The organism is Pseudovibrio sp. Alg231-02, assembly GCF_900143565.1.
Lineage (GTDB): Bacteria > Pseudomonadota > Alphaproteobacteria > Rhizobiales > Stappiaceae > Pseudovibrio.
Map to the genome: position 1 here is coordinate 287,170 of NZ_FREX01000003.1, position 56,909 is coordinate 344,078.

Annotated in this window: 55 protein-coding genes (2 of these 55 only partly in view); 31 read left to right on the forward strand and 24 right to left on the reverse strand. The window is 50.1% G+C overall.

What is annotated here, in order from left to right; all coding sequences use genetic code 11:
• Nucleotides 1–847, forward strand: the 3' portion of a protein-coding gene (locus tag DHN43_RS10785) for a 2-hydroxyacid dehydrogenase (protein ID WP_108818590.1). The gene continues 140 nt to the left of window position 1, outside the view; the window shows 847 of its 987 coding nt (coding positions 141–987); its start codon lies beyond the left edge, outside the window; it ends in the stop codon at nt 845–847.
• A gap of 48 nt (nt 848–895) precedes the next feature.
• Here the strand turns inward: DHN43_RS10785 and dnaQ are convergent, their stop codons facing one another.
• The 5 genes from dnaQ to DHN43_RS10810 form a co-directional block, all read right to left on the reverse strand.
• The gene (gene dnaQ, locus DHN43_RS10790) at nt 896–1,606 is read right to left on the reverse strand and encodes a DNA polymerase III subunit epsilon (protein WP_108818591.1); all 711 of its coding nucleotides are present in this window, start codon (nt 1,604–1,606) and stop codon (nt 896–898) included.
• A 2-nt stretch (nt 1,607–1,608) separates the two neighbouring features.
• Nucleotides 1,609–2,208: a dephospho-CoA kinase gene (gene coaE, locus DHN43_RS10795; protein ID WP_108818592.1), complete on the reverse strand. Its 600-nt coding sequence runs from the start codon at nt 2,206–2,208 to the stop codon at nt 1,609–1,611.
• Complete coding sequence (locus DHN43_RS10800; RefSeq protein ID WP_108818593.1) at nt 2,209–3,042, reverse strand: shikimate dehydrogenase; 834 nt, start codon at nt 3,040–3,042, stop codon at nt 2,209–2,211.
• Nucleotides 3,039–3,635: a Maf family protein gene (locus tag DHN43_RS10805; RefSeq protein ID WP_108818594.1), complete on the reverse strand. Its 597-nt coding sequence runs from the start codon at nt 3,633–3,635 to the stop codon at nt 3,039–3,041. The genes DHN43_RS10800 and DHN43_RS10805 overlap by 4 nt, the downstream gene beginning before the upstream one ends.
• Before the next feature lie 61 nt (nt 3,636–3,696).
• Nucleotides 3,697–4,545 carry a pyruvate, water dikinase regulatory protein gene (locus DHN43_RS10810; protein WP_108818595.1) on the reverse strand — a complete coding sequence of 283 codons (849 nt, stop codon included), beginning with the start codon at nt 4,543–4,545 and terminating at the stop codon, nt 3,697–3,699.
• Nucleotides 4,546–4,972: 427 nt separating this feature from the next.
• Between DHN43_RS10810 and hemE the strand changes: the two genes are divergently transcribed.
• The 7 genes from hemE (at nt 4,973) to DHN43_RS10845 (ending at nt 10,560) form a co-directional block, all read left to right on the forward strand.
• On the forward strand, nt 4,973–6,001 hold the full coding sequence (gene hemE / locus DHN43_RS10815; RefSeq protein ID WP_057463211.1) for a uroporphyrinogen decarboxylase: 1,029 nt from the start codon (nt 4,973–4,975) through the stop codon (nt 5,999–6,001).
• 32 nt (nt 6,002–6,033) lie between these two features.
• Nucleotides 6,034–6,462, forward strand: a complete 429-nt coding sequence (gene hemJ, locus DHN43_RS10820; RefSeq protein WP_057463212.1) for a protoporphyrinogen oxidase HemJ — start codon at nt 6,034–6,036, stop codon at nt 6,460–6,462.
• Nucleotides 6,463–6,729: 267 nt separating this feature from the next.
• Entirely contained in the window at nt 6,730–7,995 is a 1,266-nt protein-coding gene (gene rho, locus DHN43_RS10825) for a transcription termination factor Rho (protein WP_057463213.1), read from the forward strand.
• Nucleotides 7,996–8,220: 225 nt separating this feature from the next.
• On the forward strand, nt 8,221–8,826 hold the full coding sequence (locus tag DHN43_RS10830; RefSeq protein ID WP_199914801.1) for a GNAT family N-acetyltransferase: 606 nt from the start codon (nt 8,221–8,223) through the stop codon (nt 8,824–8,826).
• Nucleotides 8,804–9,394 carry a GNAT family N-acetyltransferase gene (locus DHN43_RS10835; RefSeq protein ID WP_108818596.1) on the forward strand — a complete coding sequence of 197 codons (591 nt, stop codon included), beginning with the start codon at nt 8,804–8,806 and terminating at the stop codon, nt 9,392–9,394. Before DHN43_RS10830 ends, DHN43_RS10835 begins: the two co-directional genes overlap by 23 nt.
• Nucleotides 9,387–9,977 carry a GNAT family N-acetyltransferase gene (locus DHN43_RS10840; RefSeq protein ID WP_108818597.1) on the forward strand — a complete coding sequence of 197 codons (591 nt, stop codon included), beginning with the start codon at nt 9,387–9,389 and terminating at the stop codon, nt 9,975–9,977. Before DHN43_RS10835 ends, DHN43_RS10840 begins: the two co-directional genes overlap by 8 nt.
• Nucleotides 9,970–10,560: a GNAT family N-acetyltransferase gene (locus DHN43_RS10845; RefSeq protein ID WP_108818598.1), complete on the forward strand. Its 591-nt coding sequence runs from the start codon at nt 9,970–9,972 to the stop codon at nt 10,558–10,560. The genes DHN43_RS10840 and DHN43_RS10845 overlap by 8 nt, the downstream gene beginning before the upstream one ends.
• Nucleotides 10,561–10,695: 135 nt before the next feature.
• On the opposite strand, the gene DHN43_RS10850 is transcribed toward DHN43_RS10845, so the two are convergent.
• Nucleotides 10,696–12,702, reverse strand: a complete 2,007-nt coding sequence (locus DHN43_RS10850) for a thioredoxin domain-containing protein (protein ID WP_108818599.1) — start codon at nt 12,700–12,702, stop codon at nt 10,696–10,698.
• Nucleotides 12,703–12,797: 95 nt separating this feature from the next.
• Between DHN43_RS10850 and mnmE the strand changes: the two genes are divergently transcribed.
• The 5 genes from mnmE (at nt 12,798) to DHN43_RS10875 (ending at nt 18,831) form a co-directional block, all read left to right on the forward strand.
• Nucleotides 12,798–14,147, forward strand: coding sequence for a tRNA uridine-5-carboxymethylaminomethyl(34) synthesis GTPase MnmE (mnmE, locus tag DHN43_RS10855; RefSeq protein WP_063303873.1), 1,350 nt, complete (start codon nt 12,798–12,800; stop codon nt 14,145–14,147).
• Nucleotides 14,148–14,434: 287 nt separating this feature from the next.
• Nucleotides 14,435–16,318 (forward strand): tRNA uridine-5-carboxymethylaminomethyl(34) synthesis enzyme MnmG, encoded by a 1,884-nt coding sequence (mnmG, locus tag DHN43_RS10860; protein ID WP_108818600.1) that lies wholly within the window; start codon nt 14,435–14,437, stop codon nt 16,316–16,318.
• Nucleotides 16,319–16,364: 46 nt separating this feature from the next.
• Entirely contained in the window at nt 16,365–16,985 is a 621-nt protein-coding gene (rsmG, locus tag DHN43_RS10865; RefSeq protein WP_108818752.1) for a 16S rRNA (guanine(527)-N(7))-methyltransferase RsmG, read from the forward strand.
• An 11-nt stretch (nt 16,986–16,996) separates the two neighbouring features.
• Nucleotides 16,997–17,824: a ParA family protein gene (locus DHN43_RS10870; RefSeq protein ID WP_063286220.1), complete on the forward strand. Its 828-nt coding sequence runs from the start codon at nt 16,997–16,999 to the stop codon at nt 17,822–17,824.
• Nucleotides 17,825–17,931: 107 nt separating this feature from the next.
• Nucleotides 17,932–18,831, forward strand: a complete 900-nt coding sequence (locus DHN43_RS10875) for a ParB/RepB/Spo0J family partition protein (protein WP_057463221.1) — start codon at nt 17,932–17,934, stop codon at nt 18,829–18,831.
• A 536-nt stretch (nt 18,832–19,367) separates the two neighbouring features.
• On the opposite strand, the gene holA is transcribed toward DHN43_RS10875, so the two are convergent.
• The 3 genes from holA to leuS are packed head-to-tail and all read right to left on the reverse strand — an operon-like array spanning nt 19,368 to nt 23,626.
• Complete coding sequence (gene holA, locus DHN43_RS10885; protein ID WP_108818602.1) at nt 19,368–20,408, reverse strand: DNA polymerase III subunit delta; 1,041 nt, start codon at nt 20,406–20,408, stop codon at nt 19,368–19,370.
• A 7-nt stretch (nt 20,409–20,415) separates the two neighbouring features.
• A complete protein-coding gene (lptE, locus tag DHN43_RS10890; protein ID WP_057463224.1) occupies nt 20,416–21,027 on the reverse strand; it encodes an LPS assembly lipoprotein LptE in 612 nt (203 codons plus the stop codon).
• Nucleotides 21,014–23,626: a leucine--tRNA ligase gene (leuS, locus tag DHN43_RS10895; RefSeq protein WP_108818603.1), complete on the reverse strand. Its 2,613-nt coding sequence runs from the start codon at nt 23,624–23,626 to the stop codon at nt 21,014–21,016. The genes lptE and leuS overlap by 14 nt, the downstream gene beginning before the upstream one ends.
• A 212-nt stretch (nt 23,627–23,838) precedes the next feature.
• Between leuS and DHN43_RS10900 the strand changes: the two genes are divergently transcribed.
• The gene (locus tag DHN43_RS10900) at nt 23,839–24,516 is read left to right on the forward strand and encodes a YggS family pyridoxal phosphate-dependent enzyme (RefSeq protein WP_108818604.1); all 678 of its coding nucleotides are present in this window, start codon (nt 23,839–23,841) and stop codon (nt 24,514–24,516) included.
• Between the two features lie 62 nt (nt 24,517–24,578).
• On the opposite strand, the gene DHN43_RS10905 is transcribed toward DHN43_RS10900, so the two are convergent.
• Together DHN43_RS10905 and DHN43_RS10910 are read right to left on the reverse strand one after the other, a co-directional pair.
• Nucleotides 24,579–25,499 (reverse strand): alpha/beta hydrolase, encoded by a 921-nt coding sequence (locus DHN43_RS10905; RefSeq protein WP_208995211.1) that lies wholly within the window; start codon nt 25,497–25,499, stop codon nt 24,579–24,581.
• Between the two features lie 141 nt (nt 25,500–25,640).
• Complete coding sequence (locus DHN43_RS10910) at nt 25,641–26,639, reverse strand: alpha/beta hydrolase (RefSeq protein ID WP_108818606.1); 999 nt, start codon at nt 26,637–26,639, stop codon at nt 25,641–25,643.
• A gap of 386 nt (nt 26,640–27,025) precedes the next feature.
• Between DHN43_RS10910 and ffh the strand changes: the two genes are divergently transcribed.
• The 10 genes from ffh (at nt 27,026) to DHN43_RS10960 (ending at nt 37,286) form a co-directional block, all read left to right on the forward strand.
• Nucleotides 27,026–28,582 (forward strand): signal recognition particle protein, encoded by a 1,557-nt coding sequence (gene ffh, locus DHN43_RS10915; protein ID WP_063294623.1) that lies wholly within the window; start codon nt 27,026–27,028, stop codon nt 28,580–28,582.
• Nucleotides 28,583–28,900, forward strand: a complete 318-nt coding sequence (locus DHN43_RS10920) for a chorismate mutase (RefSeq protein WP_063303867.1) — start codon at nt 28,583–28,585, stop codon at nt 28,898–28,900.
• A gap of 21 nt (nt 28,901–28,921) precedes the next feature.
• Nucleotides 28,922–29,311: a 30S ribosomal protein S16 gene (gene rpsP / locus DHN43_RS10925; RefSeq protein ID WP_063294622.1), complete on the forward strand. Its 390-nt coding sequence runs from the start codon at nt 28,922–28,924 to the stop codon at nt 29,309–29,311.
• Nucleotides 29,312–29,347: 36 nt separating this feature from the next.
• Nucleotides 29,348–29,911, forward strand: a complete 564-nt coding sequence (rimM, locus tag DHN43_RS10930) for a ribosome maturation factor RimM (RefSeq protein WP_108818607.1) — start codon at nt 29,348–29,350, stop codon at nt 29,909–29,911.
• A gap of 110 nt (nt 29,912–30,021) precedes the next feature.
• Complete coding sequence (gene trmD, locus DHN43_RS10935) at nt 30,022–30,726, forward strand: tRNA (guanosine(37)-N1)-methyltransferase TrmD (protein ID WP_108818608.1); 705 nt, start codon at nt 30,022–30,024, stop codon at nt 30,724–30,726.
• Between the two features lie 203 nt (nt 30,727–30,929).
• Nucleotides 30,930–31,391, forward strand: coding sequence for a 50S ribosomal protein L19 (gene rplS, locus DHN43_RS10940; protein ID WP_057463274.1), 462 nt, complete (start codon nt 30,930–30,932; stop codon nt 31,389–31,391).
• Nucleotides 31,392–32,314: 923 nt separating this feature from the next.
• Nucleotides 32,315–33,175: a metallophosphoesterase gene (locus tag DHN43_RS10945; RefSeq protein WP_108818609.1), complete on the forward strand. Its 861-nt coding sequence runs from the start codon at nt 32,315–32,317 to the stop codon at nt 33,173–33,175.
• Nucleotides 33,176–33,480: 305 nt separating this feature from the next.
• Complete coding sequence (leuC, locus tag DHN43_RS10950) at nt 33,481–34,887, forward strand: 3-isopropylmalate dehydratase large subunit (protein WP_063303123.1); 1,407 nt, start codon at nt 33,481–33,483, stop codon at nt 34,885–34,887.
• Between the two features lie 274 nt (nt 34,888–35,161).
• Entirely contained in the window at nt 35,162–35,719 is a 558-nt protein-coding gene (locus tag DHN43_RS10955) for an HNH endonuclease (RefSeq protein WP_057464626.1), read from the forward strand.
• Between the two features lie 127 nt (nt 35,720–35,846).
• Complete coding sequence (locus DHN43_RS10960; RefSeq protein ID WP_159096824.1) at nt 35,847–37,286, forward strand: pilus assembly protein TadG-related protein; 1,440 nt, start codon at nt 35,847–35,849, stop codon at nt 37,284–37,286.
• A gap of 71 nt (nt 37,287–37,357) precedes the next feature.
• Here the strand turns inward: DHN43_RS10960 and acs are convergent, their stop codons facing one another.
• From acs to DHN43_RS10975, 3 genes are all read right to left on the reverse strand, one after another.
• A complete protein-coding gene (acs, locus tag DHN43_RS10965; RefSeq protein ID WP_108818610.1) occupies nt 37,358–39,307 on the reverse strand; it encodes an acetate--CoA ligase in 1,950 nt (649 codons plus the stop codon).
• Nucleotides 39,308–39,483: 176 nt separating this feature from the next.
• Nucleotides 39,484–39,882: a DUF1761 domain-containing protein gene (locus DHN43_RS10970; protein ID WP_108818611.1), complete on the reverse strand. Its 399-nt coding sequence runs from the start codon at nt 39,880–39,882 to the stop codon at nt 39,484–39,486.
• A 163-nt stretch (nt 39,883–40,045) separates the two neighbouring features.
• Nucleotides 40,046–40,648 carry a glutathione S-transferase family protein gene (locus DHN43_RS10975; RefSeq protein ID WP_108818612.1) on the reverse strand — a complete coding sequence of 201 codons (603 nt, stop codon included), beginning with the start codon at nt 40,646–40,648 and terminating at the stop codon, nt 40,046–40,048.
• 463 nt (nt 40,649–41,111) lie between these two features.
• Between DHN43_RS10975 and DHN43_RS10980 the strand changes: the two genes are divergently transcribed.
• Entirely contained in the window at nt 41,112–42,455 is a 1,344-nt protein-coding gene (locus DHN43_RS10980; protein WP_108818613.1) for a D-alanyl-D-alanine carboxypeptidase family protein, read from the forward strand.
• Between the two features lie 64 nt (nt 42,456–42,519).
• Nucleotides 42,520–43,611, forward strand: coding sequence for a CobW family GTP-binding protein (locus DHN43_RS10985; protein WP_108818614.1), 1,092 nt, complete (start codon nt 42,520–42,522; stop codon nt 43,609–43,611).
• A 66-nt stretch (nt 43,612–43,677) separates the two neighbouring features.
• Here DHN43_RS10985 and DHN43_RS10990 read toward each other — a convergent pair whose 3' ends face one another.
• The 6 genes from DHN43_RS10990 to DHN43_RS11015 form a co-directional block, all read right to left on the reverse strand.
• Entirely contained in the window at nt 43,678–44,559 is an 882-nt protein-coding gene (locus DHN43_RS10990; RefSeq protein ID WP_057464631.1) for a 3-hydroxybutyryl-CoA dehydrogenase, read from the reverse strand.
• Between the two features lie 146 nt (nt 44,560–44,705).
• Nucleotides 44,706–45,635 (reverse strand): electron transfer flavoprotein subunit alpha/FixB family protein, encoded by a 930-nt coding sequence (locus DHN43_RS10995; protein ID WP_108818615.1) that lies wholly within the window; start codon nt 45,633–45,635, stop codon nt 44,706–44,708.
• Between the two features lie 24 nt (nt 45,636–45,659).
• Nucleotides 45,660–46,409, reverse strand: coding sequence for an electron transfer flavoprotein subunit beta/FixA family protein (locus tag DHN43_RS11000; protein ID WP_093516160.1), 750 nt, complete (start codon nt 46,407–46,409; stop codon nt 45,660–45,662).
• 290 nt (nt 46,410–46,699) lie between these two features.
• A complete protein-coding gene (locus DHN43_RS11005; protein ID WP_057464634.1) occupies nt 46,700–47,275 on the reverse strand; it encodes a cob(I)yrinic acid a,c-diamide adenosyltransferase in 576 nt (191 codons plus the stop codon).
• 23 nt (nt 47,276–47,298) lie between these two features.
• Complete coding sequence (locus tag DHN43_RS11010) at nt 47,299–47,493, reverse strand: twin transmembrane helix small protein (protein WP_063286199.1); 195 nt, start codon at nt 47,491–47,493, stop codon at nt 47,299–47,301.
• Between the two features lie 40 nt (nt 47,494–47,533).
• Nucleotides 47,534–48,064 (reverse strand): TspO/MBR family protein, encoded by a 531-nt coding sequence (locus DHN43_RS11015; RefSeq protein ID WP_208995219.1) that lies wholly within the window; start codon nt 48,062–48,064, stop codon nt 47,534–47,536.
• A 182-nt stretch (nt 48,065–48,246) separates the two neighbouring features.
• Between DHN43_RS11015 and DHN43_RS11020 the strand changes: the two genes are divergently transcribed.
• The 4 genes from DHN43_RS11020 (at nt 48,247) to DHN43_RS11035 (ending at nt 51,823) form a co-directional block, all read left to right on the forward strand.
• On the forward strand, nt 48,247–49,398 hold the full coding sequence (locus tag DHN43_RS11020; protein ID WP_108818616.1) for an MFS transporter: 1,152 nt from the start codon (nt 48,247–48,249) through the stop codon (nt 49,396–49,398).
• 8 nt (nt 49,399–49,406) lie between these two features.
• A complete protein-coding gene (locus DHN43_RS11025) occupies nt 49,407–49,913 on the forward strand; it encodes a GNAT family N-acetyltransferase (protein WP_108818617.1) in 507 nt (168 codons plus the stop codon).
• Nucleotides 49,914–50,030: 117 nt separating this feature from the next.
• A complete protein-coding gene (locus tag DHN43_RS11030) occupies nt 50,031–50,465 on the forward strand; it encodes a CesT family type III secretion system chaperone (protein ID WP_159096826.1) in 435 nt (144 codons plus the stop codon).
• A gap of 29 nt (nt 50,466–50,494) precedes the next feature.
• Nucleotides 50,495–51,823, forward strand: a complete 1,329-nt coding sequence (locus DHN43_RS11035) for a hypothetical protein (RefSeq protein ID WP_108818619.1) — start codon at nt 50,495–50,497, stop codon at nt 51,821–51,823.
• Nucleotides 51,824–52,061: 238 nt separating this feature from the next.
• Here DHN43_RS11035 and cls read toward each other — a convergent pair whose 3' ends face one another.
• The 4 genes from cls to DHN43_RS11060 all read right to left on the reverse strand — a co-directional run bounded on the left by cls (nt 52,062) and on the right by DHN43_RS11060 (nt 56,126).
• Complete coding sequence (gene cls / locus DHN43_RS11045) at nt 52,062–53,492, reverse strand: cardiolipin synthase (RefSeq protein ID WP_108818620.1); 1,431 nt, start codon at nt 53,490–53,492, stop codon at nt 52,062–52,064.
• 63 nt (nt 53,493–53,555) lie between these two features.
• Nucleotides 53,556–53,867, reverse strand: a complete 312-nt coding sequence (locus tag DHN43_RS11050) for a YrhK family protein (RefSeq protein ID WP_063291245.1) — start codon at nt 53,865–53,867, stop codon at nt 53,556–53,558.
• 94 nt (nt 53,868–53,961) lie between these two features.
• Nucleotides 53,962–54,813 carry an SDR family oxidoreductase gene (locus DHN43_RS11055; RefSeq protein WP_108818621.1) on the reverse strand — a complete coding sequence of 284 codons (852 nt, stop codon included), beginning with the start codon at nt 54,811–54,813 and terminating at the stop codon, nt 53,962–53,964.
• Nucleotides 54,814–54,884: 71 nt separating this feature from the next.
• Nucleotides 54,885–56,126: a ubiquinone biosynthesis hydroxylase gene (locus DHN43_RS11060; RefSeq protein WP_108818622.1), complete on the reverse strand. Its 1,242-nt coding sequence runs from the start codon at nt 56,124–56,126 to the stop codon at nt 54,885–54,887.
• 127 nt (nt 56,127–56,253) lie between these two features.
• Here DHN43_RS11060 and tesB point away from each other — a divergent pair, with 127 nt between their 5' ends.
• On the forward strand, nt 56,254–56,909 hold the 5' portion of the coding sequence (gene tesB / locus DHN43_RS11065) for an acyl-CoA thioesterase II (RefSeq protein WP_108818623.1). It continues 226 nt past the right edge of the window; the window shows 656 of its 882 coding nt (coding positions 1–656); the start codon lies at nt 56,254–56,256; the stop codon falls past the right edge of the window.

A 56,909-nucleotide genomic window follows, 5' to 3' on the forward strand; every position in this document is an offset into this window, starting at 1 on the left:
AATTGCTGATGTTCTCGTCCCCACTGTTACTGACCGCATTGATGCTTCGGTTTTGGCTCAGGCTGGCCCTAATCTGAAAATGATCGCCAACTTCGGGAATGGTGTTGATAATATCGATGTTATCTCCGCCAACAATCGCGGTATTGCTGTTACCAATACCGCTGGTGTGATGACTGAAGACACCGCCGACATGACCATGGCGCTCATCCTTGCCGTTCCGCGTCGTCTTTCTGAAGGCATGAGAAAGATTGAGAACAAGGAATGGGATGGTTGGTCTCCAACCTGGATGCTGGGTCGCCGGATCTGGGGCAAGCGTCTGGGCATTATCGGCATGGGCCGGATTGGTCAGGCGGTCGCCAGACGCGCAAAAGCGTTTGGTATGTCTATCCATTACAACAATCGAATTCGCGAGCCTCTGGAGCTTGAAGAGCAGCTGGAAGCTACTTTCTGGGAAAGTCTGGATCAGATGCTTGCGCGTATGGATGTCGTCTCCATTCATTGCCCGCACACGCCAGGAACTTACCACTTGCTTTCCGCACGTCGTTTGAAGCTGATGAAACCTGATGCATACATCGTGAACACCGCTCGTGGTGAGATCGTGGACGAGAATGCGCTGATACGCCAAATCGAAGCTGGTGAGCTGGCAGGGGCTGCGCTTGATGTGTTTGAGCACGAGCCAGCTATCAACCCGAAGCTTGTCGCCTCAGACAAAGTGGTCGTGCTGCCTCATATGGGCTCTGCGACTATTGAAGGGCGTATTGATATGGGTGAGAAGGTCATCATCAATATCAAAGCCTTTATGGATGGGCACCGTCCACCGGATCGCGTTTTGCCATCCATGCTCTGATAAATGTTTGAAGCGCTTCAGATTTTTGGAGCGCTTTTGATTTGGAACCTACTTCAGATACTTATTCCAGGCAGGATCAGATTTCATGCCAGCAAGGAACTTGGCGTGGGCCTCAATCTCTTCTTCCGATAGGGCAGGGGAGAGGGCGACAGGACGCTGTTTTGCTGCGATGCGTTGTTTTGGCTGATCATCGCTGATGCTGTCGAGGTCAATTGCTTCATCATCTGGCATCAGGCCGAGATTTTTTTGCTTCCCGCCGTTCATCTCCAGATAAACTTCGGCCAGCAACTCCGCATCGAGCAGCGCGCCGTGGTATACGCGCTTTGTGTTATCCACGCTGTAGCGCGAGCACAAAGCATCCAGCGACACTGATCCGGTCGGGAATTTTCTGCGTGCGAGCTTTAGAGTATCCAGCACCTGCGTATTTGGGATTTTTGGTTTATTACAACGCCCAAGCTCCATATTGATGAAGCCCATATCGAATGGAGCGTTGTGAATGACCAGACGGGAATCTCCAACAAAATCAAGAAATTCATCAGCGACATCGACAAATAGCGGTTTGTCTGAAAGGAACTCAGCAGAAAGGCCGTGAATACGGAAGGCTTCTTCTGGCATATCCCGTTGCGGGTTGACGTAAAGATGACAGGTCCGGCCCGTTGGAATGAAATTTATGAGTTCCACTCCGCCGATTTCAACCAACCTATCCCCATCAAGCGGATTCAGGCCTGTGGTTTCAGTATCGAAGGAGATTTCGCGCATAATTACACCGTTCTGGAAGCGATAGAAGACACAGCGCGCATGATGGCACCTACTGCACGACGGGCCGGTTCAATGCCTCGGCCAGTCTCAACAATAAAATGCGCTCGTTTGCGTTTTTCTGCGTCGTTTAATTGTTTTGCGTAAATAGCCTCAAATTTCTCTGGTGTCATGCCCGGTCTTTCAAGAACGCGCTGACGCTGCACATCATATGGTGCAGAAACGACGACAACCGCATCAACACTGTGATGTTTGCCAACTTCGAAGAGGAGAGGCACATCGAGAACAACAACTTTGCGGCGATCTTTTTTGGCCTGCTCAAGAAACTCGGTTTCAACTTCCTGAACGAGCGGGTGGATGAGGCTTTCCAGAAGCATCATCTTTGCTTTGTCGTTAAAGACGATCTTACCGAGTGCTTCCCGGTCGATGCGGCCATCTTTAACAGTGTCGGGAAAGGCACTGCCGACGGGCTCAACTGCTTTGCCAGCATAAAGCGCATGAACGGCAGCATCTGCATCGTAGACAGCGGCTCCGGCCTCTGCAAAGAGCTTTGAGGTGGTTGATTTCCCCATTCCAATTGAGCCGGTCAGGCCGAGAATAACCATTCAGGCAAGCCCCATTTCTTTCAGGATCATCTCACGAAGTTCACTGGTAACTTCAGGACGAACTCCAAACCACTTTTCAAAACCCGGTACAGCTTGGTGAAGCAGCATTCCCAGACCATCCACCGTCGGATTACCACGTTTTGCAGCATCCCGAAGCAGTTTGGTTTGTAACGGAGAGTAAACTATATCCGTCACCACCGCTGATTTCGACAGGTTATCAAGAGTAATGCTTAACTCAGGCTGTCCGATCATACCAAGAGAGGTTGTGTTGACCAAGACATCAGCTTCTCCAAGCTTTGCCCCCAAGCTATCCCAAGTAATCGCATTAGTATTTGATCCAAAATGATCAGCTAGTTTCTGTGCTTTTTCCAAGGTTCTATTAGCAATATACACCTCTGTGAATCTTCTGGACAGCAACGCCCAGATAATAGCACGGGAAGCACCGCCAGCACCCAGAACTATGGCTTTGTGCCCATTGTTATCCCAGTTTGGCAGCATCTGGTCGAGATTTCCCAGAAAACCGAGGCCATCGGTGTTTGAGCCGTTTAGAACACCAGCATCATCCAGCCAAAGCGTATTTACAGCGCCAATCATCTTAGCTGCATCATCCAGCTTTTCGGCTGAGTTATAGGCGTGCTCTTTGTTAGGAATGGTTACGTTGCAACCAACAAACCCATGCTCGGCCAGAGAGCCATAAAAGCTCTCGGCGGTTTCTGGAGGCACATCCTGCGCAATATAGCTGCCTTCAATGCCATGTTGTTTGAGCCAATAACTATGGATCAGAGGGGACTTTGAGTGGCCAATCGGATGACCTGTGACAGCTGCGTTCCTCATTTTTTCAAAACCTCAATCTCGCGCAAGAAAGAGAGGAGGCTCAGGAGAGGCAGCCCCAACACTGTGAAATAATCGCCTTCAATCTTGTCAAAGAGCTGCACGCCTTCAGCTTCCAGCTGATAAGCACCGACGCTGGAGAGTATTTCGGTTCCGGTTCGCTCAATGTACCAATCCAGAAAATCTTCTGATAGCTCACGCACATTCAGAATTGCCGTCGAAATGCCTTCCCAGACAACTTCGCCATCTTTGACGACACATGCAGCTGAATGAAGAGCATGACTTTTGCCGGAAAAGCTCATGAGTTGCTGGCGGGCTGCGTTCAGATCTTCTGGCTTAACGAGGCGCTTTCCTTCGAATGCCAGGATCTGATCAGCGCCAACGACGTAAGCACCAAGATTTCGGGCAGAAACTTCTTTCGCTTTCGCAACGGATAATTTAGCTGCAATCACTTTTGGATCCACACCAGTGGAAAGTAATGGCTCTTCTATCTGACGCTCATCAACATTTGCTGGAATGCGATCGAAAATTAAGCCTGCATTTTCTAAGAGAGTCGCGCGAATTTTACTTCCGCTCGCTAAAATCAGTCGAGTCATACTCTGCTTTCTCAATCTGAGGATTTCTTGTGCTGTTTATTGGGATAAAGCGCGAGGCTTCTCAATATTCTTCTGTCTCTTTTTGCTCATTTTTATGTTTTCGGAGCAAATCCATGATCTCGGCTGCCGTTTCTTCGATAGAACGGCGCGTCACATCAATGAGCGGCCAGCCATTTTCAGCGCACAACCGTTTCGACATCGCAATCTCCTGAGCAATCGATTTGCGATCAACGTAGGTGTCGTTGTCTGTTTTGGCATCCAGCGACAGAATACGGTTCTGGCGGATATCCCGGATACGCTCAGCCGTAGCCATCAGGCCAACCACGAGAGGTCGTTTGGCTTTGAGGAGCTGTCGGGGAGGGCGCATATTGGGAATAAGCGGGATATTAGCCGCCTTAATACCTCTGTTTGCCAGATAGATAGAGGTTGGTGTCTTAGAGGTTCGGCTGATACCGACAAGAATAACGTCTGCCTCATCCAAAGCCCCAGCGATTTGGCCATCATCGTGCAGCATGGTGTAGTTCATCGCTTCCATGCGCTGGAAGTATTCCTCATCCATCACGTGCTGTCCGCCCACACGCCACGTTTCTGTGACGTTCAGATAGCTATGGAAGACTTGATAGACGGGCTTGAGAACATTCACACAGGGCAGCCCCAAATCCTGACATTGTCGCTCCAACCGGCGCGCATAGGATTGTTCCACAAGCGTGTAGAGGACGATTCCCGGTGCAGATTCAATCTCTTCCAGGACTCTACTCAACTGCTTGTCATGGCGGATCAGTGGATAGACGTGCTCAATGGGCTGAATATTCTCATATTGCGCGGTTGCAGCACGCACAATTGTCATCAAAGTTTCGCCCGTTGAGTCCGAAACCATGTGTAAATGGAAATAGTTAGAGTGGTTACCCAAGGTATCATCCTCAACATTCCTAGGAGACTTGGGAAAACTAGCCAAATCTCGCTGTGCTTTCAAATTAATGCCCGCTGACCCTAAACCGTCAACAATTCCATATTTTGAGAATACTGATTTCGAAACGACTTGGATAAACGGGATTGCACATTGCCCACGCAAAAGATTCACAGCACAGCATACGGGATAAACTGTGATCTGTGGTTATTTTCCAGATTGTAACCTATTGAATCTTTAGAAAAAACAATTTGTTTTCGACTCCTGTTGAGAGTCTTGCTTGTTTTTGATCTGTGACTTTTCCTATTAGGGTTTTCTCAGTTAGGAATTGTGGAATTAAATTGATCCCTGCTATTCACTCACTAATAGAAATAGAAACTTCCAAATAAGAAGATTCTTTTTAAGCAGGCTTGGGAAAAAGAGGCGATTTATGGAATCTCATGAAAGAGCGGTAATGCGCGTTTTGGCAGGCGAGAAACTAGAGCGCCCACCAATCTGGATGATGCGCCAGGCAGGACGGTATTTGCCTGAGTACAGAGCTGTACGAGCTCAAGCACCGAATTTTCTCGACTTCTGCTACAATACCGATCTTGCGACAGAAGTTACTCTCCAACCCATTCGCCGGTATGGCTTTGATGCTGCCATCCTATTTTCTGACATCTTCGTTGTTCCAGATGCGCTTGGCTACCCTGTAAATTTTGAGGAGGGTCGAGGACCAGTTCTCGAACCACTTTCGACAGAACTCGTTGATAAGCTTGATCAAGCCAGGACGATGGAGCATTTGGCTCCTGTTATTGCCACAGTCGAGCGTTTGAGAGCGGAGTTACCGACTGAAACCACCCTTCTGGGCTTCTGCGGAGCCCCGTGGACGGTCGCTTGCTATTCTGTGGCTGGTCATACCACCCAGGACCAGTTTGCCGCTCGTATCGGCTCCTATCAGGATCCTGAGCTTCTGACTGCTTTCATTGATCAGCTGGTTGAAGCTTCGATCACGTACCTGGTGGCTCAGTTTGATGGTGGTGCAGATGCACTGCAGATCTTTGACACCTGGGCAGGTGTTCTGGATGACATCGGTTTTGAGCAGTGGTCTGTTGGTCCGACCCGCAAGATCGTTGATGGTGTGAAAGCTCAGCGTCCAAACGCAAAGATCATCGGTTTCCCGAAAGCATCAGCTGCTCGCTTGAAGCGCTATGTTGAAGCTACTGGTGTTGATGCAGTTGGTCTGGACTGGACTGTTCCGGCAGAAGTGGCGCAGGAAATTCAGAAAATTGTTCCTGTTCAGGGTAATATGGATCCAATGCGCCTTGTTGCCGGTGGACGTGCGCTGGAAACTGGAATAGATCACGCTCTCGAAGTTTTGGGTAATGGTCCGCACATCTTTAACCTTGGTCATGGCGTTGTTCCGCAAACTCCGCCAGAACATGTCGCTGAGATGGTGAAGCGGGTTAAAGGCCTGTAAGCAGACACTGCGAATTAGATAAGGCGCGGATCATGGATGATGCATATTCCTGGGCGAAGTCCCTCCACATAATCTCTGTGATTGCCTGGATGGCGGGATTGTTCTACTTGCCGCGCCTTTTCGTTTATCACACGAACGCTGAAATCGGTTCTGATAAGAGCGAGACCTTCAAGATCATGGAGCGCCGATTGCTTAAGGCGATTATGGCTCCATCCATGATGGCCACCTGGATTTTTGGCTTGTGGCTGGTTTATCTGCTTGATGCTTATTTTGATCTTTGGTTTATGCTGAAGTTTTCACTGGTTATACTGATGACGATATATCACGTGATGCTTTCACGTCATGTCACCAAGTTTGCGCAGGATCAAAATAAGAATAGTGAGCGCTACTTTAGAATTATTAATGAACTACCGACACTATTAATGGTTGCAATTGTGTTCCTAGTGATCTTTAAACCCTAGGTGATCCGAACATTCGAATTTTAATATTGGAAAATTAGGAGAATTAGTGGGCAATAAGCACTTGCCGAATTCAATTCGATTAGTTATTGTCCCCGCAACTTCACGATGTAGCTTATGTGATCGCTGATCTCCTAGCGATTTTCGAAGGTCGATAAATTTCGTATCTAGATGAGCTGCTATTCCCCCCTAACGTTTTGTGTTCGAAAGTTCTTGATCCTTCTAAAGCTAAATCAAGTCCAGAACCCATAGTAAAGACGATCCCTATTGATGCGGGAAATGAAACTCAGAGACCTGAAAACTAAGAGCGCAACTGAACTCCTTGCTTTTGCTGAGGAACATGACGTTGAAAATGCAAGCACCATGCGCAAACAGGAACTTATGTTTGCGATTTTGAAGAGACTTGCAGAGCAAGATATTGAGATCATCGGCGAAGGTGTCGTAGAGGTCCTCCAAGATGGATTTGGATTCCTCCGCTCTCCTGATGCGAACTACTTGCCAGGCCCAGACGATATTTACGTTTCACCTTCACAGATCCGTCGCTTTTCTCTGCGCACCGGTGATACTGTTGAAGGCCAGATCCGTAGTCCTAAAGAAGGTGAGCGTTATTTCGCCCTTCTAAAAGTCAACAAAATCAACTTTGAAGACCCTGAAAAAGCGAGACATAAGGTTCACTTTGATAACCTGACACCGCTTTATCCAGATGAGCGCTTCAATCTTGAAATCGAGAATTCCACCTCCAAGGATATTTCTTCTCGCATTATTGATCTTGTAGCTCCGCTCGGCAAAGGCCAGCGTGCTTTGATCACTGCGCCTCCTCGGACAGGTAAAACAGTATTCCTTCAGAATATTGCGAAATCTATTACCACCAATCATCCTGAATGTTACCTCATCGTTCTGTTGATCGATGAACGTCCGGAAGAAGTAACGGACATGCAACGTACAGTTGATGGTGAAGTTGTATCTTCAACCTTTGATGAGCCAGCTACTCGTCACGTTCAGGTTGCTGAGATGGTTATTGAGAAGGCAAAGCGTTTGACCGAACATGGTCGCGACGTTGTTATCCTTCTGGATTCCATTACTCGCCTTGGCCGTGCTTACAACACCGTTGTTCCTTCCTCCGGTAAGGTTCTGACCGGTGGTGTTGATGCGAACGCCCTGCAGCGCCCTAAGCGCTTCTTCGGTGCTGCGCGTAACATTGAAGAGGGTGGTTCTTTGACCATCATCGCAACGGCGCTGATTGATACCGGTAGCCGTATGGATGAAGTTATCTTCGAAGAATTCAAGGGTACCGGTAACTCCGAAATCATCCTTGATCGTAAGATCTCTGATAAGCGCGTCTTCCCAGCAGTCGATATTCAACGCTCTGGTACTCGTAAGGAAGAACTTCTTGTTCCTGCTGATAAGCTCAAGAAGACTTTCGTTCTGCGCCGTATTCTCAGCCAGATGGGTACTGTTGATGCTGTTGAGTTCCTGCTCGATAAGCTGCGTCAGACCAAGTCCAATGATGACTTCTTCGACTCTATGAATACCTAGGTTTACTGCCTACCGAATTTTTCGGCCCCGCTCGCCAATTCGGTGAGCGGGGCTTTTTTATTTTTTAAGCCAATGTATTTGAATAAAAATGTCTACTGATGAAGCATCTGCAACTTCTGGGAAGGGTACAAAGCCTAACATCTTTTGCAAATGAGGTTGTGTTCTCAGAGAGAGGCATTTGAGTTTTATCTGAGGACTTTGGCAGCAAGATTAGATGAGACATTCATGAATATAGTAGCTTTGGATAAATGTCCGCGGATTGAAACTGATCGACTTGTTTTGCGGAAATGGGAGCCACGGGATTTAGATGGTCTCTATCGCCTAAATACCGATCCCAAGGTGGGAGAGTTTTTCCGCACACTAAACTCTCCGGAAGAAACACCTTTGCTGCTCGAAGTGCATTTGCTCAAACAACAGAAAGATGGCTTCTGCTTTCCTGTGATCGAAGATAGAGCCACAGGAGCTTTTCTCGGGTTCTGCGGGTTTAACGTCCCTCTTTACCAAGAGCCGATGTTTTTTGAGCCATGCATTGAAATGGGCTGGTGTCTTATCCCTGAAGCTTGGGGGAAGGGGATTGTAGTTGAGGCAGCTAACATCTGGCTTAAATTCGGATTTGAAACTCTTCAGTTAGAAGAGATTGTATCTTTTACTGTTGTTCAAAATCATCGATCGCGACGTGTAATGGATAAGCTTGGCATGGTTCATGACCCTGCCGAAGATTTTGACTTTCCTGGTGTTGAAACTGATGATCCGTTATGTCGCCATGCTTTGTACCGGCTTTCCAAAGAACATTATTTTAGGCAATTGAATGATGGAAACTTTAATCGATAAATGCCCACGTGTTGAAACCGAAAGGCTTGTTCTTCGTAGATGGGAAGAGCGTGATCTGGATGGTGTCATTCGCATGAATGGTGACCCGAGAGTGATGGAGTTTTTCCGATCTCTGAATACGCCAGATGAAGCGCGGCAGTTTCTTGATATTATGATGAGGCAGGAAGAAAAGCATGGTTTCTGTTTTCCCGTGGTGGAAGACAAAAAGACTGGTGCCTTTCTCGGTTTTTGTGGGCTCAACGTTCCTGCGTACAGTGGGCCTTTGCCATGTGAGCCCTGTGTTGAGATTGGTTGGCGGCTTATCCCTGAGACATGGGGAAAGGGCATTGCTGTTGAAGCGGCTAGGTTCTGGCTTGGATTCGGATTCGAAACGCTTCAGCTTAATGAAATTGTTGCCATCACGGTCGTGCAAAATCACAAGTCCCGGAGAGTGATGGAGAAGCTTGGCATGACACATGATCCTGCTGAGGACTTTGATTTTCTGAATGTTTCGGTTGACCATCCTTTATGCCGACATGTTTTGTATCGGTTCTCTGCTGATAGGTTCCGCGAGCAAACCAATGGCTGAGATTGCGATTGATCGGTGTCCGCGTATTGAGACTGACCGGCTTATTTTAAGGAAGTGGGAAGAGCGGGATTTGGAGGGGCTTGTTCAGATGAATGCAGACCCGAAGGTGATGGAGTTCTTTCCGGCGGTGATGTCCCGGCAGGACAGTGAGCGGATGTTTGAGCGGCTCATGGCAAAGCAGGTGAAGTATGGGTTTGGTACGCCAGTTGTTGAGGAACGGGCGTCAGGGAGGTTCTTAGGGCTTTGTGGGCTCGGTGTGCCGACCTATCCAGAACCGCTGCCCTTCGACCCGTGTGTGGAGATCGGATGGCGCTTTATACCCGGTGCATGGGGGAGGGGGATTGCTCAGGAAGCCTCGCGGATCTGGCTTAGATTCGGATTCGAAACTCTTCGTTTGGACGAGATTGTAAGTTTCACTTCTGCTATCAATCAGCGTTCTGAGAAAGTTATGCAGAGGCTGGGAATGGTTAGGGATGCTTCGGCAGACTTTGATCACCCTTTGATCGAAGAGGGGCATCCATTGAGGCGGCATGTTTTGTACCGCCTTTCTAAAGAGAAATATTTGGAACAGAAAAATGGTTGAGACATTAATTGATAAGTGCCCACGTATTGAGACCGAGCGTCTCGTGTTGCGGAAGTGGGAAGAGCGGGATCTGGACGGTATGGATGAGATGAACTCAGATCCGCGCGTCATGGAGTTTTTCCCAGATGTGATGTCTCGCGATGAGAGTGCCCATATGCTTGAGCGTATGATGGCTAAACAGGCTGATCTGGGTTTTGCATGTCCTGTTGTTGAGGATCGGGCTTCTGGAAGGTTTCTTGGTTTTTGTGGTTTGAACATTCCGACCTATCCAAAACCACTCCCGTTTGATCCGTGCGTAGAGATTGGTTGGCGGCTTATCACAGATGCATGGGGGAAGGGGATAGCGCAGGAAGCAGCTCGTATCTGGCTTGGATTCGGTTTCGAAACTCTTGAGGTTGATGAGATCGTCAGCTTCACGACGGAGACAAACTTGCGTTCGCAAAAGCTGATGCAACGGCTGGGTATGACGAGGAATCCATCTGATGATTTTAATCATCAAATGTTGGAGGATGACCACCCGTTGGTGCGTCATGTGCTTTACCGATTGACGAAGGATCGTTTTGAAAGCGTATCTAAGAGCTGAACGTAATTGAATGCTCGTGTATGGGTGATCTGTGAATTCTGTGATGTTTCACGTGAATCACCTATGTTTTCAAAAGTATATTTATGAGCGCTGACTCACGTGAAACTGTGAGCCAGCGTTTAACTTATTCGCGGATCAGATCTGCTCTTTCACCTGTTCAGGTGTTGTTGCTGGTAGGGAGCATCCTTTTTCGGAGCAGAGGAAGACAGTGGTTTCATCCGTGTTCCAGGATGAGTTTTCCAACTCCACCGGCTTAGTCACGCCAGCAGGAATGACATCCACATAGAGGGCAGGATCAGCTTGAGAATGTAGAGCCTGCATTATTGGATTCGCGTCCGAACCAGTTCCCAGAACCACAAGCGCTTTCTTGAATCGGGTACGTGCATCAAGTGCTGTAAGCAGTGATGCTGTGCCGAAGATGTTGTTTGGAACATCGGCTGCGAATGCATTCAAGGTTCCATCGGCGACATCACGAGAAGATGCGTCACCTGTCAGGATCCAATGTTCTGAGAAGGCAAAAGCTGCCACGGCGTTGTAGTTTGGTGTTGCCTCATCATAGGCGTGGTAAGGGCGGAGGATGAGATCGTCGGCGTCCTTATCTGTCATGTAGAACGCACCGTTGGAATGGGTGAAGCGCTCTTTCAGAATATTCAGGAACTCTTCTGCCTGTTGCAGGTAGCTCTGCTTTTCGGATGGATTCGGTTCCGATCTGTACAAGGCAAGAGCTGCTCTAGCGGCCCATGCATAGTCAGCGGCAAAACCGACTTCCAGTCGCTGGCCCTGACGCCAGGAATGACTGAGCTTTCCATCAACAAACATATGCTCTGTGATGAAGGCGAAAGCGGCCTTAGCGGAAGTGCGCATAGTTTCACGTGAGGTAAGAGCACTTGCTTTCACCAGCGCACAGATGAGCATGCTGTTCCAGTCGGCCAGCACCTTGTCGTCTTTGTGGGGCGGAATGCGTTTGCTTCTGTGATCCAGCAAGATTGCTCTGCAGGTTGCCAGAGCTTCTTCTTCAGCAGCTTCCAGAAGAGTAGGGGAGTGGCGTCGGTTGAGGATGATGTTGCCTTCCCAGTTTCCATCCGGGGTGACGTCGTAGACATTAGAGAACAGCTCGAAGTGTTCTGCTGGGATGAGGCTCTTCAACTCATCATAGGTCCAGACATAAAACTTGCCTTCGACACCTTCACTGTCTGCATCCATGGAAGATGCAAAGCCACCTTCAGGAAGCTTCATGTCACGCTCAAGCCAATCGACGACTTCCTGGATTCGGATGTGAAACAGTTCATCACCCGTTTCCTGATAGGCCCAGCACAGGTGTTCGATAAACTGTGCGTTGTCGTAGAGCATTTTTTCGAAATGAGGGACCAGCCAAATAGAGTCGACTGCGTAACGAGCCAGGCCACCTCCCACATGATCGTAGATACCACCTTGTGAAATTGCTCGCGTGGTTTTCAAAAACTGCTTACGCATGAAGGTGTTTTTTTGCGCCTTGGCGGTTCTGAAGATAAGCTCCTGAACGGAGGCTTGAGGGAACTTTGGTGCACCCTTCATGCCGCCTTCTTCCTCGTCTTGCATGTTGAAGAGTTGCTTGCCGGCAGCGGTGATCAGGAAGCCAGATAGAGGGGAGGCCTCTGATGGTGGTTTGTTGAGAGCCTGGCTGATGGCTTGCCGGTTCTCTTCAATGGTGTCGCGATCAGCAATGAAGCTTTGTGAAATTGCGGTCAGAATATCCTTGAAGGCAGGAGAGCCGTGCCGCGCTTCATTCGGGAAATAAGTACCACCCCAGAATGGATCACCCTCTGGCGTGAGGAACATGGTCAGCGGCCAGCCACCCTGTTGACCAAGCATATGGAGTGCCTGCATATAGATCTGGTCAATGTCCGGGCGCTCTTCGCGGTCTACCTTGATGTTGACGAAATGCTCATTCATGAGAGCGGCTGTTGCTTCATCCTCAAAACTTTCATGGGCCATGACGTGGCACCAATGGCAAGCGGAGTAGCCAACAGACAGCAGAATTGGCTTGTTTGTTTTTTGCGCTTCTTCCAGTGCTTCCTTACTCCATTCCCACCAGTGGACAGGGTTATTTTGGTGTTGAAGAAGGTAAGGGCTTGAAGCGTTCGTTAAGCGATTTCTGCTCATAAAGAGGTGATCCTGAGTTCAAGGTATTGCTTGGCGTAAAGGCTAGGTTTAACGCAGTTCATACGAGATCATACAGTTAAAGAACCGGACGTGGAATGAATACACAACAGGAAACCATCTACGCAGTTTCTAGCGGCGCACTTCCTTCAGGCGTTGCTGTTATCCGTTTATCAGGTCCACAGTCCGGGCCAATCCTGAGAAAGCTGATTAAGGGTAAATTCCCCGTTTCACGTGAATCATGCCTTAAGAAATTATGGGACCCTGTAGATGGTTCTGTTTTGGATCATGCGCTGATTTTGTGGTTCGAAGGCCCGGGAAGCTTTACTGGCGAGGACACTGTTGAGCTGCATTGTCATGGTGGCCGTGCTGTTGTTGCAGCGGTGCTGCGTGCGCTTTCTACCTTTGAAAAGACACGACCGGCTGAGCAGGGTGAGTTCACACGTCGGGCATTTCACAACAACAAACTCGACCTGACTGAGGTTGAGGGTCTTGCTGATCTGATTGATGCAGAGACCGATGCGCAGCGTCGGCAGGCTCAGCGTCAGATGGATGGGGCGCTTGGTGACCTCTATTCGCAGTGGCGCGAAACACTGATCCGCAGCCGTGCGATGATTGAGGCTGAGCTCGACTTCTCCGATGAAGATGACATTCCAGATTCTGTGGCCGATGAAATCTGGGTGGAGCTGGCGAAGCTTCGGGACCAGATTGTCGCCCACCTTTCTGATGCGCGGAGAGGGGAGCGTCTGCGCTCAGGTCTGCAGGTTGTTCTGCTTGGTCCTCCGAATGCGGGTAAGTCCAGCTTGATGAACAAGTTGGCTCAGCGCGATGTGGCGATCGTGACACCTGAAGCTGGAACAACCCGTGATGTGCTTGAGGTGCATCTGGACCTTGGTGGTTATCCGGTCACGTTGATCGACACTGCAGGTATCCGTGAGAGTGCTGGCATGATTGAGAAAGAGGGCATTCGCCGTGCTCTTGTTCATGCTGAAAAAGCTGATCTCATTCTCTGGACACATGCGCCGAATGTGACTGCTGAGGAGTTGCCGGAGAGTTTGCTGAAGAATGGTGCAGAGATCTGGCGTCTCAATACCAAGAGTGATCTGGGCCCTGATACTGATCATGACTCCTTCGAAACGACAGAAGAGATCAATGTCTCCGTTCGTGAAGAGGGCGGCATGAACGCGCTGCTATCAAGCCTCGAGTCGTTTGCGGAACGAAATATCGGATTGATCGAAAACCCGCTTATCACTCGTGAACGTCATCGTTCTCATCTGACCCAATGTGTGGAAGATCTGAACCACGGTATTCAAGCGGAGGGCTTTCCGATTGAATTGAGAGGTGAAGATTTGAGACGAGCAGCTGATCAGCTGGGGCGTATCACAGGTCGAATCGACGTTGAAGATTTGCTTGATGTCATCTTCCGCGACTTCTGCGTTGGTAAATAAAAGATGTAGAAGTGCCATGTTTCACGTGAAACATTTATTGGGAATCGTGAGTCAGTGGGGAAAAACTGGTGAGTCTCGTGGATAACTAATGCTGCGGCATTGGCGACTCACTGCGCTGTTTTCTTTGACCCAGCGCGTGAGCTGTTGTATCAAGTCTTCAAGAAAATAGGTAGTTGCCCTTCTAGTTCCCCCAAGTTTTATCTGCGGCCTTCATATGGGTCCAGAGGCTCGCAGAGAGTGTGGCTTGTCCTTTCTCTGTTTTTAGATGGGCGAAATGCAGGACCGAAATGTCTGATAATTTTGATCTTGAGTTTGACGTTGTCGTGATTGGCGGCGGCCATGCAGGCTGTGAAGCTGCGGCTGCAGCTGCGCGCATGGGTGCCCATACAGCGCTTATAACTCATCGCTTTGACACCATTGGTGTGATGTCGTGTAACCCAGCTATTGGCGGTTTGGGGAAGGGGCATCTGGTTCGAGAAATCGATGCGCTGGATGGATTGATGGGCCGGGTGGCTGATGCTTCCGGTATTCAATTCCGTATGCTCAATCGCCGCAAAGGGCCAGCTGTGCAAGGGCCGCGCTCTCAGGCTGACCGCAAGCTTTATCGCGAAGCGATGCAGGCTGAGATTAAAGCGATTGATAATCTCGATGTGGTGGAAGGCGAAGCTGACACGCTGATCCGTGAGGGTGATATCCTCAAAGGCGTCGTGCTTGGTGATGGTCGTCGGGTTTCGGCCAAGGCGGTTGTGATCACGACCGGCACGTTCCTGCGTGGTCTGATCCATATCGGCGATAAGCAAATTCCTGCGGGTCGTGACGGTGAAGCGCCAGCGCTTGGTTTGTCTGTATCTTTGGAAGAGATTGGTCTGCGTCTTGGTCGTTTGAAGACAGGCACTCCGGCACGTCTGGATGGGCGCACGATCAATTGGGATATCCTTCAGCAGCAGCCAGGTGATGAAAAGCCTATTCCATTTTCAACACTGACCGACAAAATCCAGATCCGTCAGGTGCCGTGTTACATCACACGTACGACCCCAGAGACGCATCAGATCATTCGCGACAACATCAAGCGGTCAGCGATGTATTCGGGCGAGATTCAGGGCAGGGGTCCTCGGTACTGTCCGTCTATTGAAGATAAGATCGTTCGCTTTGGTGATCGCGATGGTCATCAGATCTTCCTTGAGCCAGAAGGACTGGATGACCCGACGGTCTATCCGAATGGCATTTCGACCTCGCTGCCTGAGGATGTTCAGATCCAGTTTCTGCGCACCATTCCGGGTTTGGAGAAGGTTGAGTACTTCAAACCGGCTTATGCGATTGAGTACGATCACATCGACCCGACTGAACTGACAAACACGCTTGAGGTGAAGAAGCAGAAGGGCCTTTACCTCGCGGGTCAGATTAACGGTACGACCGGTTATGAAGAGGCTGGAGCCCAAGGTCTGTTGGCTGGCTTGAATGCTGCCAGAACGTCTCAGGACGGCGCTGCAGTGACGGTTGGACGTGCTGACGGGTACATTGGCGTGATGGTGGATGATCTCATCACACGGGGCGTTTCTGAGCCGTATCGCATGTTCACATCCCGCGCTGAGTATCGTCTCACACTACGTGCAGACAATGCGGACCAGCGCCTCACACCACTTGGTCTTGAGTGGGGATGTATTGGTGATACGCGTCGAGTCGCCTTCGAAACGAAGATGGAAAAACTGCGGAAAACCAAGGATTTGATGCAGTCCGTCAAAATTACACCCAACGAGGGGCGTAAGCATGGTTTGCCGATCAATCAGGATGGTGTGAAGCGTTCTGTCTTTGATTTGTTGGCCTATCCAAATATCACTCTTGAAGACCTCATTGAGATCTTTGATGAGATGAAAGATGTCGATATCAAATGTGCCGAACAAGTTTCTATAGATGCGATGTATGCCGTCTATCTGGAACGTCAGGCCGCTGATATCGCCGCTTTGAAACGGGATGAGGACTTGGTTATTCCTGAGCGGATTGACTATTCCTCACTGACCGGACTTTCCAACGAGGTGCGCCAGAAGCTTGAAGCTTTGCGCCCTTCAACCATCGGGCAGGCATCGCGCATGGATGGGATTACCCCAGCGGCGCTGACTTTGCTGCTTGCGTATATTCGCCGCTCAGGCAAAAACATTGCTGGTGCTGTTTAGTATGTCATTCGAAAAAAGGGCTGATTACAGCCAGATTACACCTGTCATGCGTATGTATGAGGATGTTTCACGTGAAACGTTTGAACGTCTAAGTATCTATGTAGACCTCGTTCTCAAGTGGCAACCGGCGCAGAATCTGATCGCACCATCTACGATGAATGATATCTGGATGCGGCATGTGGCCGATTCTATTCAGATTCAGCGTAGTTTGCCTGATGCACGTTCCTGGATTGATTTCGGAAGCGGCGCAGGTTTCCCTGGATTAGTGACTGCGATGTTGCAGAGGCAGGAAGGGGAAGAGGGCATTGTGCATATGGTTGAGAGCAACCAGCGCAAAGCAGCTTTCCTTCGGACTGTGGCACGTGAGACTGGCTGTAACGTCAAAGTTCATGCGGGTAGAATCGAAGCCGTTACGAAAGACTGGCAGGCTCCGATTGAGGGTGTTTCGGCGCGTGCACTAGCTTCTTTACAGGTTCTCTGCGGGTTTTCTTCGCAATTTGTACAGCGTGGCGCGACTGCTGTTTTCCACAAAGGTCAAGATTTTCGCCGCGAAATTGAAGAAGCATCTGCCGATTGGTCAATTGATCTGGTAGAAAAAGTAAGTCTAGTAGATCCGCTAAGTCGCGTTTTGGTTCTATCTAAAATTGACCCGAAAACCGCTAACTAGGGTGCTGTCGGATGAGCTTACTGCCGCAATCTCCACGTGTATTGACTATCGCCAACCAGAAGGGTGGCGTAGGCAAGACGACAACAGCCATTAATCTTGGCACAGCGCTTGCCGCAATTGGCGAACGCGTCCTGATTATTGACCTGGATCCGCAAGGCAATGCGTCGACAGGGTTAGGGATTGATCGCGTCGATCGTGAATATTCTACCTATGATGTTTTGAGCGGAGATTCGACGCTAGAGCAAACTGTTCTGGAAACTGCTGTTCCGCGTTTATGGATTGCTCCATCAACGATGGATTTGCTGGGTGTTGAGTTGGAGATTTCTTCTGCACCTGACCGGACGTTCCGATTACGGAATGCAATTTCAGGTATGGCGCAGGCAGCTGAGATGGGTAGGGCACAAGGGTATTCATATATTCTAGTGGACTGTCCGCCGTCGTTAAACCTCTTGACTATCAATGCCTTATCGGCATCTCATAGCATTCTTGTACCGTTGCAGTGCGAGTTTTTTGCTCTGGAAGGTCTAAGCCAGCTGCTTAGCACCGTTGAGCAGGTGAAGCAGTCTCTCAATTCAGAGCTGAGCATTCATGGCATTGTGTTGACCATGTATGACAGCCGTAACAATCTCTCCAGTCAGGTTGTACAGGATGTGCGTGAGACGATGGGTGATGCAGTCTATGAGACTGTGATTCCGCGGAACGTACGTGTTTCCGAGGCTCCATCTTATGGCAAGCCTGCTTTGCTTTATGATTTGAAGTGTTCCGGTTCGCAGGCATATTTACGACTCGCTTCCGAAATTATTCAGCGAGAGCGTGACATGCGGATGGCGGCTGCCTGATCTGGTTGCCGCTTCTACTTTAAAGAGATTTGTTATTTGACCCGCAGAGTGTGCGGGAAGGGGCTACCGACTCCCGAGCTCCTAGAATGTAGATAGGTGGAATTGAAATGGCGAAAACTGAGGAAGCAGGGCGTACCAATAAGCGACTAGGGCGCGGCCTTGCAACGCTGTTGGGTGACGTAAACTCAGAGCCAGCTGTCTCCACTCCAGAACGTAACCGTGATGTGCGGAAAGTGCCGATTGAGTACCTTCAGCCCAACCCACGTAACCCACGAAAATCATTTGTAGAAGATGATCTGAACAACCTGACCGAATCCGTTCGTCAGAAGGGGATTGTACAGCCAATTCTGGTGCGTCCTCGTCCGAATAAGCCGGGTCATTTCGAGATCATTGCTGGTGAGCGTCGTTGGCGTGCAGCTCAAAAGGCTGGTTTGCATGATGCGCCTGTTGTCATCCGTGAGGTGACTGATCAGGAAGCGCTGGAACTTGCGATTATCGAAAATGTTCAGCGTGCAGACCTGAACCCGATTGAAGAAGCGTTGGGTTATGACCAGCTGATCGAAGAATTTTCTTACAGTCAGGTTGAGCTCTCCAAGGTTATCGGTAAGAGCCGGAGCCATGTGGCCAACACACTGCGTTTGCTGAAACTGCCAAACTCTGTGAAGGACTATCTTGCAGAAGGGCTTCTCACTGCTGGGCATGCACGTGCATTGATCACTGCAGAAGATCCTGCGGCTTTGGCTGAGCTGATCGTGGAGAAGGGGCTTACAGTTCGTGATGCAGAGCGTCTGGCTCAGAACCCGGATTTGTTCCAGAAGAAAGAAGCTGCTCCGAAGCCTGAAAAGGATGCGGATACACGCGCTTTAGAGAAACGACTGGCTGATGGCCTGGGTCTTAAGGTGGCTATTGCTCACAAGACTGATAAGGGTACTGGTGAGCTTAAGATCAAGTACAAGAATGTAGAACAACTGGACGAAGTCTGCCGCTTGCTGGGCATTCAGAACTGATTGTTTCTGCTATCGGAATTTTAGAAAAGGCCGCGTCTCTTAACTGAGGCGCGGCCTTTTTAGATTCGGAAAAGAAATGATTTTCTTAGTTGGAATTTAGCCTACGACTGGAAGCAGTTTTTCAATGCGTGCACTGACTTCTGCTCTCTTCTTCTCAGCCATATTGCGACGGCCGAACATCAAACCCAGGCAAATGAAGTACCAACGGAAAACCCAATAAGCCAAGAGGATTAGTGCGGGGAGGCCTATGATCAGATTTATGATGGATCCCAGTACCGAGTAGTTCTGCATGAGGTAGCCGATTAAGACACCAAAGCTGAGCAATGGCGGGAAAATCCAGGCCCACAATGATGCTGCTCCAAAAAGCGACAATTGGGGGCGAAGGAGCGCGAAGTTGATTGCCCAAAGTTCATGTTGAGCGAACTTCAGCCTGATCCAATGGATGAGTGAGTGAGACATAGGAGTGCCTGTGACTTCGCTTTGCGCGAATATTGTTGTTGTTTTGTGAGGAAGGTGGCGACCCACCTTCCGCGTGTTTATCGTCGTCTGTTTGAGGCTTTAGCTACCTGAGCAATTGCCAAAAGGGTATGAGACACAATCGCAGTTGAGAGATTGGCGTTGAAGCGGGCCTCTTTGACAGCATCGTTGAGACGGGTCAGAGCGCGTTCCAGAAAGTCCTCATTCCAGATCTCAACTTGTCTGACAATCTTCGAGCGACGCTTCCAGAAGATTGGAGGACGCACGCCGGCAATAACATCTTCTACAGCAATGCGTTGATTGGCTTTTAAGCGGCACAGGTGAAGCATTTGGAAATGTCTGAGGGCTTGAGAGGCTATCACGCCAACGTCCGTCCCTGAGGCTGAGAGGCGCTCCAGGCCGTGGTCCAATGTGATCGTGTCACCCAAAGCTGCAGCATCGATTAGTTCATCCATGGCGAATGCTGAAGCATCGCCAATGATCTCTTCGACATGATGCACCTCAATGCGATTGTCATTCATCGCGTAGAGGCACAATTTCTTGAGTTCTCCGCGGCTTGCAATGCGGTCAGCGCCAAGCAGAGTGTGAAGCGCCATACGGGCTTCTTTGCTGATTTGCAGGTTTGCTGACTGGGTTTCTTCATCAATCAGACGATCTACATCGCGTGCCGTATCTGCAAAGCAGGGGATGGCGACAGCGGTTTTGCTGGCTTCAATCTTCTTGCGCAGGCCTGCTGTCTTCTTCAGGTCTCCGGCCTCAATCACGATGAAGGCAGAAAAGTCGTTGTTTTTGAGAAGCGGTTCGACGGCTGGCAGCACGCTCTTGGTGCCGTTTTCGCGGACCCAGATTGTGCGACGGCCACCAAAGAGGGGAATAGTCAGGGCCTCATCGATCAATCTGCTCGGGTCTGCAGCGATGTCAGCAGCGTCCAGTTTGACTTGGGAGAATGGGTCATCATTCTCGGAGGCTGCTTTGGAGATGAGTGCTTGCGCTCGTTCATTCACCAACCCGGTGTCTGGCCCATAAACAAGAATGAGGTTTACGGAGTCTGGCGGGTTGGCGATGTACCGGTCAATTTCAGCAGCTTTGAGGGCTACCATAGTGGTCCTATTCTACAGGCTCTACAGGATGAGTTGCAAAGAAGCTTGCTATGCGGGTGTTGATGTCAGCTGCGACAACCTTGGTAGCACGGTCTTCTGCATCTCGTTCTGCTCTCAGGTTTGCAAAGCGCTGACTGGAAAAGTCAAAGGATGCAGAGGCAAAGGAGCGGCCAGTGTAGAGCGTACGATCTGTCTGAATATCTGCCAGAACGAAGCTGGTGTTGACGGTGATGTTGTAAGCGGTTGGCACATCGGCCAGCTGCTCAACGCCCACTTCAGCACGGCGCTTGTCTGTCAGGATTTCCAAACGATACTTTGGCGGCAGAGCATCACCACCACGGGTGAACGCGAAAATCAGCTGATTGCGCAGGACCTGATTGATACGCTTGATAGACCCTGAATCCCCATAGCTTGGGAACTTCATGGAAATTGCCGCCATTTGAGCCTGGACGGTCTGGGTCTGCTCCGAGCCATCGCCTAACAGCGTTGGGCTAACGCCATAGAGCGGACGGAACTGGCAGCCAGAAAGAAGAAGGGCACCCGCAACAATTGTTGCCCCGCCGAGTAGAACCCGGCGGGAAGGGCGACCTGATTTAGCAGGGCGATCAAACAACGACATTTACAATCCTCTGAGGTACCACGATGATTTTACGTGGGGCCTTGCCATCCAGAGCTTTCTGAACAGCCTCATGTGCCAGAGTAGCTTCTTCTACCTGCTCTTTGGAAGAGTCTCTTGCTACAGAAAGCTCACCTTTTTTCTTCCCATTGATTTGAATCGGAAGCGTAATGGTGTTTTCTACCAGCAGATCCTCTTGGATAACTGGCCAGTTTGATGTGGATACCAGTCCTTCATTGCCGAGCATGGACCAGCATTCCTCAGAAAGGTGAGGTGTGATTGGTTCCATGAGTTGCAGGAGGAAGCCAGTTGCTTCGCGCAGAGCATATGCCATATCCGGTTTGGACAGGTCTGATTGAAGCGCCTTGCTGATCGCGTTGGTGAACTCATAAAGACGGGCAACAGCACGGTTGAAGCCAAGGCCATCAAAGTCTTTTGTGATGGCGGCCAGAGTTTTATGAGAAGCACGGCGCAGGGCTGTTGCTTCATCACTGAATTCAGCAGGTTTTGCGATGTTTGCTTCGGTCTTTTCAGAGACTTCACCAATGATACGCCATACGCGCTGTACGTGGCGCCATGCACCGATTACGCCATCTTCAGTCCAGATGATGTCGCGCTCTGGCGGGCTGTCAGACAGAACGAAGAGGCGTGCTGTATCAGCGCCGTAGGTATCGATGATGTCGGTTGGGTCAACAACGTTCTTCTTCGACTTGGACATCTTCTCGATGGAACCAATGGTGACAGGTGCGCCGGTTTCTGCGTGAACCGCTTTTCTGTCGCCTTCGGTGTTGATGATGTTGATTTCAGCCGGAGTTACCCATTTTCCATCGACATCTTTGTAGGTCTCATGGTTCACCATGCCTTGTGTGAAGAGGCCTTTGAATGGCTCTTTTACATCCAGATGCTTGGTGATCTGCATGGCGCGTGCAAAGAAGCGGGAGTAGAGCAGGTGCAGGATCGCGTGCTCGATGCCACCGATGTACTGATCTACCGGCAACCATTCGCTGGCAGCCTTTGGATCTGTCGGGTTGCTGTTCTTCGGATCGGTGAAGCGTGCGAAGTACCAGGAGGAATCTACGAAGGTGTCCATGGTATCGGTTTCACGCTGAGCATCCTTGCCACAGCATGGGCATTTCACATTGCGCCATGTTGGATGACGATCCAGCGGGTTGCCCGGACGGTCGAAAGTGACATCTTCCGGCAGAACGATTGGCAGGCTTTCTTTTGGCGCTGGCTGAACACCACAGTCATCACAGTGGATGACAGGGATCGGACAACCCCAGTAGCGCTGCCGGGAGATACCCCAGTCGCGCAGACGATAGTTGGTCTCGCGGTGCGCCTGTTGCTTACCTTTGGCTTCTTGCGCTTCCAGCTTGTCAGAAACAGCATTCTTCGCATCCTCGATGGACATGCCGTCCATGAACTCGGAATTAAAGATAGAGCCTTCGCCGGTGTAAGCTTCGGTGCCAACGTCAAATGTGGCCGGGTCTTCACCTTCTGGCAGCACAACTGCTTTGACTGGCAGCTTGTACTTGTGAGCGAAGTCCAGATCGCGCTGGTCGTGTGCAGGACATGCGAAGATCGCGCCTGTGCCGTAATCCATCAGGATGAAGTTTGCCACATAGACTGGCAGTTCCCAGGATGGGTTCAACGGGTGTTTGACGCGCAGGCCAGTGTCAAAGCCAAGCTTTTCTGCGGTTTCAATTGCTTCAGCTGTCGTGCCGATACGGCGACATTCAGCAATGAACTCCTGCAGTTCTGCGTTGTCTTCAGCCAGTTTCTGCGTGATCGGATGATCTGGTGACAGGCCCATGAAGGACGCGCCGTACAGCGTGTCTGGACGGGTCGTGAAGATCTCCAGAGTCTCATCACCGGTTGGAGCGGTTTGCGTGAACTCGAAATTGACTTTCAGACCAACAGATTTGCCGATCCAGTTCTTCTGCATGAGACGAACTTTTTCAGGCCATTCGGTCAGAGTGTCGATTGCCTCCAACAGCTCTTCGGAATGATCAGAGATCTTGAAGAACCACTGGGTCAGGTCTTTCTGCTCAACTTCTGCGCCAGAGCGCCAGCCTTTGCCGTCGATCACCTGTTCGTTTGCCAGAACGGTCATATCGACCGGATCCCAGTTTACCTTCGCGTTTTTGCGGTAAACCAAGCCAGCTTCCAGGAAGTCCAGGAACAGGGCCTGCTGCTGTGCGTAATAACTTTCATCGCAGGTTGCGAATTCACGGCTCCAGTCAAAAGACAGGCCGATTGTTTTCAGCTGACCGCGCATTGCAGCAATGTTGTCGTAGGTCCAGCCCTTTGGGTGTACCTTCTTTTCAGCTGCCGCGTTTTCCGCAGGCATACCGAATGCATCCCAACCCATCGGGTGCAAAACATTGTAGCCGCGTGCGCGCTTAAAGCGTGCAACCACGTCACCCATGGAGTAGTTGCGCACGTGCCCCATGTGTAGACGACCGGATGGGTAAGGGAACATCTCTAGTACGTAGTATTTTTCGCGCGGATCATCGTTGTCCGTCTCGAAGACGTTCTTTTCGTCCCATACTTTTTGCCAGCGCGCTTCCGTTGCGCGTGCATTATACCTATCCGTAGCCATTTATTCCGCCGTGTGTTTGATTTTTGCCCTGATCAAGCAAATTAGGTTTGCTCGGACTGTCACCAGAAATTGCCAGCTTGGTCAAGCGGTAGACAGAGGAAAAACCAAGAAGATTTGTCAGAAATTTCTCAATGAAGTGCAACTACTCTTGCATTTAGACCTTAGGGAGCGCATTTCATGTCTCCAATATGGATTTTTCGCTGGAGTTAGGAATGAGTGACGCTGCTGCACTTCGCCTTAAAGAGGTTAAGGAAAACATCGGAAAAGCTGAGACGGATGTTGAACGTCCGAACGGCTCTGTAACGTTGATTGCAGTCTCAAAAACATTCGAAGCTTCAGATATTAAGCCGGTTTTAGAAGCTGGACAGCGTGTGTTTGGTGAAAACCGGGTTCAGGAAGCGATGGGCAAATGGCCTGGGCTTCGTGAGGAGTTTGAAGGTGTTGAGTTGCATCTGATCGGCCCGCTTCAGTCTAACAAAGCGAAAGAAGCTATTCAGACCTTTGACGTGATCCACACTGTGGACCGTGACAAGATTGCAAAAGCGCTGAAAGTTGAGATGGATAAGCAAGGCAAGGCGCCAAAGCTGTTCATTCAGGTTAATACCGGGGAAGAAGACCAGAAGGCTGGTATTCCTCCAAAGGACGCGGATGCGTTTATAGCGAAGTGCCGTGATGAATATGGGCTGGAGATTGAAGGCCTGATGTGCATTCCGCCAGTTGACGAAGCGCCGGGCATGCATTTCGCGTTGCTTGAGAAAATCGCAAAGCGGAACGGTCTGGAAAAGCTCTCCATGGGAATGTCCTCTGATTATCCGATTGCTGTGCAACACGGTGCAACGCACGTTCGCGTTGGTTCAGCTGTGTTCGGTGCGCGCGATTATTCGCAGTAAGCATCACTGAAAATGTTGAGTTTTGAACGGGCGAGGGATTTCTCGCCCGTTTTTTGTTTGTATTAAAGTAGTTGATCGCTCAGCCATTGGACTGTGGTGGAGACCACGAGATCGTTGTTTTGTGGGCTGATGATGTCGCCTGCGATGACGTGGTTGTTGTCGTCACCTGAGCTTTCGATAAGCAGACGCTGTTTTGGTGCGCCCCATTTGTCATAGGCGACATTGGTGAGTGCTGCGTCGATGGTTTCATCCTTTTCACTGTAGATGAACAGGGCAGGTACGCTTGCTTTTGCCGGGTCTTGTTCCTGCAAAACTGAGATTGTGGTTGCCATTGGGAGGAGGGCTACACTTGGGTAGCTGATGGTCCAGCCCATTTGCTCTTCTTTAGATGGTGCCTTGGAAGATGAGCGGGTTTTGCCAATGATCAGAGGGACATAGTGTCTTGCGAACGGCATATCGAGCAAGAACCCGCCTGCTGCTTTGACACCGAAGTTTGGTGAGACAAACACCATCGCGGCCACATCATCTTTCAGCGGGTGGTCCTGCATGGCGAGCCAAGCTGCAAGTGAGCCACCGGTTGAGGTGGACATGATGATTGTCTTCTCACCAATACGCCGGCCAATTTCGACCGCTTCAGCGAGGTCGTTGACCCAGTCGTTCAATGAGGCTTCTGCCATCGCTTCACCCGAGCGGCCATGGCCAGTCAGGCGGGTGAAGAAAAGATTGGCGCCCATCTCACTGGCAACGCGGTCCGGTACAGGGCGGATCTCGTGTTTACTGGCGGAAAAGCCGTGAACGTAAATGATTGAAAGAGGTGTTTTGCTGTTCTTCTCACCATTGAACCAGATGATCTCTTTGGCAGTGTCAGAACGAATATCCTGAAACTTGGCCTCACTCTCTGAAAGATACACTTCGAGATCATCACCCATAATTTCGGGTTTGAAGGTGATCTCTGTATCGCGTGGTTCTCTTGGGCCTGTCATGAAGGCAATTGTGCCTCCTACGAGTAAAATCAGTACTACAAAAATAAAATATCGAAAGAGCATATGGGGTGCCTTTGTTCCTTAGCGGCACCAGCTTATTCCAGCTTGGGTTGAAATATCAAATCAGAGCATCAGGAAGGTTTATTGAGAGTAGACAGTGGGTACGCCTCTGGACCCAAGCCACTCGATGATACCGTTGGAGACGAGGAGGTTGTTTTCCGGATTGATGATGTCGCCTGCTATGACGTGATGGTTGCCTGCGGACTCGGTTATGAGGAGGCGGTGCTTTGGTGCACCCCAGTTTTCGAAGAACTTCGCTGTGGTGTGCTCATCTGAGGTTTCGTCGCGGATATCGTAGATGAACATGGTTGGGATGCTTGCGTTTGCTGCATCCAGGCTGCCAACGAGTTTGACGGTTTCAGCAAGAGGAAGCAGGGCGGTTGCCGGATAGGCGTTGGTCCAGGCGTAGATCTCCTCAAAGTTGGCATTCGGATCAGCAACCCGATAACGGCCCACGATGATTGGGGTATAGTACTCTGCAAGCGGATATGTGAGCAGGGAGGTTCCTGCAGCGGCCAGTTCAAAAACGGGAGAGATGAGGACGATTGCTTCTATGTCCTCCTTTAGAGAATGATCAGTCAGATCCATCCATGCTGTCAAAGAACCTCCAAATGACGTGCTGATAACGATGACTTTGTTGCCGATGGCTTTCCCGATTGTGAGCGCTTCTGCCAAAGCATTGAAGTAGTCATCGACATTCGGTTCTCCCATAGCAGCAGGTGTACGGGCGTGACCGGGAAGCCGTGTGTAATAGAGGTTGGCCTGAATGGAGCTGGCGACGAGATCGGGAACGGGTCTGATTTCATCTTTACTGGCAGAAAAGCCGTGCATGTAGACGACGGAAAATTCGGTTTTGGCTTTGGTGTCGGGGTTTTGCCAGATGATTTGCTTTTCGAGACCGGGCTTAATGTCTGTAAAGCGGCTTTCTACCCGTGCGATGTATTCTTCGGGGTCTTCGCCAATGTCGCTTGGGTTGAATGTGATAGAGGGAGACACATAGGTGTTGGCCCAGTAGAGCAGGAAGCCGATGATCAGCACAATAAGAGACAGCAAAAACAGATAGTTCTTTCGGAAGAGCATCGTTAAATCGCCTCTTTTTTTGCTGATAGTGAGTCAGCTTGGCAGGAAACCTAGTGCATCTTTGAGTTTTCCTTTTTATCCAAGCTTATACAATCTCCAACAAATGGCGGTTTTGCTTGACTCGGCACCTGTATTCTCGTAGATACCCGACCTAACTCCTTCTATGTGAAGACCGGAGCCACTGACTGGGACCCGAAAAGGTGTAAAGAGATCCCAGAAGTCAACACCCGACAGCGCGTTGCGCCCTCGGGTGATTTTTTGCTATGTGCAATCGATTTGCCGTGGCAATTTTGGCTTGGTGACACCAAATTCACTAGGAACGAGTGTACGGCACCAGTTGGTTTTCTTCAGGTGTTTGTGCAGAAACGAGATTTTAAAGGAACGACATGTTCGATAATCTGTCAGATCGCCTAGGCGGCATTCTAGATAAGCTCACAAAACGCGGTGCGCTTTCTGAATCCGATGTTAATGAAGCGCTGCGCGAAGTTCGCCGCGCGCTCATTGAGGCTGATGTGGCGCTGCCGATCGTGCGTTCTTTTGTCGACAAGGTGAAACACCGCGCTGTTGGCGCAGAGGTTGTTAAGTCCATTAAGCCGGGTCAGATGGTCGTTAAGATCGTGCATGACCAGCTTATTGAGATGCTCGGTGAGGAATCTCATCCGATCGACCTGAATGCGCCGGCTCCGGTTTGCATTATGATGGTTGGTCTGCAGGGTGCAGGTAAAACCACCGCAACCGGCAAGATTGCACGTCGCCTGACACAGCGCGATAAGCGCAAAGTTTTGATGGCTTCTCTTGATACGCGCCGTCCGGCAGCGCAGGAGCAGCTGAAAGTTCTGGGTGAGCAGAACGAGATTGACACGCTTCCTATCATTGAAGGGCAGCAGCCAGTTGATATCGCAAAGCGTGCGCTGAATGCAGCGAAGCTTGGCGGTTATGACGTGGTCATGCTCGATACAGCGGGTCGTGGTCACATTGACGAGCCTCTCATGATTGAGATGGAGCAGATCAAAGCTGCGTCCAACCCGCATGAAGTTCTGCTTGTTGCCGATGCACTGACCGGTCAGGACGCCGTTAATCTGGCGAAGAGCTTTGATGAGCGTTGCGCGATCACAGGTATCATGCTCACCCGTATGGATGGTGACGGTCGTGGTGGTGCGGCGCTTTCCATGCGTGCTGTTACCGGCAAGCCGATCAAGCTGATTGGTACCGGTGAAAAATCTGATGAGCTCGAAGATTTCCATCCAAAGCGTATTGCTGATCGCATCCTTGGAATGGGCGATATTGTTTCGCTCGTTGAAAAGGCTGCTGAAGCGATTGATGCGGAAAAAGCCGCAGAGATGGCTCGGAAGATGCAGAAGGGTCACTTTGACCTGAACGATCTTTCTGAACAGCTGAAGCAGATGGAAAAGATGGGCGGAATGTCCGGCATGATGGGCATGCTTCCGGGTGTTGGCAAAATGAAGAAGCAGCTTGCTTCCGCCAACCTTGATGAGAACATGTTCAAACGCCAGATGGCGATCATCTCCTCTATGACCAAGAAAGAGCGTGCCAAGCCTGAACTGCTTAAAGCAAGCCGTAAGAAGCGTATTGCTGCAGGTTCTGGTGTGCAGGTCGCTGAAGTTAATAAGCTTTTGAAAATGCACCGCCAGATGGCCGATATGATGAAGGCCATGGGTAAGGGCAAAGGCAAGGGCATGCTCGGCAAGATGATGGGCGCTATGGGTGGCGGTATGCCAGGCATGGGCGGCGGAATGCCGAACATCGACCCTAAAGCGCTTGAGCAGATGGCTAAATCCGGTCAGCTGCCGGGCGGCATGGAAATGCCTAAAGGATTACCGGGTGGTGGGCTTCCCGGGGGATTGCCAGGAGCTGGCGGCCCTAAATTGCCCGGTCTTGGTGGAGCATCTGGTTTGCCAGGGCTCGGCAAGGGGAAAAAGTAATTGAGCGAGATCGACAAAACTGAAGAAGCCAAGGCGATCCTTGGTGGACTTCGCTCCAGCATCGACAACATTGACGCTGCTCTGGTGCATATGTTGGCTGAACGATTTCGTTGCACACAGGCTGTTGGGGAGCTGAAAGCTACCCATGGTCTTCCACCGGCTGACCCGGCCCGTGAAAAACTTCAGATTGAGCGTCTGCGCCGCCTCGCGGCCGAGGCCAATCTTGATCCTGACTTTGCTGAAAAGTTCCTGAACTTCATCGTGAAGGAAGTCATTCGGCATCATGAAGCTATTGCTGCTGAACACAGCACAGACTGAATACCTAGGAGTAAATAAACAATGGCTACTAAAATTCGCCTCGCACGCGGTGGCACTAAAAAGCGTCCTTTCTACCGTATCGTAATTGCAGACGTTCGCTCCCCACGCGACGGTCGTTTCATCGAAATCGTTGGTCGTTACAACCCAATGCTTCCTAAAGATGCAGACAACCGCGTTGAGCTGAACGAAGAACGCATCAAGCATTGGCTTGGTCACGGCGCACAGCCATCCGACCGCGTACTGCGTTTCCTGGATGCAGCTGGCCTGATGAAGCGTGAGCCACGCAACAACCCAATCAAAGCGAAACTCGGCAAGAAAGCTCAAGAGCGTCTTGACGAGAAGCTGGCTGCAGAAGCTGAAGCAAAAGCTGCAGCTGAAGAAGCTGCTGCTGAAGCACCAGCTTCCGAATAATATAAGCATACCCGATCTGAGAAGGAGACGCCGGCAATGGCAAACAAGCCTGAAGACCGCATTCTAATGGCTCAGATCGGGGCTGCTCACGGCATACGTGGAGAAGTGCGGGTCAAACCATTTGGTGATGACCCGCTTTCTTTTGGCGATTACGGTAAGCTCGAAAGTGCTGACGGTAGCCGCAAATTTAAAGTTAAGAAGGCTCGCATTCAAAAAACTGTGGTGGTTACCAAGTTTGAAGGCGTGAATACCCGCAATGAAGCAGAAGTCCTCAATGGGATGAAGCTTTATATTGCTCGCGAAAAACTGCCTGAAACAGAAGACGAAGACGAGTTCTATCACACTGATCTCATTGGCCTGAAAGCCATTGATGAGAAGGGTGAGGCAATTGGAACTGTGTTGGCTCTTTTGAATTTTGGCGCAGGTGATTTGATTGAAGTTGCCCCGAAAAGCGGCAATTCTCTTATGTTCCCATTCACAAAAGCTGTTGTTCCTACCATTGATCTCAAAGAGGGATATGTGGAGGTTCATGCTCCTGAAGGCTTTTATGATGAAGGTGAAAAAGAACCTGAAGATGGCTCCAAGCCGGAAGCAGACTGATTTTTCACATGACCAGATGCAGACATTGCTGAGATCATCAGCGTGATTTTTGCAGTTTGTGCATCAAAATACATTCCAGAGACTGACCTTACTTAAGCAACGGGTATCCTATGGCCTTTCGTGCATCCATCTTGACGCTGTACCCTGAGATGTTTCCGGGAAATCTGGCAATGAGCATGTCTGGACGCGCGTTGGAGCGCGGGGATTGGTCTCTTACAGCGAACAACATTCGCGATTACGCGACTGATAAGCATCGCTCTGTTGATGATACGCCTGCTGGCGGTGGTGCTGGCATGGTTCTGCGTCCTGATATTCTTGGCAAAGCAATTGATGATGTGACTGAGGATGAAGATACACGTCCACGGTTGCTCATGAGCCCGCGCGGTAAGCCATTTACGCAGGCAAAGGCTCGTGAACTGGCTGATGGATCGGGTGTGATCATCGTCTGCGGTCGTTTTGAAGGTGTTGATGAGCGCGTCATAGAAGGGCGCCAGCTCGAGGAAGTGTCTATTGGCGACTACATTCTCTCAGGAGGAGAAGTTGCTGCTCATGTGGTTTTGGATAGTATTGTTCGCCTTCTTCCCGGTGTTATGGGAAATAAAGAGAGCGGTGAATCTGAAAGCTTTGAGAATGGCTTACTTGAACACCCACATTATACGCGGCCTGTAGAATTTGAAGGGCAGGAAGTCCCATCTATTCTTAAAAGTGGTAATCATAAACTGATTGATCAGTGGCGCCTTGAGATGTCTGAAAAGATTACTCAAGAAAGACGACCAGATCTTTGGAAGGATTACCTAGAAAATAGCCGTGGATAGCGGGTTTTCTACACTTTTTTCATGACAAACCTACAAAAATCGGCTAAACCCGCGCCGACTGGAGTGGATTCTGTCTGGCGTTTGCCGCTAGGGTCCTAGTTCCACTTCACTTCCCGGCATAATGCCAAGGTTTGGTGAACACGTCCCGGTGGCTCGACCACTGAGGGACGCTCTGACCAATATTTAAAATGGAAGAAACTGCCATGAATATCATTGAGCAGCTCGACGCCGAAGAAATGGCTCGCATCGAAGAGAAGCGTACGCTTCCTGAGTTCTCTCCAGGTGATACCGTACGTGTTCTCGTACGCGTTACCGAAGGTACTCGTACTCGTGTGCAGGCCTACGAAGGCGTATGCATCGCACGCTCCGGCGGCGGCATCAACGAAAGCTTCACCGTTCGTAAGATTTCTTACGGCGAAGGTGTAGAGCGTGTATTCCCAGTATTCAGCCCAATGCTCGAAGGTCTGGAAATCATTCGCCGCGGTAAAGTCCGTCGTGCGAAACTTTACTACCTGCGTGAGCGTCGCGGTAAGTCCGCACGTATCGTTGAAGCTACCAACGTACGCGCAAAGCGCCTTAACGAAGAAGCTCGTGCGGCTGCTAATGCTGCGAAAGCTGCAAAAGCTGCTGAAAAGGCTGCTGAAGCTAAAGGTTCTGCAGAGTAAGATTTACTCTTCGGCCTCTATGGTTTCTAAAACCCCGCTGAGAAATCAGCGGGGTTTTTTGTGTTCATGGTCAGGCTTTCTACAGGTTCTGCGGTTTGGTTAGCTTCAGGCATCGCAGCTCTCTCGGTGTCATCCCTGCTTTTGAGCTGGGATCCAGAACCGATTGCTTTTTCACCAACGCGTTTGGCCAATCTCTAACACTTGGGGGTATGGGTCCCGGGTCTTCGCCCGGGATGACATTGATGGGTGGGGCAAAGGCTGTCTCAAAAAACTTATTCCCCTTCTGAAATCCTCCCATATTCTGAACCTATGCCTACGTAACGGGCTGCTGGCGGAGCGACCGTCAGTTTGTCGTAGGTTGGGTTGGGCTGTTGGGAGACGTAACGCACCTTTCAGCGGTCCGGTGAACCGAACTTCAAACGTGACCGCATGGTTTGAGGGGAAGGGCCCAGGACTATAGGGTATCACGCGGCGACGGATACAAGAGCACCGGCAGTAAGACCTGCTTTTGCAGATGTGTTTGTCAAAGACGGAGGAACTGTTTGGGCATGGAAACGTGTCTGGATAAGCCACTTTCTTTCCGGGAAACCGGCTATCGTGCCTTATAGGCAAAAGAGGCGACGTAGTTCATTAAAAGAAAGCCCGGGCAAGGCGTGTAGCTGATGCCGAAGAAACATTATTTAATAAGTAGCGCAGGTATTGCCTGCCGCCTTGCTCATCCCGACTTCCGGGAACTCTGGTTCAACACTGCATGAGAGGTCATGTGGTGATGTTGGTGTTTGCAGAGTAAATGTGACAGGCTCTGGTGCGCATCCTTTGCGCAAGTTTTCAGGGGGATATTCCTGGGAGCTGTCAGAATACAATTAATCCAAGTGGGTTAGGTTAGCACTGAAAGATGCATTGAGTAGGGAGCTTGAAGGCAAATGGTGATCGCATTCATCATCATTTTCATCGTGTTACTCGGTATCTATGCCGTGTTTGTAGAGCCTTGGCTGCCTCCTAAAATTACCCGGCATAAAGTTGTTGTTTCTCCAGAAGCTCTTGGCCAAAAACCTCTGCAGATTGTTGTTATGACTGATCTGCATGCGTGCTGGCCGTGGATGCGCCCTGAGCGGATAGCCCGCATCGTAGAGCGCGTGAACAGTCTGGAGCCTGATCTTATTGCGCTTTTAGGCGACTACCACACAGCCATGCACCCGCCGTTTGCAAAGCCGTTAGCTTCTGCCGCCGCTTGGGCGCAACCTATGCAGCATTTGAAGGCGCCTCTGGGCGTTTTTGGTGTTTTGGGTAACCATGATTGGCTTGAAGGTGGTGAGGACGCCAGAGAGGCATTGGAAGCTTCTGGAGTAACTGTTCTTGAGAACAGAGCTCAGCGTGTATCTACACGAGGCAACTCTCATGTCTGGCTCTTGGGACTGGATGATCAGTATGGTGAGGCCTGCCAGTTGCACGGGACGGGACGCCGGGATGATCTTGAGGTGGCCTTAAGTCAGGTTGAAGATGACAGTGCCCCGCGGATTTTGCTTGCCCATGAGCCGGACATCTTCCTGGACGCCAAGAAATCCGTAGATTTGACCCTAAGCGGGCATACTCATGGTGGGCAGGTTCGTTTGCCGTTTATTGGTGCACTGACAATACCATCGCGGCTTGACCGGAAGTATGCGAAGGGCGCTTTTGAGGAAAATGGAAGCACTCTTATCGTTGGCAGCGGGCTTGGATGCTCGGGACTTCCAATCCGTTTTCTGTGTCCGCCAGAACTTTTGCTCATAGAAATATATGCTTAGGCTACAGGGTATTGATCGCATCAAAAGGATTGTTTGATTGCGTCTAACTTGCTTTCATTACCTTTCCGTCTTGAGAGAATCTCAAGGCAAAGAAGCTTGATATTTTGACGATCTGGGCCGATTAATAGAGCCAGTATAGCGGGAGCTTCGTTTGTAGTTGTTTCCGTATTTTCAAGATTTATGCGGCCGCAGAGAGCTGCAAGTAATAAGTGAGTGGTCCTGTTTTCTCGGATCTTGAGCGCTTGGTAGGTGCGATCAGAGCCGAATTTGAAACAAGGATCATTCGTTTCCAGGAGACAAGCGCAATGTCGCAGGCCAAAACTCTTTACGATAAGATCTGGGACCACCACGTGGTCAGCACGCAAGAAGACGGCACTTGCCTGCTTTACATTGACCGCCACCTGGTACACGAAGTTACGAGCCCGCAGGCATTTGAAGGCCTGCGTATGGCTGGCCGTCAGGTTCGTCACCCAAAGCGTACACTGGCTGTTGTTGACCATAACGTTCCAACCACTGACCGCTCCCAGGGTATTGATGATCCTGAAAGCGCGTTGCAAGTTGATACGCTTGCGAAAAATGCAGCTGAGTTTGGCGTTGAATACTATTCAGAGCTTGATCAGCGTCAGGGTGTGGTGCACATCGTGGGTCCTGAGCAGGGCTTTACACTGCCGGGCATGACGATCGTTTGTGGTGACAGCCATACATCCACGCATGGTGCGTTTGGTTCTCTTGCACACGGTATTGGTACTTCTGAAGTTGAGCACGTTCTGGCGACCCAGACGCTGATTCAGAAGAAAGCGAAGAACCTGCGTGTGACTGTGAATGGTCAGCTGCCAGAAGGGGTAACCGCTAAAGATATCGTACTGGCGATCATCGGAGAGCTGGGTACTGCTGGCGGCACCGGTTACGTCATTGAATACGCAGGTGAAGCGATCCGTAATCTGTCTATGGAAGGTCGTATGACCGTCTGTAACATGTCCATTGAAGCTGGTGCTCGCGCTGGTCTGATTGCTCCGGATGAGAAAACCTTTGAGTACCTGAAGGGCCGTCCTAAATCACCTAAGGGCGCCGCATGGGAACAGGCACAAGCCTACTGGGAAACTCTGTTTACTGATGAAAATGCAGAGTTTGATACAGAAATCGTTCTGGATGCAGCGAACCTGCCTCCAATCGTGACCTGGGGTTCTTCTCCTGAAGATGTTGTTTCCGTTACCGGTGTTGTTCCTAATCCGGCTGAGATTGAAGATGACAACCGCCGCGCTTCTAAAGAGCGTGCGCTTGAGTACATGGGCGTTGAAGCGGGTCAGAAGATCACTGACATCAAGGTTGACCGCGTGTTTGTTGGTTCTTGCACCAACGGACGTATCGAAGATCTGCGCGAAGCTGCTGCCGTTGTTAAAGGCAAAAAGGTTGCAGACACCGTTAGCGCGATGATCGTTCCGGGTTCTGGTCTGGTGAAAGCACAGGCTGAAGCGGAAGGTCTGGATGAGATCTTCAAAGACGCTGGTTTCGAATGGCGTGAGCCTGGGTGTTCCATGTGTCTGGCGATGAATGCTGACAAATTAAAGCCGGGTGAGCGTTGTGCTTCCACTTCCAACCGTAACTTTGAGGGCCGTCAGGGCTTCAAGGGCCGTACGCACCTTGTTTCTCCAGGAATGGCGGCAGCGGCTGCGATTGCCGGACACTTTGTTGATGTGCGTCACTGGAAGTAATCGCAGATAAAATTTTGCAAATGAGCGGGAGTAGGTGACTATTCCCGCTTTTTTTATTTTGGGACCGACATTGCGACAAAGTGTGTCGTGCGGATCTAATTGTCTGATCCATAGCGGGTTTCTGCTGATGTGCTTGGCCCGTATTTCGATTTCCTTAGGGTAAGGATGATTGTCAGACTTCACATAGCTGTCATTTGCTGACTACAATATCAAAACATCTCAAGATGATTTCCGCTCAGGCGCTTGTGTTCTGAGCGAGACTCGGGAGCATGTTGTGAACGCAGTCGTTTCAGAAGGCGCATTCCCGGCGCTTGTGTTGAATGCAGATTATCGGCCTCTGTCTTACTACCCCTTGTCTCTGTGGGGGTGGCAAGATGCGGTGAAGGCTGTGTTTTTAGATCGAGTTAGTATCGTCTCTGAATACGATCAGGTTGTGAGAAGCCCAAGTCTTGAGTTTCAACTCCCCAGCGTGGTCGCGCTAAAGTCCTTCGTAGAGACAGAGAGAAACCCTGCTTTTACGCGGTTTAATGTGTTTTTGCGGGATAGATTTCAATGCCAGTATTGCGGTTCCCTGAACGACCTGACTTTTGATCACCTCATCCCGCGCAGTAAGGGCGGGATGACCACTTGGGACAATGTCATTACAGCTTGCTCTCCCTGCAATTTACGCAAGGCAAACAAATCCTGGCAAGAAATGAACATGCAGCCCATGCAAATGCCGTTTATTCCACGCGTGCATGACCTACATAACAACGGCCGCCTGTTCCCACCCAACTACCTGCACGAGAGCTGGTTAGATTTCCTCTATTGGGACAGCGAGCTCGAGCCGTGAAATGCGGTTAATGTTTTGTTAGCCATTAGCCCGAAAACTTTCAGTAAAGTTGAGTGATTAATACCCGAGATACTACCCTTATATTATGCTAGGCATAATTACATGGGCGTCGATGGTGGGCATCTCGATGGGTTATTTCAGACAATTCTCTACACTATTCAAAAGGTTCAACCGCTCCGAAGACGGGATGGTGGCGGTTCTTGTCGCAGTGCTCATGGTTTTGATGATTGTGTTCGCTGGAATGGCGATTGATTTCGGCATGGGCTTTAACACTCGCCGCGCAGTAAATCAGGCATTGGATGCAGCAGTGCTAGCTGTTGCTAACAAACTCACTATTACGGAGATGAGTAAAGCAGAAGTGCAGGAGATGACCGAAGAGTATTTCGAGGCTAATATTAAAGATTCAATCGGTGAAGATGTTGAAGTAACTAAGCCGATCGTTAAGTATGAGATTGGTGGCGATACGATCTCCGCGAGTGCATCTGCAAAACTCAATAACAGCTTTTCTCCAATGATTGGCCTGCTCACTGGTGGTAATGGCGATGAAGCTAGTGAACTTGCTGTTGGTAGTAGTTCAACTGCAAGATTTCCACGGAGTAATGTTGAAGTCTCGGTGATTGTAGACGTTACTGGGTCAATGAGCTCCCACATTGGTGCTCTAAAAAGGGCTTCAACCAGTTTGCTTGATGCACTGTTGCCTGAAGACACCGATATAGCGAAGAGCCGTATTCGTGTATCTTTCATACCATATAGCAACGGGGTGAAACTAGACACGGCACTTGCTGAAAAAGCGACTTTTGATGTTAGCTACTATGGCTGCGTACATGAGCGGATTATGGATCAGTCCACAAGTGAAGTTCCATATGACTTTGAAGATGATGAGGGCAACACAGATTATATCGGATCTGGTTATAGTTATTGCCCACGGAATGCAAAAGTAGTTCCGCTGACTGCAGATCGAAATAAGATTAAAAACTCAATTAGTAGATTATCTGCAGGTGGCGGGACAGCAGGTCAAATCGGGATAGCTTGGGGGTGGTATACAATATCTCCGAGATGGTCGAATTTTTGGCCTTCTGATAGTGAGCCACTGCCTTATGAAACAGACAATATTCGAAAGTACGCGGTGTTTATGACTGATGGTGACTTTAACGTACACTATCGAGATGACTATAATTATAGTCGCGTAGAACAGGCGCGCGAAGAGAAAATCAGAGAAAAAAAACGAAATAACACTTGGACTGAGGGACCGAATCCTGATGGGTCTAACAAGTTTACCTCAGATGAACATGAAGAGTTCGCTAACTTAATTGAATGGAGGTACGCGTCTTCATATGGTGAGTACGGTACTTCATCTGTTCGTGCTAAAGAAATATGTAAGAATATGAAGGAAAAGAACATTACGGTGTATTCTGTTCATTTCGGGAGTTCTTATGCTGCTAAAAGAGTGATGCAGTCTTGCGCAACAAGTAACAGCACCTTTTATAAAGCTGATAATGAAAGTGAACTGATTCAAGCCTTTGAAAAAATCGCTAATGATATCAAGAATATATATTTATCTCAGTAGTTTTAGCGTAATAAAAAACCCCGCCAAATCAGCGGGGTTTTGTTTTCTGGGCTGAATTCAATAGGCGTCGCCTACACGGTTTCAGCTTTGTTTTGGCGGTTGTCGATTAGGTCGCCTACTACGGTTGGGTCGGCTAGGGTTGAGGTGTCGCCCAGATTGTCGAAGCTGTCCTCTGCGATTTTGCGGAGGATGCGGCGCATGATCTTACCGCTACGGGTCTTTGGTAGGCCCGGGGCGAACTGGATGAGGTCTGGGGATGCGATCGGGCCGATTTCAGCGCGAACGTGCTTCACGAGTTTCTTCTTCAGTTCTTCAGAAGGCTCCAAGCCCTCCATGAGGGTGACATAGGCGTAGATGCCTTGTCCCTTCACATCATGCGGATAGCCGACTACAGCAGCTTCTGAGACCTCTGGGTGGGCGACGAGGGCGCTTTCAACTTCAGCAGTCCCCATGCGGTGACCAGATACGTTGATCACATCGTCAACACGGCCTGTGATCCAGTAGTAGCCATCTTCGTCACGACGGCAGCCGTCACCGGTGAAGTAGAAGCCTTTGTAAGTGGCGAAGTATGTTTGGACGAAGCGCTCATGGTCACCGTAAACAGTCCGCATCTGGCCTGGCCAGCTGTCTGTTATGACGAGGTTGCCCTCAGTTGCACCTTCCTGGAAGTTGCCTTCAGCATCAACAATTGCTGGCTGAATGCCGAAGAACGGGCGTGTCGCTGAGCCTGGCTTGAGATCGGTTGCCCCTGGTAGAGGCGTGATCAAGATACCGCCGGTTTCGGTTTGCCACCATGTATCAACGATTGGGCAGCGCTGCTCGCCGACCACATTGTTGTACCATAGCCATGCTTCTGGATTAATTGGCTCGCCGACGGACCCAAGAACGCGCAATGACTTGCGGGATGTGTTGGTTACATATTCATCACCAGCACCCATCAATGCGCGGATTGCGGTCGGGGCGGTGTAGAAGATGTTGACGTTGTGTTTGTCACAAACTTCCCAGAAACGGCCTGCTGTCGGGTAGGTAGGTACACCCTCAAACATTAGTGTTGTCGCGCCGTTTGCGAGTGGACCGTAGAGGATGTAGCTGTGGCCAGTGACCCAACCAACATCAGCAGTGCACCAATAGACCTCGCCTGGGTGGTAGTCGAAAACGTATTGATGCGTCATGGAGGCATAAACGAGGTAACCGCCAGAGGTGTGCATCACACCTTTGGGCTGGCCTGTTGAGCCTGACGTGTAGAGAATGAAGAGCGGATCTTCCGCGTTCATCTCTGCTGGAGGGCAATCTGCAGAAGCTTTTTCGGTTTCTTCGTGATACCAGAGGTCGCGGCCGTCCATCATGTTGACGTTGCCACCGGTGCGTTTCACCACGAAGACCTTGTCGACATTGCCGCATTTTTCGATTGCGCGGTCAGTGTTTTCTTTCAAAGGTACAGTTCGGCCACCGCGGACGCCTTCGTCAGCTGTGATGACAAAGCGTGATTTACAGTCTTCGATACGTCCGGCCAAGCTGTCAGGTGAGAAACCGCCGAACACAACAGAGTGCACTGCGCCGATCCGGGCACACGCAAGCATTGCGTAGGCTGCTTCAGGGATCATTGGCATGTAGACAGTGACGCGATCGCCTTTTTGCACGCCATTGGCAAGCATGGCGTTTGCGAAACGGTTCACTTCTTCAGACAGCTGCTTGTAGGTGATTGTCTTGCTTTGATCTGGCTCATCACCCTCCCAGATGATTGCAGGCTGATCACCGCGTTCTGCCAGATGACGGTCAATACAGTTGGCTGCTACGTTCAGCGTGCCGTCTTCAAACCATTTGATGGAAACATTGTGGTAGTCATAGGACGTGTTTTTGACCTTGGAATAAGGCTTTATCCAGTCAATCCGTTTCCCGTGCTCTCCCCAGAACCCGTCGGGATCCTCAACGGACTTCTTGTACATTTCCAAGTACTGCTCGTTGTTGAGCAGAGCGTTTTCGGCAATCTCAGCCGGTACTGGATATACATCACCAGTCATGGTCAATCTCCCCATTTCCTCCACGGGTAATCACATACCCAACTCCTGTGGCGTATTATGGGCAGCTGCCGTTGGGGCGTCTAGCGAATATGCTTCGAACTTTCGTAGGTCCCGTTGTCTCTAGGTTCGTTTGGCCTACGAAAATTCAGCAATACGAGATATCGAGCTACCCGGAATTAGCCAGAAATCAGCGCGTAAACTGCGCCTTGAACCATCAATACACCGAGCCAATGGCCAGCATCGATGAGCGTCAGCATCCATGAAGCCCGTTGGAATTTGTGATTGACGATCAGGCCTGTGAGTACAAAGCCACCCCAGATTACGATTGCTGCAGTCACGCCACTGGCAATGGTGACAGAGCCTGAGTAAACGAGGATCCCGGCAAGGACGAAAGCCATGATCATTTCGCAGAGAAAAGTTATAACGTAAGTGGAAGGAGACATTTGAACGTCTTCTTCTGAGATGCCGACAGCTTTCATCCAAGAATATGAAAGCACATAGTACCAGATAGACCCGAAAATATATGAAGTGATTCCCGCAGCAAGCACACCCGGTAAGTAAATTCCTTCAATCATATCAATACACCTTGTAAAAGATATGGTGTGCACATGACTTGAGTATTTATTATTCGAAAAATGTATTGAAAATATTTGGTAGCTTCAAGTGCCAGCGGATTTGTAGCTGGCTGTTGAAACAATAGGAGAGGGTGGACAAGACCACCCTCAAAATTCAGGTAGGTTATTGCATTGCCGCAGCTTTTTCATTGGCCTTTGCAAGAGCTGGGCGACTTAAAACTCTTGAAAAATATTCGCTAACGGGTCCTTCCGGCCATTCGAACTTGGAGACTTTGGCCCAGATTGCACAATGACCGATGATGACATCAGCAATTGTGAAGGTGTCGCCCATTGCCCAAGTGTTTTCGCCAAGGCGTTTTTCAAGCTGCTGCATCGATCTGTTCCACTCAAATCGGCAGGCGGGTTTGATGTCTGGTACGCGTTGGTCTTCCGGGTGAATGAATGAGTGTTTTGCAGCCATCCAGAGAATGGAGTCCATTTCATCGAGCGCAAAGTTGGTAAAACTATCCTGCCGGGCACGATCTAAAGTTCCTGATGGGAACGACAGGCTGGAATGTTTGTCTGCCAAATAGGTGCAGATCGCTGTTGAATCGTAGATGGTTTCTCCATCAACGATCAGGGCAGGGATCTTGCCTGATGGGTTTACGGCATAAACATCTTCTTGATGAGGTTTGCTAGGTACGACCTCGTAAGGCAAGTTCAGTTCTTCCAGCAACCAGAGTACCCGCATGGTTCTTGATTGTGGGTGGCCAATAACTTTGTACATAAGATCCTCCTCTTGGATCTGATCATCCGCGTTGATTATGAAAAAGAAAAGTAAGAATGAGTGCGACTTGAGGATAAGCTTTCAAATTACAAGGCGTGCGGCGTTAAATAGGCAAAGTTGATCGATGCTGAGGTGAGTAAAAAGAAATGCCCCTTACAACTGAAGGGGTGATTACGACAGTGTCTCTTTGGTAGTTTGATTTCACAAAATAACCATCACAAGAAAATGCCTTGAAATGTTTGGAAATAGCGGTCTTTTACTGATATTGTCACCCTAATATTTCAGGAGAGACATCATTCTTTATTCCCGGTGTCTGGTGACATAGTTTTTATTGTTTACCCCTACTGTATTTCCTAACGGTAGCTTGGGCTGTTCATGAAACTAAACTAGCAACTTAGCTATCGAAGACAGCTATGCAATGGCTGTCTGCTGCATAAACTGGTAGGCGTGGAGCGGTAAGATCGTGAATTTTTCGGTTTATTGGATTGCCCAGAAACTTCGATTTTTTGCTGTTTTTGCAATAGCTTTGGCCTCCGTGCTGACAAATGCTCGTGCAGATGTTGCTGCATGGCTGTTGATGGATGCCGATAATGGACGCGTTTTGGAGCAGAACGGCGCTTTCGACCGTTGGTACCCAGCTTCCCTAACAAAGATGATGACCGCCTATATCGCTTTTAAGAGTATCTCTCAGGGTGAGATGGCCATGAGCGATATGGTGATGGTCTCTCAAAACGCACTCAATCAACCACCGAGTAAGATGGGCTTCAAAGTTGGGACGACAATCACGCTCGACAATGCCTTGAAAATGATCCTTGTGAAGTCGGCCAATGATATTGCAGTAGCTGTTGCTGAACGGGTAGGTGGGACTGAAGAAAGCTTTATCAGCCAGATGAATGCGACTGCGCGTCGGTTGGGGATGACGCATACTAATTTTGTCAATCCTCACGGGCTACCAGATAATCGTCAGGTTTCATCCGCACGTGATATGGCGCTGCTTGCAAGTACGCTGTGGAACCAGTTTCCGCAGTATCGTTCTTATATGAGTCACCCGGGAATTCGATTTGGCCGAAGAACATTTCGGTCTGGAAATAGAGACTTCCTTCTGCGTACTGCTGGCGCTAACGGATTGAAAACTGGATATATTTGTAATTCCGGTTTCAATGTAGCGACTTCTGCAACACGCAATGGAAGAACAGTTATCGCTGTTGTTCTGGGGGCAGCTTCCAGCCTGGAGCGCTCAGCCTTTGCTAAGAAGCTTATTGATAGTGGTTTCCAGAAGACAGCGGGAACTAAAATTACTGCTTTCCGCGGCAGTGGGAATATCAACCCACCAAAGGACCACTATTGTAAGCGCAATGCCAAGCCAACGGCGCAACAACTTGTTGATCGCTTTGGGACAAAACGTGGTTCTGCCAGCATGATGGCTTATGCCGATGCCGGCAGTCCGAGCCCGCGCGGGAAGTCCATTCGTCTTTCCAAGAAGAAAGTGAACTGGGGTTTGGTCTATGAAGAAATTCTGGGTCCACAGCTAAAGTCATATGCTCCGGTGACTGTGCGCATTGGCAATGAGCATCCGGTTGTCGCACTGAAAAAACTTGGAAATGCAGTGCCTTTGCCAATGCCTAAACCAGGGTCGCAAAAAGGTTTGGAGCCTGCGCCGATTGGAGGCATTCAGCAACTTAATGTGCCAGTGGGCAAGGGAGCTTCTTTGCGGCCTTTGACATCGACTTCTAAACGAGATTTGTTTGGCAGCCCGGGTGGGCTCTATGCTAATACGTCTGCCTTCGGTAAAACGCAGTCACCGTAGCTACAGGCAGTGCAGAATTATGGCTAGTACCCAAGAGAGGCGGAGTCCGCCAACCCCGATCCCAATGAGCGTCATTACTGGCTTTCTGGGAGCAGGTAAAACAACGCTTCTTAATCGAATTCTCAAAGAGCCAGTGTTGGAAAATACAGCAGTCATCATCAATGAGTTTGGTGAGATCGGTTTGGACCATTTGCTCGTAGATACCATTGATGATGGGATTATAGAGCTCTCATCTGGTTGTTTGTGCTGCACTATTCGTGGTGATCTCATCAACACGCTGGAAGATATTCTGCGCCGTATCGACAATGGCCGCATGAAGAAGATCGACCGTGTGATTATTGAAACAACCGGTTTGGCCGACCCAGCGCCTGTGTTGCACACTGTGATGCTGCATCCGTATTTGGTCATGAGATATCGGCTTGATGGCGTGGTGACATTGGTCGATTCCGTCAACGGTTTGGATACGATCCATTCTCATGAGGAAGCAGTCAAACAAGTTGCTGTTGCTGATCGTATCGTGATGACGAAGACGGATTTGCAGGAGCCTTCTGATGATTTGCTGGCTGAGCTGAAGCATCTGAACCCTGGCGCAACTGTGCTTAATGCTCAAGATGGCTCTGCAACGGCTGCTGCACTCATCAACTGCGGACTGTACAATCCTGAGAGCAAAATCCCAGATGTTCAGAAATGGCTGAGAGAAGAGGCGTACAAAGATGAGCACGCTTCGCATAATCATCACGGACACCATCACCATCACGACCCAAACCGCCATGGTAAAGATGTTCGCGCCTTTACGCTTGAGACTGACAGCGCGATCCCCAATGCTGCACTGGAGATGTTCCTAGATCTACTGCGCTCTGCACATGGCCCTAAGCTTTTGCGCGTTAAGGGGATTATAAAGACTGTAGAACACCCGGATCAGCCTTTGGTGATCCATGGGGTGCAGCATGTCTTCCATCCACCTGCACGGCTTGCAGAATGGCCTGATGCGGATCAGAGAACGCGGCTCGTCTTCATTACCAAAGGCCTTTCTGAGGGCTTTGTGAAGAAGATGTTTGATGCATTCACCGGCGGTGTTGCTGCCGACACGCCTGACCGCACTGCGATGATGGATAATCCACTTTCCATTGGTGGATTCAGCGGTACGTTTAAGTAACCAGCTGAACAGCAGCAATAAAAAAGCCCGCTCAAGTGGCGGGCTTTTGTGTGTCTTATAAACGCTTTAGCGCGTAGGGACCGGAACCTCACCGCGGTAGTCATAGAAACCGCGCTGGGTTTTGCGTCCAAGCCAGCCAGCCTCAACGTACTTCACGAGTAGTGGGCACGGGCGGTATTTGCTGTCTGCGAGGCCTTCATAGAGCACCTGCATGATAGACAGGCAAATATCCAGACCAATGAAATCAGCCAGTTGCAGCGGGCCCATCGGGTGATTTGCACCCAGGCGCATTGCTGTGTCGATTGCTTCAACGGAGCCAACACCTTCATAGAGAGTGTAGATCGCTTCGTTGATCATTGGCAGCAGAATACGGTTCACCATAAAGGCTGGGAAGTCTTCTGAAACTGCAATCGTTTTATGCAAACCGAGGGTGTAGCCCTTGGAAAGTTCAAAGGTTTCATCGCTGGTTGCAATGCCACGAACAAGCTCAACAAGTTCCATAAGCGGAACCGGATTCATGAAGTGGATACCGATGAATTTTTCCGGACGGTCTGTAGCGGATGCCAGACGCGTGATGGAAATAGACGAAGTGTTTGTGCCAAGAATGGCATCAGGCTTCAAAATCGGGCAAACACTTTGATAAACCTTGCGTTTGACCTGCTCGTTTTCACTCACAGCTTCAACAACGAGGTCTGCATCGCTTAGGGATTTAACATCGTCAGATGTTTTGATACGGGTAAGAGCGAGGTCGCGATCTTCTTCAGTGATCGTGCCCTTTGAGATCTGACGTGCCATATTGCCATTGATGCTGGCCAGGCCTCTGTCGATACGATCCTGATCGATATCGTGAAGCACGACATCGTATCCTGCCAAAGCACTTACGTGTGCGATGCCATTGCCCATTTGACCGGCGCCAATAACACCGACTTTCTTTACTTCGACCACCATTGTCAGATCCAAATTCTTACAAGCATCGGTTAAACGTGCTTTGACGTTCTCGTAACAACATACATCGCAAGTCTTGCCTCAAACAGCAAGAACCCCAGAATGAAATATTAACATCCCGGGGTTCCTGAAAAGCTAATCAAATATGATTAGAGGGCTTTTTCCAGTTCAGGAAGAGCCTCGAACAGGTCTGCGACAAGTCCGTAATCAGCAACCTGGAAGATTGGTGCTTCTTCGTCTTTGTTAATTGCGACGATGATCTTGGAATCTTTCATGCCTGCAAGGTGCTGAATTGCACCGGAAATGCCGCAAGCGATGTAAAGATCAGGTGCAACAACCTTACCGGTCTGACCAACCTGCCAATCGTTTGGTGCGTAACCAGCATCAACAGCTGCACGGGATGCACCGATTGCTGCGCCGAGCTTATCAGCAACAGGGGTGATGACTTCGTTGAACTTCTCTTCGGAACCGAGAGCACGACCACCGGAGATGATGATCTTAGCGCCTGCGAGTTCTGGACGATCAGAAGCTGCGATTTCTTCACCCATGAAGGAGGAAATTGCCGGATCAGCAGAAGCTGCAGCAGCTTCAACCGGAGCAGAGCCACCTTCAGCAGTTGCAGCGAAGGATGCTGTACGAACAGTCAGAACCTTCTTTGCATCAGCAGACTGTACAGTCTGAATTGCGTTACCTGCGTAGATTGGACGCTTGAACGTGTCTGCAGATTCAACGGCAATGATTTCAGAGATCTGCATCACGTCGAGTTTGGCAGCAACGCGTGGCAGAGTGTTTTTGCCATTGGTTGTCGCAGCAGCAACAACAGCGTCGTAATCAGCAGCAAGTGCAACGATCAGATCGCCAACTGGTTCAGCAAGCTGGTGCTCATATGCTGCATCATCAGCAACAAGAACTTTAGCAACGCCAGACAGTTTGGAAGCAGCTTCAGCTGCCGCGCCACAGTCTTTACCAGCAACGAGAACATGAACGTCGCCGCCCATTTCTACAGCTGCTGTCAGTGCCTTAGCCGTTGCTTCGTTCAAAGCAGAATTGGAATGTTCAGCCACAAGAAGCGTGGTCATAATGCTAACTCCTCTTGACCTATCTTAAAGAACGCCAGCTTCGTTTTTGAGCTTGTCTACCAGCTCATCAACGGAAGCGACTTTAACGCCTGCCTTGCGTGCATCAGGCTCAGCAGTGTTGAGAACCTTGAGGCGAGGGGTAGCGTCTACGCCATAGTCCGCCAATGTTTTCTCAGCAATCGGCTTTTTCTTAGCCTTCATGATGTTTGGCAGAGAAGCGTAGCGAGGCTCGTTCAAACGCAGGTCAGTGGTGACAATCGCTGGCATGTTCAGCTTAACAGTCTGCAGACCACCGTCGATCTCGCGGGTGACGTCTACTGTGTTATCGCCAAGGTCAACCTTGGAAGCGAATGTGCCCTGTGCCCAGCCCAAAAGTGCAGCAAGCATCTGACCAGTCTGGTTACAGTCGTCATCGATCGCCTGTTTGCCGAGGATAACGAGACCTGGCTCTTCTTCGTCAACGATGCCTTTGAGAACCTTAGCTACTGCGAGAGGCTCCGCAACGTCGTCGGTCTGAACGAGGATACCGCGGTCAGCGCCCATTGCGAGGCCGGTGCGGATCGTTTCAGTCGCCTGCTTAGGGCCGATGGAAACAACAATGATCTCAGTTGCTTTACCAGCTTCCTTCAGGCGAAGAGCCTCTTCAACGGCGATTTCGTCGAAAGGGTTCATGGACATTTTGACGTTTGCGAGTTCAACGCCGGAGCCATCCGCTTTCACGCGAACTTTTACGTTATAGTCAACGACCCGTTTTACGGGCACGAGAATTTTCATGTTCCTAGAACCTCCACTAGAAATGCAGGGGAGTATGCGTCGCCACCAAGTTGATAAGACACAGCTTCCGCCGGGCTACCAGAGCCAAAAGGGAATGCAAATTGCATTACATTTGCGGCGACCGTACTGAGCAATTTTGGGGCTGTCAACGATCGCCTAGGGTAAATAGGTATTGGGTTTCAACCAATGTATAAGGCCAAGTGGCCTTATGGTGAAGATAGTTGTCCATAAGTGTTGATAGTTTACCTATTCGTCAATCACCTTTGATCAAATTCTTCATCAAAAAACCGCTATCTGTTTTTGCCCGCTACCCACAAAACATCGCCTTCGCCCTTCAAATTTGCATAGCGAGATGCAACGAAGAAGAGGTCGGAGAGGCGGTTGAGATACTGCAGAGCTTGCTTGTTGACCTTCTCTTTTTGAGAGAGTGCTGCAACGAGACGCTCAGCGCGGCGTGAGACGGTTCTGGCTTGATGCAAGTGCGTTGCCAGCGGTGTGCCACCCGGTAATACAAATGATTTCAACGGTGTAAGCTCAACGTTCATCTGGTCGATTGCGTCTTCCAGAGCGCTGACCTGATTATCTGTGATGCGCAGCGGTTCGTATCCGAGGTCTTCGCCGGTGTCTGGTGTTGCCAGATCGGCGCCGAGATCGAACAAGTCATTCTGAATACGGCCAAGCAGTTCATCCAATACTGGCATCTCTTTGGATGCGTGCAGGCGGACTATGCCGACGACTGAGTTGGTTTCATCAACGGTTCCGTAGGCCTCAATGCGCAGATCATGCTTTTGCCTGCGCTCTCCGCTGCCAAGTGCAGTGGTGCCGTCGTCGCCAGTTTTTGTATAGATCTTATTGAGAGTGACCATTTTCTACCAGTTTCAAACCAAAATCAGGATGTGCTTGCGAAGTAAACGGAAAGCATAATCAATATGATAGCTGCGAACTGCAACAGAACACGATATCTCATAAGCTTTTGCGAACGGTTTGGATCTCCACCGCGCATCATGTTCCAAAGGCCGAGGGCGAGGACCAGAGCGACGGCGAAAAGAGCAATAGGAACTAGAGTGGCAACAATACCGCTCATCAAAATCTCCAATAATAAAAGTCTCGATTGAGGTGTTGGATTAATTCAGAACCACAATAGAGGCATTCAGGACGGCTGCAAAGCTAACCCAAAGGAGATAGGGCAGATATAGCCATGCTGCAAAGATTTGCGCTCTATAAAATAGGCGGAAAGTGAAAAAACTTAGCGCGAGCAAGATGATAAGGACAACAAGGCCAAGTGTCGGGTTTTGCTGTCCGAAGAATGCCCAGGACCAAATTCCGTTTAAAAACAATACTATAACGAAAGTTAACTGAATGCTGGTTTTCGAAGGTGGTTTGGTTGCCTCGTTGGTGCCAGTCTGTTGAAATTCGGTGGCCAGCCAGATGCTGATGCCAAGAAGTGCGTAAAGAACGGACCAGACCGGCGCAAAAATCCAATCAGGTGGATTGAAGGATGGTTTGTTGAGAGAGGCGTACCATTCAGGGATGGCCGGCGCAGTAACGATGCCGCCGTAAGCTGCTGTTGCATAACACAAAAGCCCCCATCCAACGAGACGACTCCAGACAACTCTGTTCTTTAACTTGGCTTTTGTGGTGTCGCTAAGGGGCACGGAAATTCCTTTTGAAAGGTTTTGTGCAGAGTTGCGTTTTTTGCGCATATTCCGCGTTGATTTGCGTTGTTACGTCAGCAAACGGCGTTGTGTTGTATTAGGTGCTCTACACAGCTTGCATTTTTCTAAAATATCACGCTAGATATTTAATAGGTCGTTTTTCTCTCTTCAAAGCTTTTTCCATGACACAACAAGCAGTCCTTGGTGCGCGCGATGTGAATCTTATTCGCGGCGTCTTCTTTCTTCAACCCATCGCGCTTGGCGCCTGGTTTCCACGCATCGCAGAAATTCAGCAAAGACTTCAGGTGAGTGAAGGGGAGTTTGCCCTTGCTCTTGTCGGAATGCCGGTTGGGCTGCTGTTCATGCTGATGTTTGCCGGGCGGCTGACGGAGAAGTTTGGAGCGCGCCAGCTTTTGATCGCGGGTCTGTTTGCGTTCATCTGTCTGATGCCATTGCCGACGTATGCCGAATCCATTCTGCAGCTGTTTGTTTATTTGGCAGTTGTTGGCAGCGCATTGGCGTTTGTGGAACTGTGCATGAACGTGATTGCGGATAAGACCGAGCGGAAAAGCGGACAGCTCATTATGTCGGGTTGTCATGGCTTGTGGAGCCTTGGTGTGCTGGTGGGAAGTCTGATCAGCTCAGGCTTTTCCTGGTTTGGCTATGGGCCATCTGAAAGCATTCTCATGGCAAGTGGTATGGCGTTGTTGCCTGCGCTGTTTACCTCCTACAGCCTGACAGAAGGCCGGGAGCCGGATGTCGCTGAGAAGTCTGAAAGTGGTTTCCAAATGCCGAGCGGAGCGCTGATCGCGGTGTGCTTCTTTGCGTTTGGCATCACCATGACGGAAGGGGCGATTGCGGACTGGTCTGCGATTTATGTGACTGATCTGTTTGATCTATCAGCTGGTTACGCGGGTATTGCTTATAGTGCCTTTGCTTTGATGGTGACCTTCGGACGCTTAACCGGAGACTGGTTGCGATCTCGTGTTGACGTTCAGATCGCAGCTGCCGGGATTGTTATCCTTGCTCTCATTGGCGTCGGAATTCTGGTGATTTCGCCGAACTATGCGGTGTCATTGCTTGGTTTCGGTCTGGTCGGGCTGGGTGTTTCCGGTGGCTTTCCACTGGCTGTTACGGCTGCTGCTGAAAAACCGGGCCGCTCTGCTGCTGTCAATGTGGGCTTGATGACCCAGATTGCACTGGGTGGTTTCCTCGTGGGTCCTCTCGTCATCGGCTATGCCGCTGATCACCTCGGTATCCAGGGCGGCTTTATGCTGATGTTACCGGCACTTGTGCTGAGTTTGCTGATGAGCCGGTCTCTGATTAAGCGGTGAGGGGAAGTATGAGAGAACTAGAGATTAGTTTTCGGAGCATTCCTGCAACGTTGACATACAAACTACGTCAGCAAGTGCTCTGGCCAGAATCTCCCATAGAACGGGTCATGGTTCCAGAAGATCACCAAGCCCTTCATATTGGAGCCTTTGAAGAAGAAAACCTGATTGGTGTTGGGTCTTTCTTCTTCGATCTGCCCTCTGTGAGACTGCGAAAGCTGGCAGTGTTGCCAGAAAAGCAAGGGCGCGGCATCGGAAGTAGCCTCATTCGTTTTGCTGCAAATCAGCCTGACCTACAAAAGGCAGACAACATCTGGTGCGATGCAAGAGAAGATGCCGTTGCTTTCTACCAGCGCTTGGGTTTCAAGTTTGAAGGGGATATCTTCGAGAAATTCGGAGTGAATTACCAACGTGCCTGTGCTGAGATTGCTGCGGTTGCGCAGCATTTAGTTAGAGATGAGGCGGTCTCGTATGGTGCTCACCTGTTGGGGCAGGGAAATACGCAAAACAGGCCTTAATCTCAAATGCCTTGATAGCGTGAGTTAGTTTTTCTTTTAAGTGACAAATAAGACAGCTGGTCGGCAAGAGTACTTCTAGGATTGACACAGTGTTCAATCGAGAAAGGCATATGCCCCGTGTCTAAGCAGAATGCAGAAAATGTATTGGTGCTCTTTGGAGAGCAGATCGGCCTTAGCAACTTGTGTCTGACAGAGGCTGGTGAATGTGTTCTTCAGTTTGATGAGTTGGTGTTGCAGCTGTTTTGCGGTGATGAGTGGCTGAAAGCGCTGATCGTGCTGAGTGACGAAGACGAAGTACCTGCAAACATGATGGCAAAGATGCTGCATGAGAATTTTCATGCAGTGCATGCTTATAGTTTTGCACGCACTCCGATGGGGCAGGCTGCGTTGTTGGCGTCGTTGCCAACCTCTTCTCTCAACTTAACAATTTTCTCGCAATGGGTTGAGGAGATCCTGAAAGTTGCTGGCAGCTGGCAAGCTAAATTGCAAGGCGCTGAGCTAGTGCGATCTGAAGTCCTGAGGCTTGGCACAGTTGATTTTCTCCCCGTGTAATCCCAACGATAAAAATTTGGAATATCCTCATGGTTGATGGCGTTTCTTCTTCTGGTGTAGTGCAGGCTGCACAACCTCAGCAAACAACAGGTGTAGGCATCGATGTAGATGCTATTCGTGCAGGGTCCAGCTTTGGTGGAAAAGTTGTAAATGTGTTGCGTGGCTTGGTGCACTTGGGGCCAACACAGGCTTCTGTTCAAAAGCATAATGACGATGTGAGCGCTCAGTTTTTTCAGGCCGCTTCGAAGCGATATGGGACCACGCTGGCCACGCAAGTCAGCGCTTCCTTGCTGCGTCAGGGGCAGGATGCAACTCCGGTGTCGAAACAGGAGTTGCGATCCGCAGATGCGACACTGCACGAAGTATTTGATGCTATTCGAAACTCTGATGAATTGAAGGCCTATATTCCTGGTGGTGCGGAGTTTACCAAGCTGGCACAGCGGTATCCGCTTTCTTCTCCTGCAGCACAACAGACCTTTGAGAGAAACCTTGTCAGCTTGGCTGTCGAACAAGGTGCGAAGGTTGAAAATGTTGAAGCTCTTGCAAATCTAGCAGCATCAACCGCAACAGGGCATGTGGTGCGCGCGTATGATGGTGAGCATAAATTAACAGGCGCAAACGAAGTATTGCATAATGTGTGTAAGATTGGCCGCGAGCAAATTGATATGCGTAAAACCGGTCAACTGACGCCAGAAGCGAAAGAAGAATTTAAAGAACGAAAAATGGCTGAGTTTCAAAAATTCAATGCGCCGCATCACAATGTGGAGGCTATTGGTAAATTTGGCTATTTCACTCAGTTCAATAAACTTGATAAACAAGGTTGTGAGATTTCTAGCTACCAAAACTATCATGGTAACAAGCTTCATATGAGTTTTGACCAATCGCAGCTTGAAAAAGCTTACGATGTGCTCACACCCCTCCTTTTGTCTGAAGACAACCCGTTTGGAGGATTTAAAATTACGAATCCGAAAGAAGCGGAATCCAGACTGGAAGACAAGCTGGAGAGCGAAAGCCAGAACGGTAAACTCACGGATGATCGAGAACAGGAAATTCGGAGTGGGTCTGACCGTGCGCTGGCGGGTGCGCAGCTCACTCTTTATCCCTTCGGGTTTCCGGAAGACGGTGCAGAAGCATCTCAGTTTAAATCTTTTGTTACCAAACTGGAAAATGCTCTTGAAAGCGCAGGGATTAATCCAGGTCAGAGGCCTGAATCAGACGTGAAATTTGATAATTCGCAGTATACAACATTCCGCCATGAAGATGGCCCGCGTGTTGTTACTGTTGGAGGTGATCCTGAATTGCTTGCAGAAATTGACGCCCTGAAAGACAAGCCATTTTATCAAGCGCTTACGCGATAATCTGATTTTGTCAGCTATAAATGAACACCGAAAAAGAGGCCGATTGGCCTCTTTTTTATGAGCTAATGCGTAGCCTTTTAATGCAGACTTAGTGGTGTTATGGGCGCTGCGGTAGTCCATGGCGACGAGGAAGAGGATGGAAGAGCATTGCACGGTGCGCCATGGCTTTGCTGCTGATCCTTCCGGTACTTTTGTCAAGTTTGATTAAGCACCAAACAGACTGTGATTAGCTGCAGGACTACAAGATTGGGCTGACTGTTGCGATGATGTTGTTTTTTATTCGCTTGAGGTATGACCAACTGGAAACAGTTTCAAAAAAGACCTGATCTGAACTGTCGAGGTATTGCTGTTGTCGGCCCAGAACAGCGTTCGTTATTGCCTTGTCCTGCAACAGAATGTTGTTTTCGTAGTTTAGGTCAAAGCTTCGCAGATCCAGATTGGAAGAGCCGATCAAAGTGATCTTGTTATCCATTGTGAGTGTCTTGGCGTGCAACAGACCGCCTTTGAATTCAAAGAGATCACAACCGGCCTCCAGAAGCTTGAAATAGTGGCTACGACTTGCAGCTGCCACGATCCAGCTGTCGTTGACCTTCGGGAAAATCAAGGTGACTTTTACGCCTCGATAAGCTGCAGCGCGTAGGGCTTCCAGAACAGTTTCATCGGGGACAAAGTAGGGCGTCGATAGTGTGAGTTCGAAGCGGGCGGTTGCAATAAGGCAGGCAAAGAGCTGAGGCGTTGCTCCTTTGCGTTCCGTTGGGCCATCGCCCATCACCTGTGCCGGGAACCCTTCTTGTGCCGGTTCTGACTTCAATTCAAAGTCATTTAGCTTTTCGCCTGTTGCTTGCATCCAATCGCTTATGAACAGAAGCTGGTTTTGCGTCACAATGGGCCCGGTCAGGCGTAGCATAATGTCGACCCAGGGAGCGTATTTTGCTTTGACCAGAAATTCCGGATCAGCTGAGTTTCTACTGCCGCAGTAAGTGACTTTTCCGTCGATAATCGTGATTTTACGGTGGTTGCGCAGGTCCAGTCTGCTTGTCAGGAGCGTTCGCACTGGTTTGTCCAGCGGCAGGGCGACAGCCAGTTGAACGCCTGCCTCCTTCATCTTCTCCCACAGCTGTGACTTTATGAGCTGGTGTGAGCCGAGACCATCTGCCATCGCGCGGCATACGACCCCGCGCTGGGTAGCTCTGATCAAAGCGTTGGCGAGTGCTGTGCCTGTGTGGTCATTTAGCCAGATGTAATAGAGAACATGCACATAATCCTGCGCGGCATCGATGTCTGCTATCAAGCTGTCGCGGGTCGCTGTGGCATCTTCCATAAGTGTGGCGCTGTTTCCAGCAACTGGATAAAAGCCGTTTATTGAACCAGCATAATGGAAGCTGTTGCGGTATTCCGGGTTGATCAGCTGATCGACATCAGCTGGCGTGCCCATGAATTGCTTAGCGTTTTCATGGATCTCATCAAAAATCTCTTTGTGGCGTTTGTCTGCGCGATGGCCAAGATCCGTTTCTCCAAAGAGGAAGTAAATGGCGATGCCGACATAGGGAAGCACGTTCAAAACGATGAACCAGGCGAGGCGAACTGGTGGTGACAAATCATCTCGCAGCAGAATTCGGATTGTAAACGTCAAAACTAATAGAACATGGAAAACTAGTATGAAGGTCATTTGAACTCGGCTGTGCTGAAATTTAATCCTGTGGTTGGTCGTTGGTGAACGTGTTGGTTAGGTTCACTTCATATCGGGGTTTAGCCAACCCGTATTATTCTCAGTGCCTTCAGGTAGGCCCTCATATTTTCCAAGGCGGATATATGCAATTTCCCGAAAGAGCTTAATTGTTGGGCGGAGACCGAATAAAATTGACCCAACCAGAAACAGCCATGTTCCCAAATAGGTGGTTGCCTCTTTAAAAAAGAGAATGCTGCCAACGACGAACAAGGCTGCTGCAGAGAAATCAACAGCAGTATAGGCGAGTTCGCAATACGCATAAATTTGCTTATGTCGCTCACTCATTGTGCAATTGTCAGGATGAAATAGTGCCATGGGGAATCTCTTTTGCTGGGGGCATAAATCCAGAGTGCGCGCAATACGGGGCACTGGGAGTTTGCTTTGAAGAAAACTGAGGGGTCTCGTTCTCTTACTCTTCGGACTTTGCAGACCTTCTCAGGATCATATCGATCATTGAAGTTGGCAGGATGCGCCGTAGGGTGCCCATGATGTGGGTTGGAACGGTTACGTAATAACGTGCCTTGGCCTTGGGGGCTTCAATGGCGTGGGTGAGTTTTTGGACGACTGCGCCGGGTGGGAGTTTGAATTTTGTGGTGCCGCCTTTGGCGAGCATGGAGAGGCGGCGGTTGTAGCTTTCGCGGAAGTGGGAGGTGTTCTTGGTCTCCTCGCCGATCTCCTCATAGAACATTTTGACAGCTGTTTTGGAGAACTCGGATTGAATCGGACCCGGTTCGATTAAGCTCACCTGTATGCCTGAGCCATGCAATTCCAGCCGCAGGGTGTCGGTGTAGCCTTCTAATGCAAACTTGGTGGCGTTGTAGGCGCCGCGATAATCCATAGCGACGAGGCCGAGAATGGAAGAGCATTGCACGATGCGGCCATGACCTTGCTCGCGCATCACCGGAATGACAAGGCGGGTGAGTTCGTGCCAGCCGAAGAAGTTGGTTTCGAACTGACGGCGCAAGGCATTCGTGGGTAGATCTTCTATGGCGCCGGGAAGGCCATAGGCGCCGTTGTTGAAGAGTGCATCAAGGCGTCCGCCTGTGATTGCCAGAACTGACTCAACGGCGGCCTGAATAGATTCGGTTTGGCAATAATCCAGATGGAAGGTGTCAAAGCCTTCCGAGCGCAGGCGTTCTGCATCCTCTGGCTTGCGACAGGTGGGAAAGACCTGCCATCCTCTCTCTCTCAAAATGTGTGCAGCAGAGTAACCAATGCCAGTTGAACATCCGGTGATGAGGATGGAGCGTTTGTCTTTCACACGTGTACCTGAGTCGTTACTTTAACGCGTATTCTTATCCGAAAACCGGAGCCACTTTTCGGGAATACGCTCTACAGCGGATTGCCGAGGAGAAGTTTTGGGGAAGGGCCGGCCAGGCCCGCAGCTTCGCCGATGAAGTGTTTTTTCAGGAACGGCATGCGCTCAACAAGACCGAGGCCGAGGTCGCGGACGGCGCGGACTGGGTCGATGTTGTTGGAGAACAGGCGGTTCAGCACATCGGTAGTCATGCCCATCTGCCAAGTATCGAAACGGCGCCAGCTCTGGTAGCGCTCCAGAATGTGTGCTGCACCGATATCGAGGCCGAGACGGTGGGCGTCTACAAGCACCTCTGAGAGGGCTGCAACATCCTTGAAGCCGAAGTTGAGGCCCTGGCCAGCAATTGGGTGGATGCCGTGTGCAGCATCGCCTGCCAGTGCAAAGCGGTTGGAGACGAAAGAGCGCGCCAGCACGAGGTTCAGAGGAAACGCAGCGCGGGGTCCGTCCAGTTTGAGCTCGCCCAGATGATGACCGAAGCGACGTTCCAGTTCGATTTCAAAGGTGAACTCATCGCCATTGACCAAGCGGTTGGCTTCTGCCGTCTTTTCAGTCCAGACGATGGAGGAGCGGTTGCCTTTCAGTGGCAAGATCGCGAACGGACCGGAGGGCAGGAAGTGCTCTTCTGCGCGGCCATTGTGTGGGCGTTCATGCGCGATTGTGGTGACGATGCCGCTTTGATTGTAGCTCCAGCGATTGCATTGGATGCCTGCGAGGTCGCGGAGTTTGGAGCGCACGCCATCAGCTGCCACGATCAAGCGTGACTGGATGGTTTTGCCGCTGCCGAGTGTGATGTTGACGTGGGCTGGCTCTACTGCAAAGTCTTTGACACTGTCGGGTGCGAAAATGTGAACGCCTGCATCTGTGGCTGCATCATGCAATGCGCCGACCATATGATTGTTCTGAACCATGTGGGCAAATGGTTCGCCGTCATCAACATCGCCCTCAAATGTCAGGAAGATTGGGCGCACGCTGTCGTGCAGCTTGCTGTCTGTGACGATCATTTCGGTGATAGGCTGGGATTCATCTTCAAGCTTGTACCAGATGCCGAGTTGATCGAGCATGCGCACGGCGCCTGCCGCGATGGCCGAGGAACGCGGATCGTTCTCGATGGCTGAGCGTGGGCGCAGGTCTACAAGCGCGATTTTCATGGAAGGTTCTGACTGCTTCAAAGCAAGCGCGAGCGATAGGCCAACATACCCGCCGCCGCCAATGGTGACGTCATAAAGGTCTTCGGTGGCGGTCTGTTTCTTGCTCATAGAACTCTTTCCTGTAATCGTTTGCCCTATAACCATTAGGTTAGCCCAATTGATCGTTGACACTATCGATATAGCGCCACACTACTCACATGCAATCGAAATCACTACAAAAATAGGTTTGTCTGTAATGACGAAGGCTGTTGAAAATCTGCTGGACCTTTTGGATCTGGAGAAATTAGAGGAAAATCTGTTTCGTGGCACAAGCCCACAAAGCGGGTGGCAGCGTGTTTTTGGTGGGCAGGTGATTGGTCAGGCTCTTGTTGCTGCCTCCCGTACGGTTGGCGCAGAACGTCAGGTCAATTCGCTGCATGGGTATTTTCTGCGTCCGGGCGATCCGAAGGTGCCAATCATCTATGAGGTTGACCGTATTCGTGATGGTGGCAGCTTCACCACGCGGCGCGTTGTGGCGATCCAGCATGGTCACGCGATCTTCTCAATGTCCGCTTCTTTCCAGCGTGTTGAGACCGGCATGGAGCATCAGATTGAAATGCCGGATGTGCCGATGCCGGAAGACCTGATGCCGATCTCTGAAATTTCCGACGAGCTGATCTCAAAGGCGCCAGAACCGGTACAAAAGTACTGGAAGCGCGAACGTCCGATTGAGTTGCGTCCATTGGATTTGGGGCAATACTTTTCTCGCAAGAAGCAAGAGCCGGTTCAGCATGTGTGGGTGCGGGCGGCTTCAAGGCTGCCGGATGATCCGCGTATTCACCAGTGCGTGCTGGCTTATGCTTCTGACATGACGCTTTTGGATACGGCGCTGTTCCCGCATGGCATCAACGT

What these genes read in the sequence shown, in the direction of transcription:
- DHN43_RS10985 (WP_108818614.1), top strand. Translation starts at nt 42,520, where the DNA reads ATGAGCGTCATTACTGGCTTTCTGGGAGCAGGTAAAACAACGCTTCTT.
- DHN43_RS10995 (WP_108818615.1), bottom strand. Translation starts at nt 45,635, where the DNA reads ATGACCACGCTTCTTGTGGCTGAACATTCCAATTCTGCTTTGAACGAA.
- DHN43_RS11005 (WP_057464634.1), bottom strand. Translation starts at nt 47,275, where the DNA reads ATGGTCACTCTCAATAAGATCTATACAAAAACTGGCGACGACGGCACC.
- DHN43_RS11035 (WP_108818619.1), top strand. Translation starts at nt 50,495, where the DNA reads ATGGTTGATGGCGTTTCTTCTTCTGGTGTAGTGCAGGCTGCACAACCT.
- dnaQ (WP_108818591.1), bottom strand. Translation starts at nt 1,606, where the DNA reads ATGCGCGAAATCTCCTTCGATACTGAAACCACAGGCCTGAATCCGCTT.
- DHN43_RS10990 (WP_057464631.1), bottom strand. Translation starts at nt 44,559, where the DNA reads ATGGTGGTCGAAGTAAAGAAAGTCGGTGTTATTGGCGCCGGTCAAATG.
- DHN43_RS10800 (WP_108818593.1), bottom strand. Translation starts at nt 3,042, where the DNA reads ATGAGGAACGCAGCTGTCACAGGTCATCCGATTGGCCACTCAAAGTCC.
- rsmG (WP_108818752.1), top strand. Translation starts at nt 16,365, where the DNA reads ATGCGTATGTATGAGGATGTTTCACGTGAAACGTTTGAACGTCTAAGT.
- DHN43_RS10830 (WP_199914801.1), top strand. Translation starts at nt 8,221, where the DNA reads ATGAATATAGTAGCTTTGGATAAATGTCCGCGGATTGAAACTGATCGA.
- rimM (WP_108818607.1), top strand. Translation starts at nt 29,348, where the DNA reads ATGGCAAACAAGCCTGAAGACCGCATTCTAATGGCTCAGATCGGGGCT.
- DHN43_RS10840 (WP_108818597.1), top strand. Translation starts at nt 9,387, where the DNA reads ATGGCTGAGATTGCGATTGATCGGTGTCCGCGTATTGAGACTGACCGG.
- DHN43_RS10875 (WP_057463221.1), top strand. Translation starts at nt 17,932, where the DNA reads ATGGCGAAAACTGAGGAAGCAGGGCGTACCAATAAGCGACTAGGGCGC.
- DHN43_RS10945 (WP_108818609.1), top strand. Translation starts at nt 32,315, where the DNA reads ATGGTGATCGCATTCATCATCATTTTCATCGTGTTACTCGGTATCTAT.
- rho (WP_057463213.1), top strand. Translation starts at nt 6,730, where the DNA reads ATGCGGGAAATGAAACTCAGAGACCTGAAAACTAAGAGCGCAACTGAA.
- DHN43_RS11060 (WP_108818622.1), bottom strand. Translation starts at nt 56,126, where the DNA reads ATGAGCAAGAAACAGACCGCCACCGAAGACCTTTATGACGTCACCATT.
- hemJ (WP_057463212.1), top strand. Translation starts at nt 6,034, where the DNA reads ATGGATGATGCATATTCCTGGGCGAAGTCCCTCCACATAATCTCTGTG.
- DHN43_RS11000 (WP_093516160.1), bottom strand. Translation starts at nt 46,409, where the DNA reads ATGAAAATTCTCGTGCCCGTAAAACGGGTCGTTGACTATAACGTAAAA.
- DHN43_RS11025 (WP_108818617.1), top strand. Translation starts at nt 49,407, where the DNA reads ATGAGAGAACTAGAGATTAGTTTTCGGAGCATTCCTGCAACGTTGACA.
- mnmG (WP_108818600.1), top strand. Translation starts at nt 14,435, where the DNA reads ATGTCTGATAATTTTGATCTTGAGTTTGACGTTGTCGTGATTGGCGGC.
- DHN43_RS10835 (WP_108818596.1), top strand. Translation starts at nt 8,804, where the DNA reads ATGATGGAAACTTTAATCGATAAATGCCCACGTGTTGAAACCGAAAGG.
- trmD (WP_108818608.1), top strand. Translation starts at nt 30,022, where the DNA reads ATGGCCTTTCGTGCATCCATCTTGACGCTGTACCCTGAGATGTTTCCG.
- cls (WP_108818620.1), bottom strand. Translation starts at nt 53,492, where the DNA reads ATGACCTTCATACTAGTTTTCCATGTTCTATTAGTTTTGACGTTTACA.
- DHN43_RS11050 (WP_063291245.1), bottom strand. Translation starts at nt 53,867, where the DNA reads ATGGCACTATTTCATCCTGACAATTGCACAATGAGTGAGCGACATAAG.
- DHN43_RS11020 (WP_108818616.1), top strand. Translation starts at nt 48,247, where the DNA reads ATGACACAACAAGCAGTCCTTGGTGCGCGCGATGTGAATCTTATTCGC.
- mnmE (WP_063303873.1), top strand. Translation starts at nt 12,798, where the DNA reads ATGAATACACAACAGGAAACCATCTACGCAGTTTCTAGCGGCGCACTT.
- DHN43_RS10970 (WP_108818611.1), bottom strand. Translation starts at nt 39,882, where the DNA reads ATGATTGAAGGAATTTACTTACCGGGTGTGCTTGCTGCGGGAATCACT.
- DHN43_RS10975 (WP_108818612.1), bottom strand. Translation starts at nt 40,648, where the DNA reads ATGTACAAAGTTATTGGCCACCCACAATCAAGAACCATGCGGGTACTC.
- DHN43_RS10900 (WP_108818604.1), top strand. Translation starts at nt 23,839, where the DNA reads ATGAGTGACGCTGCTGCACTTCGCCTTAAAGAGGTTAAGGAAAACATC.
- rpsP (WP_063294622.1), top strand. Translation starts at nt 28,922, where the DNA reads ATGGCTACTAAAATTCGCCTCGCACGCGGTGGCACTAAAAAGCGTCCT.
- DHN43_RS10910 (WP_108818606.1), bottom strand. Translation starts at nt 26,639, where the DNA reads ATGCTCTTCCGAAAGAACTATCTGTTTTTGCTGTCTCTTATTGTGCTG.
- DHN43_RS10850 (WP_108818599.1), bottom strand. Translation starts at nt 12,702, where the DNA reads ATGAGCAGAAATCGCTTAACGAACGCTTCAAGCCCTTACCTTCTTCAA.
- DHN43_RS10870 (WP_063286220.1), top strand. Translation starts at nt 16,997, where the DNA reads ATGAGCTTACTGCCGCAATCTCCACGTGTATTGACTATCGCCAACCAG.
- lptE (WP_057463224.1), bottom strand. Translation starts at nt 21,027, where the DNA reads ATGTCGTTGTTTGATCGCCCTGCTAAATCAGGTCGCCCTTCCCGCCGG.
- ffh (WP_063294623.1), top strand. Translation starts at nt 27,026, where the DNA reads ATGTTCGATAATCTGTCAGATCGCCTAGGCGGCATTCTAGATAAGCTC.
- DHN43_RS10805 (WP_108818594.1), bottom strand. Translation starts at nt 3,635, where the DNA reads ATGACTCGACTGATTTTAGCGAGCGGAAGTAAAATTCGCGCGACTCTC.
- DHN43_RS10905 (WP_208995211.1), bottom strand. Translation starts at nt 25,499, where the DNA reads ATGACAGGCCCAAGAGAACCACGCGATACAGAGATCACCTTCAAACCC.
- coaE (WP_108818592.1), bottom strand. Translation starts at nt 2,208, where the DNA reads ATGGTTATTCTCGGCCTGACCGGCTCAATTGGAATGGGGAAATCAACC.
- acs (WP_108818610.1), bottom strand. Translation starts at nt 39,307, where the DNA reads ATGACTGGTGATGTATATCCAGTACCGGCTGAGATTGCCGAAAACGCT.
- rplS (WP_057463274.1), top strand. Translation starts at nt 30,930, where the DNA reads ATGAATATCATTGAGCAGCTCGACGCCGAAGAAATGGCTCGCATCGAA.
- leuS (WP_108818603.1), bottom strand. Translation starts at nt 23,626, where the DNA reads ATGGCTACGGATAGGTATAATGCACGCGCAACGGAAGCGCGCTGGCAA.
- hemE (WP_057463211.1), top strand. Translation starts at nt 4,973, where the DNA reads ATGGAATCTCATGAAAGAGCGGTAATGCGCGTTTTGGCAGGCGAGAAA.
- DHN43_RS10960 (WP_159096824.1), top strand. Translation starts at nt 35,847, where the DNA reads ATGGGTTATTTCAGACAATTCTCTACACTATTCAAAAGGTTCAACCGC.
- DHN43_RS10845 (WP_108818598.1), top strand. Translation starts at nt 9,970, where the DNA reads ATGGTTGAGACATTAATTGATAAGTGCCCACGTATTGAGACCGAGCGT.
- holA (WP_108818602.1), bottom strand. Translation starts at nt 20,408, where the DNA reads ATGGTAGCCCTCAAAGCTGCTGAAATTGACCGGTACATCGCCAACCCG.
- leuC (WP_063303123.1), top strand. Translation starts at nt 33,481, where the DNA reads ATGTCGCAGGCCAAAACTCTTTACGATAAGATCTGGGACCACCACGTG.
- DHN43_RS11010 (WP_063286199.1), bottom strand. Translation starts at nt 47,493, where the DNA reads ATGAGCGGTATTGTTGCCACTCTAGTTCCTATTGCTCTTTTCGCCGTC.